The 57,671-nt window shown below is 44.1% G+C and carries 45 protein-coding genes, 3 pseudogenes and 1 riboswitch (1 of these 49 running past the window's edge); of the genes and pseudogenes, 24 read left to right on the top strand and 24 right to left on the bottom strand.

All coding sequences use genetic code 11. The annotated features are described in order from the left end of the window. Positions 1-284: pseudogene (locus tag AB6E51_RS12385) on the bottom strand (hypothetical protein); its annotated part reaches 266 nt to the left of the window's first position; the annotation flags it as partial. A gap of 444 nt (positions 285-728) precedes the next feature. On the opposite strand from AB6E51_RS12385, the gene AB6E51_RS12380 reads away from it, so the two are divergent. From AB6E51_RS12380 to AB6E51_RS12365, 4 genes are all read left to right on the top strand, one after another. Next, the gene (locus AB6E51_RS12380) at positions 729-1,994 is read left to right on the top strand and encodes a TolC family outer membrane protein (protein WP_372057970.1); all 1,266 of its coding nucleotides are present in this window, start codon (positions 729-731) and stop codon (positions 1,992-1,994) included. Further along, positions 1,994-2,611: an OmpA family protein gene (locus tag AB6E51_RS12375; RefSeq protein ID WP_372057969.1), complete on the top strand. Its 618-nt coding sequence runs from the start codon at positions 1,994-1,996 to the stop codon at positions 2,609-2,611. Before AB6E51_RS12380 ends, AB6E51_RS12375 begins: the two co-directional genes overlap by 1 nt. Positions 2,612-2,746: 135 nt before the next feature. After that, positions 2,747-3,097: a DUF2750 domain-containing protein gene (locus AB6E51_RS12370; RefSeq protein ID WP_017062305.1), complete on the top strand. Its 351-nt coding sequence runs from the start codon at positions 2,747-2,749 to the stop codon at positions 3,095-3,097. A gap of 162 nt (positions 3,098-3,259) precedes the next feature. Further along, complete coding sequence (locus AB6E51_RS12365) at positions 3,260-5,287, top strand: diguanylate cyclase (RefSeq protein ID WP_372057968.1); 2,028 nt, start codon at positions 3,260-3,262, stop codon at positions 5,285-5,287. Here AB6E51_RS12365 and queC read toward each other — a convergent pair. Then, positions 5,247-5,942, bottom strand: coding sequence for a 7-cyano-7-deazaguanine synthase QueC (gene queC / locus AB6E51_RS12360; RefSeq protein ID WP_017063822.1), 696 nt, complete (start codon positions 5,940-5,942; stop codon positions 5,247-5,249). The two genes, AB6E51_RS12365 and queC, sit on opposite strands and share 41 nt — an antisense overlap. Positions 5,943-6,000: 58 nt before the next feature. Beyond that, positions 6,001-6,669: a 7-carboxy-7-deazaguanine synthase QueE gene (queE, locus tag AB6E51_RS12355; protein ID WP_346762947.1), complete on the bottom strand. Its 669-nt coding sequence runs from the start codon at positions 6,667-6,669 to the stop codon at positions 6,001-6,003. A gap of 184 nt (positions 6,670-6,853) precedes the next feature. Between queE and AB6E51_RS12350 the strand changes: the two genes are divergently transcribed. Next, entirely contained in the window at positions 6,854-7,663 is an 810-nt protein-coding gene (locus AB6E51_RS12350; protein ID WP_102428957.1) for a Cof-type HAD-IIB family hydrolase, read from the top strand. Positions 7,664-7,763: 100 nt separating this feature from the next. Here the strand turns inward: AB6E51_RS12350 and AB6E51_RS12345 are convergent, their stop codons facing one another. The 11 genes from AB6E51_RS12345 to AB6E51_RS12295 all read right to left on the bottom strand — a co-directional run bounded on the left by AB6E51_RS12345 (position 7,764) and on the right by AB6E51_RS12295 (position 23,758). Beyond that, positions 7,764-9,176, bottom strand: coding sequence for an NUDIX domain-containing protein (locus AB6E51_RS12345; protein ID WP_029235162.1), 1,413 nt, complete (start codon positions 9,174-9,176; stop codon positions 7,764-7,766). A gap of 86 nt (positions 9,177-9,262) precedes the next feature. Then, a complete protein-coding gene (locus tag AB6E51_RS12340; protein ID WP_009846623.1) occupies positions 9,263-9,742 on the bottom strand; it encodes a GNAT family N-acetyltransferase in 480 nt (159 codons plus the stop codon). Positions 9,743-9,957: 215 nt separating this feature from the next. After that, positions 9,958-10,359 (bottom strand): glycine zipper domain-containing protein, encoded by a 402-nt coding sequence (locus AB6E51_RS12335; RefSeq protein WP_017062298.1) that lies wholly within the window; start codon positions 10,357-10,359, stop codon positions 9,958-9,960. 234 nt (positions 10,360-10,593) lie between these two features. After that, complete coding sequence (locus tag AB6E51_RS12330) at positions 10,594-11,040, bottom strand: hypothetical protein (RefSeq protein WP_004733605.1); 447 nt, start codon at positions 11,038-11,040, stop codon at positions 10,594-10,596. A gap of 148 nt (positions 11,041-11,188) precedes the next feature. After that, positions 11,189-13,093, bottom strand: coding sequence for a propionyl-CoA synthetase (locus AB6E51_RS12325; RefSeq protein WP_372057967.1), 1,905 nt, complete (start codon positions 13,091-13,093; stop codon positions 11,189-11,191). 118 nt (positions 13,094-13,211) lie between these two features. Next, entirely contained in the window at positions 13,212-14,384 is a 1,173-nt protein-coding gene (prpF, locus tag AB6E51_RS12320; RefSeq protein ID WP_372057966.1) for a 2-methylaconitate cis-trans isomerase PrpF, read from the bottom strand. Between the two features lie 9 nt (positions 14,385-14,393). Then, positions 14,394-17,012: a Fe/S-dependent 2-methylisocitrate dehydratase AcnD gene (acnD, locus tag AB6E51_RS12315; RefSeq protein ID WP_372057965.1), complete on the bottom strand. Its 2,619-nt coding sequence runs from the start codon at positions 17,010-17,012 to the stop codon at positions 14,394-14,396. A 101-nt stretch (positions 17,013-17,113) separates the two neighbouring features. After that, on the bottom strand, positions 17,114-18,328 hold the full coding sequence (prpC, locus tag AB6E51_RS12310; RefSeq protein ID WP_372057964.1) for a 2-methylcitrate synthase: 1,215 nt from the start codon (positions 18,326-18,328) through the stop codon (positions 17,114-17,116). A gap of 146 nt (positions 18,329-18,474) precedes the next feature. Continuing rightward, the gene (prpB, locus tag AB6E51_RS12305; protein ID WP_017062292.1) at positions 18,475-19,371 is read right to left on the bottom strand and encodes a methylisocitrate lyase; all 897 of its coding nucleotides are present in this window, start codon (positions 19,369-19,371) and stop codon (positions 18,475-18,477) included. Positions 19,372-19,471: 100 nt separating this feature from the next. Next, complete coding sequence (locus AB6E51_RS12300) at positions 19,472-20,191, bottom strand: GntR family transcriptional regulator (protein ID WP_017065771.1); 720 nt, start codon at positions 20,189-20,191, stop codon at positions 19,472-19,474. Positions 20,192-20,584: 393 nt separating this feature from the next. Then, positions 20,585-23,758: an HD domain-containing phosphohydrolase gene (locus AB6E51_RS12295; RefSeq protein WP_136978044.1), complete on the bottom strand. Its 3,174-nt coding sequence runs from the start codon at positions 23,756-23,758 to the stop codon at positions 20,585-20,587. A gap of 497 nt (positions 23,759-24,255) precedes the next feature. Here AB6E51_RS12295 and AB6E51_RS12290 point away from each other — a divergent pair, with 497 nt between their 5' ends. The 5 genes from AB6E51_RS12290 to AB6E51_RS12270 all read left to right on the top strand — a co-directional run bounded on the left by AB6E51_RS12290 (position 24,256) and on the right by AB6E51_RS12270 (position 28,899). Continuing rightward, positions 24,256-25,227, top strand: coding sequence for a tripartite tricarboxylate transporter substrate binding protein (locus AB6E51_RS12290; RefSeq protein ID WP_229648231.1), 972 nt, complete (start codon positions 24,256-24,258; stop codon positions 25,225-25,227). A gap of 242 nt (positions 25,228-25,469) precedes the next feature. Further along, a complete protein-coding gene (locus tag AB6E51_RS12285) occupies positions 25,470-25,970 on the top strand; it encodes a tripartite tricarboxylate transporter TctB family protein (RefSeq protein ID WP_371724585.1) in 501 nt (166 codons plus the stop codon). 10 nt (positions 25,971-25,980) lie between these two features. Beyond that, positions 25,981-27,501, top strand: coding sequence for a tripartite tricarboxylate transporter permease (locus AB6E51_RS12280; protein WP_012603793.1), 1,521 nt, complete (start codon positions 25,981-25,983; stop codon positions 27,499-27,501). 192 nt (positions 27,502-27,693) lie between these two features. Next, entirely contained in the window at positions 27,694-28,452 is a 759-nt protein-coding gene (locus AB6E51_RS12275; RefSeq protein WP_372057963.1) for a sulfite exporter TauE/SafE family protein, read from the top strand. Between the two features lie 255 nt (positions 28,453-28,707). Then, positions 28,708-28,899: a hypothetical protein gene (locus tag AB6E51_RS12270; protein ID WP_017066914.1), complete on the top strand. Its 192-nt coding sequence runs from the start codon at positions 28,708-28,710 to the stop codon at positions 28,897-28,899. A 133-nt stretch (positions 28,900-29,032) separates the two neighbouring features. Here the strand turns inward: AB6E51_RS12270 and AB6E51_RS12265 are convergent, their stop codons facing one another. Further along, positions 29,033-29,446: a VF530 family DNA-binding protein gene (locus tag AB6E51_RS12265; protein WP_010438513.1), complete on the bottom strand. Its 414-nt coding sequence runs from the start codon at positions 29,444-29,446 to the stop codon at positions 29,033-29,035. A gap of 239 nt (positions 29,447-29,685) precedes the next feature. On the opposite strand from AB6E51_RS12265, the pseudogene AB6E51_RS12260 reads away from it, so the two are divergent. After that, positions 29,686-29,892 (top strand): annotated as a pseudogene (locus AB6E51_RS12260) (metal-dependent phosphohydrolase); the annotation flags it as partial. A gap of 138 nt (positions 29,893-30,030) precedes the next feature. On the opposite strand, the gene gnd reads toward AB6E51_RS12260, so the two are convergent. The 5 genes from gnd to AB6E51_RS12235 form a co-directional block, all read right to left on the bottom strand. After that, on the bottom strand, positions 30,031-31,479 hold the full coding sequence (gnd, locus tag AB6E51_RS12255; protein WP_017059712.1) for a decarboxylating NADP(+)-dependent phosphogluconate dehydrogenase: 1,449 nt from the start codon (positions 31,477-31,479) through the stop codon (positions 30,031-30,033). Between the two features lie 28 nt (positions 31,480-31,507). Next, complete coding sequence (pgl, locus tag AB6E51_RS12250; RefSeq protein WP_017066266.1) at positions 31,508-32,242, bottom strand: 6-phosphogluconolactonase; 735 nt, start codon at positions 32,240-32,242, stop codon at positions 31,508-31,510. After that, positions 32,239-33,741: a glucose-6-phosphate dehydrogenase gene (gene zwf, locus AB6E51_RS12245; protein WP_017059714.1), complete on the bottom strand. Its 1,503-nt coding sequence runs from the start codon at positions 33,739-33,741 to the stop codon at positions 32,239-32,241. Before zwf ends, pgl begins: the two co-directional genes overlap by 4 nt. A 410-nt stretch (positions 33,742-34,151) precedes the next feature. Continuing rightward, the gene (locus AB6E51_RS12240) at positions 34,152-34,847 is read right to left on the bottom strand and encodes a response regulator (RefSeq protein ID WP_017059715.1); all 696 of its coding nucleotides are present in this window, start codon (positions 34,845-34,847) and stop codon (positions 34,152-34,154) included. A 69-nt stretch (positions 34,848-34,916) separates the two neighbouring features. Beyond that, the gene (locus tag AB6E51_RS12235) at positions 34,917-36,569 is read right to left on the bottom strand and encodes a sensor histidine kinase (RefSeq protein ID WP_032546322.1); all 1,653 of its coding nucleotides are present in this window, start codon (positions 36,567-36,569) and stop codon (positions 34,917-34,919) included. A 621-nt stretch (positions 36,570-37,190) separates the two neighbouring features. Here AB6E51_RS12235 and AB6E51_RS12230 point away from each other — a divergent pair. From AB6E51_RS12230 to AB6E51_RS12205, 6 genes are all read left to right on the top strand, one after another. Next, positions 37,191-37,418 (top strand): hypothetical protein, encoded by a 228-nt coding sequence (locus AB6E51_RS12230; protein ID WP_009846577.1) that lies wholly within the window; start codon positions 37,191-37,193, stop codon positions 37,416-37,418. Between the two features lie 215 nt (positions 37,419-37,633). Then, complete coding sequence (locus AB6E51_RS12225; RefSeq protein WP_017063805.1) at positions 37,634-39,073, top strand: TolC family protein; 1,440 nt, start codon at positions 37,634-37,636, stop codon at positions 39,071-39,073. A 3-nt stretch (positions 39,074-39,076) separates the two neighbouring features. Beyond that, positions 39,077-40,051 carry an HlyD family secretion protein gene (locus AB6E51_RS12220; protein ID WP_102333372.1) on the top strand — a complete coding sequence of 325 codons (975 nt, stop codon included), beginning with the start codon at positions 39,077-39,079 and terminating at the stop codon, positions 40,049-40,051. Between the two features lie 7 nt (positions 40,052-40,058). Further along, complete coding sequence (locus AB6E51_RS12215) at positions 40,059-41,360, top strand: ABC transporter permease (RefSeq protein ID WP_065583586.1); 1,302 nt, start codon at positions 40,059-40,061, stop codon at positions 41,358-41,360. Continuing rightward, a complete protein-coding gene (locus tag AB6E51_RS12210) occupies positions 41,357-42,529 on the top strand; it encodes an ABC transporter permease (RefSeq protein WP_372057962.1) in 1,173 nt (390 codons plus the stop codon). Before AB6E51_RS12215 ends, AB6E51_RS12210 begins: the two co-directional genes overlap by 4 nt. A 568-nt stretch (positions 42,530-43,097) precedes the next feature. Further along, a complete protein-coding gene (locus tag AB6E51_RS12205) occupies positions 43,098-44,639 on the top strand; it encodes a sodium:alanine symporter family protein (protein ID WP_017063800.1) in 1,542 nt (513 codons plus the stop codon). Positions 44,640-44,782: 143 nt separating this feature from the next. Here the strand turns inward: AB6E51_RS12205 and AB6E51_RS12200 are convergent, their stop codons facing one another. Both AB6E51_RS12200 and AB6E51_RS12195 read right to left on the bottom strand, forming a co-directional pair. Further along, complete coding sequence (locus tag AB6E51_RS12200; RefSeq protein ID WP_065584878.1) at positions 44,783-45,010, bottom strand: hypothetical protein; 228 nt, start codon at positions 45,008-45,010, stop codon at positions 44,783-44,785. Positions 45,011-45,332: 322 nt separating this feature from the next. After that, a complete protein-coding gene (locus AB6E51_RS12195; protein WP_372057961.1) occupies positions 45,333-46,067 on the bottom strand; it encodes a chromosome partitioning protein ParA in 735 nt (244 codons plus the stop codon). A gap of 609 nt (positions 46,068-46,676) precedes the next feature. Continuing rightward, a riboswitch (glycine riboswitch) is annotated at positions 46,677-46,796 on the top strand. 128 nt (positions 46,797-46,924) lie between these two features. Here AB6E51_RS12195 and AB6E51_RS12190 point away from each other — a divergent pair. The 4 genes from AB6E51_RS12190 (at position 46,925) to AB6E51_RS12175 (ending at position 51,985) form a co-directional block, all read left to right on the top strand. Next, positions 46,925-48,295, top strand: coding sequence for a sodium:alanine symporter family protein (locus tag AB6E51_RS12190; protein WP_017059726.1), 1,371 nt, complete (start codon positions 46,925-46,927; stop codon positions 48,293-48,295). A gap of 383 nt (positions 48,296-48,678) precedes the next feature. Continuing rightward, on the top strand, positions 48,679-49,491 hold the full coding sequence (locus tag AB6E51_RS12185; protein WP_017066273.1) for a winged helix-turn-helix domain-containing protein: 813 nt from the start codon (positions 48,679-48,681) through the stop codon (positions 49,489-49,491). Beyond that, the gene (locus AB6E51_RS12180; RefSeq protein ID WP_017059728.1) at positions 49,488-49,949 is read left to right on the top strand and encodes a hypothetical protein; all 462 of its coding nucleotides are present in this window, start codon (positions 49,488-49,490) and stop codon (positions 49,947-49,949) included. The genes AB6E51_RS12185 and AB6E51_RS12180 overlap by 4 nt, the downstream gene beginning before the upstream one ends. Before the next feature lie 560 nt (positions 49,950-50,509). Next, positions 50,510-51,985 (top strand): aerolysin family beta-barrel pore-forming toxin, encoded by a 1,476-nt coding sequence (locus tag AB6E51_RS12175; RefSeq protein WP_017063796.1) that lies wholly within the window; start codon positions 50,510-50,512, stop codon positions 51,983-51,985. A gap of 106 nt (positions 51,986-52,091) precedes the next feature. On the opposite strand, the gene AB6E51_RS12170 is transcribed toward AB6E51_RS12175, so the two are convergent. Continuing rightward, positions 52,092-52,727 carry a LysE family translocator gene (locus tag AB6E51_RS12170; RefSeq protein WP_017058961.1) on the bottom strand — a complete coding sequence of 212 codons (636 nt, stop codon included), beginning with the start codon at positions 52,725-52,727 and terminating at the stop codon, positions 52,092-52,094. Positions 52,728-53,023: 296 nt separating this feature from the next. Between AB6E51_RS12170 and AB6E51_RS12165 the strand changes: the two genes are divergently transcribed. After that, on the top strand, positions 53,024-54,496 hold the full coding sequence (locus AB6E51_RS12165) for a carboxypeptidase M32 (RefSeq protein WP_372139918.1): 1,473 nt from the start codon (positions 53,024-53,026) through the stop codon (positions 54,494-54,496). Between the two features lie 330 nt (positions 54,497-54,826). Then, on the top strand, positions 54,827-55,738 hold the full coding sequence (locus AB6E51_RS12160) for a LysR family transcriptional regulator (protein WP_102333401.1): 912 nt from the start codon (positions 54,827-54,829) through the stop codon (positions 55,736-55,738). A 529-nt stretch (positions 55,739-56,267) separates the two neighbouring features. Here the strand turns inward: AB6E51_RS12160 and AB6E51_RS12155 are convergent. Beyond that, on the bottom strand, positions 56,268-56,546 hold the full coding sequence (locus AB6E51_RS12155) for a hypothetical protein (RefSeq protein ID WP_017063787.1): 279 nt from the start codon (positions 56,544-56,546) through the stop codon (positions 56,268-56,270). Between the two features lie 390 nt (positions 56,547-56,936). Between AB6E51_RS12155 and AB6E51_RS12150 the strand changes: the two are divergent. After that, positions 56,937-57,206 (top strand): annotated as a pseudogene (locus AB6E51_RS12150) (carboxypeptidase M32); the annotation flags it as partial. Positions 57,207-57,671 lie beyond the last annotated feature (465 nt).

Here is a 57,671-nt window from a genome sequence, read left to right as displayed (position 1 = left end):
GCCGTTGCAAATTCTTCGCCTAGCTCCGTCGGATCCTGACCTTCTTCTAAAGCCGCAAAGATATTTGCAATGTCTTGGTCTAGTTCAACTTCACCGCCATCTTCAGGCGAAAAACGCTTGACTGAAATTGGAGATTCAGAGTTTTCGCTCTGGGATTCAAGAATGACATCCCCTGCTTGTAATGGCTGGCCGTCTTCTAGGACTTTAATTGTACCATCTACCGAAACAACAATGCGTTGACCAAGTGCCAATGCACCGCTCGCATTCAATACTGTCATGTCCATATAAACCCCTAAAACTCATTTTTCAATCAAAACGTCAAAATAGTGACATTGTATTTATAATATTAGGTAAAATATAACACCTAACACCATATAATTCATAGTTATGAATGCACATTTTAACAAGGTCGTATACACCATGATGACAATGGTCACACTCATCAATACTTAAAGCGCTCTTAAATTTAATATAAGTTATTGTGCTAACGAAAAATAATTGACATATTAATAGGTTTTCTAAGTGCATTAAAACATCACAATACGCACAGTGATCGGTTAACAAATTTACAACCATTTGCGATCGCCAGTTGTAGCGATCGTAATTTTTTTGGCGGTTCATCTGAATTTTGTATATCATCGTGCAAAATTAAGACTCAGGTGTGACTCATTTTGGAGAGATGCAAATTGAATAGGATTCAAACGACGACCTTAGGGCTAGCTATAGCAATGACCTTTCCAGCTGCGGCACAAACTCTTGAGCAAGCCGTCGCTTTTACGTTGGAAAGCAATCCTGAAATTAAAAGTGCTTATAACGAGTACGTAAGTAAACGTTACGTTAACGATGCTTCTGGCGGTGCTTATCGTCCAAGTATAGATCTAGATGGTGGGATTGGTTATGAGCATACCGATCTAGTGACCAATACAAATTCAACAGATCTGACGCGTAAAGAAGCGACGATTACTTTGACTCAGTTAATATGGGATGGCGCTAATACATCCAATGATATTGACCGTACTGCGGCTGATGCAGAGTCCGTGCGCTATCAACTACTATCTAACGCGCAAGACATCGCTTTAGAAGTAACAAAGGTTTATCTTGATGCAGTGAAAGCCTATGAAGTGCTTTCTCTTTCGGAAAGTAACTTAGCGACGCACAAAGAGATATATAACGATATTCGTAAGCGCGTGGAATCAGGTATTGGTTCAACCGCAGATATGTCACAAGTTGAAGCTCGTATTGCGAAAGCGCACGGGAATTTGCTTGCTGCTCAAAACAACCTTTTTGATACGCATACTCAGTTTAAAAGACTTGTTGGTCAATCTCCTTTAGGGTTAACTTTCCCTCGCGCAGATGCGGGTGCAATTCCTTATACCGTTGATGGTGCGTTGGCAAAAGCGTTTAACCAGCATCCAGTCATTAAGATTGCACAAGCCGATGTTGACTCAGCGAAGTTCCAATACAAACAATCTAAGAGTACCAACTACCCGACTGTTTCTTTTGAAGCCGCTCAAACTTGGCGTGATGACGCCGGTGGTACAGAAGGCAGCAGCGATGAGTTTTCTGCCATGGTTCGTTTAAGATACAACCTTTACAATGGTGGTTCGGATCAAGACCGCACAGAAAGTGCAGCCTACCAACTCAACAAAGCCAAGGACCTTCGCGAAAGTACTTACCGCAATGTAGAAGAGAGTCTACGTCTATCATGGAGCGCACTTGATTTAACGGTTCAGCAAAAAGAGTTCCTATCTGACCACGTAGACTCGGCATCAGACACGGTAATCTCATATGAGAAACAATACCGTATCGGTAAACGTACCCTTCTCGACTTACTTAACACTGAGAATGAATTATTCGAAGCTCGTAAAGGCTATTTAGATGCTAAGTATGACGAGCAATACGCAAAATATCGCGTAATGAACGCAACTGGTAACCTACTCATCGGTTTACGAGTTGAGATCCCAGAAGAATGGAATGAAAAGGTGGAATATTAATGAAGCTTACCAACACAGTATTATCGCTTTGCTTCATGGTTGTATCTGCCAATGCTTTAGCTGAAAACAACGAAGATGAATTCGAATATCGCGCTCTACCGCCGGTCACTCAAATTTACGATCTTCAAGATGATGACAATGACGGTGTAATAAACGCGCGAGATTTATGTCCCGATACACAAATTGGTGCCGAGATCGATAACGACGGTTGTGGATCATATTTCGAGTCAACGGAACAGAAAGAACTTCACATTTTATTTGCCAACAATTCAACAGAAATCAATCCTGTTTTTCTTGGCCAAATTCGTCAAATGGCCGCGTTTTTAAAGCGGTATGAAAGCACAACCATTCGTCTACAAGGCTACGCGAGTAAAGTCGGAAACGCGGCTCACAACTTAGACTTATCGAAAGAACGAGCATCAAATGTAAGGCGAGCCCTAATAAGTAATGGTATACAACCATCTAGAGTGACAATCGTTGGCTACGGGGATACCGTTTCTAATGAAGAGGGAACCAAAATCAACCATGCGCTCAATCGAAAAGTTGTCGCTTCCGTTGTTGGATTTAAGGGTAATATCAAAGAAGAATGGCACATCTTCACCAAAATTAAAAAGTAGGCGTACCCAGCTTTTACCATACTGAAACGTTATCTTAAGTTAACGTTTCAGTATGGTGATAATTCCTTGAATAGCATATACCTAAGCCGTCTATAATGTTAATCTTGCCACGTTATCAACATAGAGAATTAATCCATGAGCAAACTAACAGCTGATACTCAAGCAAATCTAGAACTTTTCGTTTCTGAAACACAAGAAACTAAACTGGTATGGGGCCTTCGCAACGAAGAAGGTTGGCTAGCATGTGACTCAAGTGAATTCGAAAACAGCGAAGTGATGCCATTCTGGTCTTCAAAAGAAGATGCTCAAACTCACAACGTTGAAGAGTGGGCTGACTTCGAAGTATTAGAAATTCCACTAGATATCTTTGTAGAAGATTGGTTACTGACTCTTGCTGAAGACGGCGTTCTTGTTGGTACTAACTGGAATGCAACATTAGAAGGCAAAGAACTTGAGCCTTCTGACCTAGCGAAATTATACATCTAATTTCCGATATCGGTCGCACGATTCGCGCGACCGATATACCTCTGATTAGTATCAATAAATTAGAGACCTACCTCGCATAACCACGTAGTCGCACCATTCAAAATTTGAAGCAACATCAAACTAATAATAGAATATCGTTCTTTATCTGATTGATCGTCTCTTGTGAATCACTTCGTTTTTGTTACCTTTCTACTATTCATTAGCTTTTGTTCTTATAGCCAAGTATCAACATCAGATCGTGACCACAATTCACCAGTCTATACCTCCAATCTAAGCTCTACTCCAAATGCTGATTGGAACGCGCTTTATCTCTCTACTTTAAACCACTCCCCTGAGCGCGCATTAAACATGCTGCAAACACGCTACATCGGCTCAACGGTTTATGGAGATAAGCTTTACCTTGCGTCTCTTCTGTATCAATACATGAGCCACCGAGATCAGCCGTTCTACGGAATCGCTTCAAACGACAATGACTACCAAGCGATAGAAACAGCGTTTATTTCTGCTCTGAGGAAAGACGGCAAAGGCCAATATGAACAAGCACAACAAGGCTTTCTAACACTTTTGGCGAAAATGCAATCTCGCAGTGATTTAACTGGTAAAGCCTTACTAAAGTACCAGCTATGCCGATCGCTTAACGAGCAAGCTAAATACCATCAAGCGAACTATTACTGCTCTACCCTTCAGTCAGATTTACATGACATCGCTGACCCTGTATTACCAAAATTCGGGACTTATCGAGTCATCGCGAACAATCATCATTTCCGCAGTGACTATCAAGCTGCACTAGACACCTACCTATCACTAATAAACGTGTTTCCACAAGGGCATGATATTTCAGGGGTTTACAACGATGTGGGTAACTTGCTCAAAGAATTAAAGCAATATGAAAAATCGGCGGAGTATCTAGAGCAAGCTCTCATTCTCAGAGTAAACGCTTCAGATTTAATGAAAGCACAAGTGCATCACAGCCTTGCGGATCTCTACCTTAACCAAGAGCAAAGTGAACTAGCAATTCACCACTTTCAGACAGCAAGAACACTGCTGAGCTCAACGTCGCATAGCTACGGTATTGCACTCACAAGTCTTGGCTTAGGAAAAGCGTACACTCAAACGAAAAACTATGATGTGGCGAGAACCTACCTAATTGAGTCTCTTTCAGCTTCGAGCGAACTGAGCAATGATGTCATTCGCATCAATGCTTACTTGGCAATCAGCGATATGTTCGAAGAACAGAAATTGCCAACGGAAGCACTCAACTATGCTCAACAAGCGCTAGAATTAGCTGAACAAGTCACAAGGCATAAATACATCGCGCAGTCACTTCTTCAGCTTTCTGATATTCATCAATCACTCAGCGATTACCAACAAGCTTTCTATTTCTACCAGCGATACTCGTCAATACAAATGGAAGCTAGAGATATCGACAATCGACTCGCACTCGAAGCGCTCGGCCTGACGCACGCCAAATATGAACAAGAACTAGAAAGCTCTTTCCTGACACATCAGACGAAACTTGACCGCGTTCAAATTGAAAAAATGGAACATCAAAGATGGATGTACAACATCGTTGTTATTCTGTTGCTTTGCGCTGCAAGCTTCACGGTATTGATAAACAAAACGGTTCGCGCAAAAGCAGCAATTGATGGCTTAACGAAAGCATATAGCCGAACTGAGATAATTCGAAGAATCAAAAGAGTGAAACGCTGTAAAGGGACGGACAAACAGCATGTGCTCGTGCTGCTCGATCTAGATAAGTTTAAGAAGATTAATGATGAGCATGGGCACCCTACTGGTGATCGGGCACTGGTCCATATTAGTGATCAAATTAGAAAACACTTAGTGAATGGTGAATTGTTTGGTCGCTTAGGGGGTGAAGAATTTGTCATCATGTTAACCGATACCCCACCAGCAGAGGTACGAGAACGCGTTGAAGAGTTGCACTACGCCATTTCAAGCACTGTCTTTTTATCAGAAAGCAAAAAGTCACTTAATGTGACCGCGAGTTTTGCTTATCTAGCAACCTCAAACGCATTAAGTGACTTTGATGACTTGTATTCAGTGCTCGACCAAGCACTCTATCAAGCCAAAAGCAACGGCCGAAACTGCATTATTGATGCATATAACGAACCGATTGATTTACCTGAAATTATTTATTCTCAGCCTGTTTGCGAACCAACTCAGCCATGATGCTTTCGCGATCACCGAGGTAATCGTTAAGGCCAACTTTACGCAGTTCACATGCCGGACAATCGCCACAGCCATCACCAACAATGCCGTTGTAACAAGTCAGTGTTTTGTTTCTAACAAGTTCAAGTGCTGAGTACTGGTCTGCTAGCGCCCATGTCTCAGCCTTGTTTAACCACATTAGCGGTGTTTTGATATCAAGCTGCTTGTCCATACCTTGTACAAGTGCAGAGTTCATCGCCTTCACAAAGTCATTACGACAATCAGGGTAACCAGAAAAGTCTGTTTCACACACACCTGTAATCACGGTTTCAGCACCGATTTGGTAAGCGTAAATACCCGCTAGAGTCAGAAATAGAATATTACGACCAGGAACGAATGAATTCGGCAGCCCATTCTCTTGCAGCTCATGAGACACAGGAATATCGTCACGAGTCAAAGAGCTGATAGCCAGTTCATTCAACAGAGTCACATCCATCACTTTGTGCGCTTTCACACCAAGCTCTTTCGACAATGACTCAGCAACTTCAATCTCGAGTCTATGGCGCTGACCATAATCAAACGTAATCGCATGAACTTCATCATACTCTTTTAATGCTTGAACAAGACACGTTGTTGAGTCTTGACCACCACTGAATACTACCACTGCTTTTTTCATCTTAAATCCTTACGAGAACCTTCTACTAGCGACTTATCTTGCCCAGTAAAAATACAACCTATGCGATGCTCAAATATTTGTGAGTTTGTATTGATAAGCGCCAATTGCGCTCAATGCAGGTATCAATACAAAGCTGAGTAGCGCGGTCTTTTTGGCTGATTGGTTGCAGAGCGATAACAGTGTCGTTAGGAACTGCTGCTCGCTCCAATAAACCGTCAAGTTGTTCGATGTCTTTGCTTGTACCTACTGGATGCTTAATTTCGTTAGCACGTTGCAAGGCGCTATCTAAGATTTCCAGTTTCGCTTTCATCGCCACTTTCGGTGACACCGTAACCCAAGTGTCCGGTGTGGCTTTAACTTCTGATGTTCCGCTAGTCTCAATCTGACAGCGACAACCGTGCTGCTCAAACGCTTCAGTAAGAGGAACAAGATCATAAATGCATGGCTCACCACCAGTAATCACAATGTGCTTAGCAGTGTAACCTTGCTTGATATATTCATTCACGATTCCTTGAGCATCGATTGCTGACCAAGTAGGTGAATCTTCTGTCTTAACCATAATATCGCCAAGGCTGGTTTCCTCTTCTGGCAACGCTTCCCAGGTCTGCTTGGTATCACACCAAGAACAGCCCACTGGGCAAATTTGCAGACGAACAAAAACAGCGGGAACGCCAGTAAACACGCCCTCACCCTGAATGGTTTCAAACATTTCATTAATCTTGTACAACTTTCCCTCAGCTCAATCATTTGATGAAATTAATCAACCGCAGACCTTAAAGCACTTCCCCCTTTTGGTCAAACAAATGAGTACTGATAAATGAGTTGATCAAAGCCCTAGCCTGAACTTTCAAGTTCCCTTATCCTTTCGCCCATAGATTTCGTTAGCTTTTAATTTTTTAGTAAGGAACAACATGTACAAACTGATTGCTCTTGATATGGATGGCACACTACTCAACAGTGAAAAAGTGATTTCTCAAGAGAACAAAGACGCAATCGCCAAAGCACGAGCTGCAGGTGTGAAAGTAGTTCTCGCTTCTGGTCGCCCTTTAGAAGGCATGCAAAGCAAATTAGATGAGCTTTCGATTGACGGCGAAGATGACTTTGTACTCTTCTACAACGGCTCTATGGTTCAGAACGTATCGACAAAAGAGATCATTCACAGTGAGATCAGCAACGGCAAAGCCGCAAAAGAGATTGCTGCCCTCGCTCAACAGCTTGGTGGTTATGTCCATGCTTTCAGCAAGATCCACGGCTTAATCACACCTGAGAACAATGAGTACACTGGTATTGAAGCGCGTATTAATTGCTTAGATATAACCGAGTTCGACTTTTCTCAACTAGAAGATGACCACGAAATCATCAAAACTATGATTGTCGCTGAACCAAGCAAGCTGACTGAAATCATCGGTAAGTTGCCACAAGAGCTTAAGACTCAGTTTACTATCGTACAAAGTGCACCATTCTTCTTAGAGTTCCTAAACCCGAAATCAAACAAGGGTGTCGGTATTGAAGCGATAGCGAAACACTTAGGCATTAAAGCGGAAGAAGTCATCTGCATGGGTGATGCTGAAAACGATCACCATATGCTTGAATACGCAGGCCTTGGCATTGCAATGGAAAACGCAATGGAAGAAACCAAGAAACTGGCGGATCACATCACAGCTAGCAACGACGACCATGGTGTAGCGGTCGCGATTGAGAAGTTTATCTTCAACTCATAAACGCTCAACAGGTTCTAATAAGAATTACTTTTTGCTTGTTTCAGAAATGACAAAGGCTGTGCACTGCACAGCCTTTTTGATTTTGTGTTAGTCGAGTCGCTTACTCTCTTTTCCATGGCAGACGAAATGCCACCACACCAAACAGAATCAAGATTGGGAAACGTAACGTTTCAACAATAAATGAAGCAATACCGCTGAAAGAGACAAAGCTTCCAGCCCAGCTAATCAGCAGATTTCCCGCTAACAACATCGCCATCACTCCAAGAACGATCTTGAATGAGAACTGACCAACCAAAGGTTTCGAGTCTGTTAACGTCACTAGGCATGCAATCGTCATCAAAATCGCCACCCAGAATGAGAATGTTGGCAGTGGCCATATCACCGTCAGAACAATCGACAGTAAGCACAATGCCCACCAAACACCTTTAGAACTCAATAAGGCGCTAATATCAACATCCGGTTTCGCGTCTAATCTCACGATATGCCACGTCGTTAAAGCGCCTAATACGCCACCCATTAATACATCACTAAAAAACGCACTACCTGAATAAGACTTAAATAGCATGATCCACAGCAGGCCAGCGAGCACTACCAGAATGGCTTTTTGCTCCAAGAGGCGCTTTAGTTTCCAAAAGACTAACAAGGTTAAACTGACCCACAAGGCAGCCAACAGACTTGGAAAACTATACCCACTGCTCATCACCAGTTTCAATGTTGGCAAGTAAGCGTGTGGACGTGGAAAACCAAAACCTTGGTGCGCGATTAAAGTAAGTAGTGTCACCGAGATCAAAGTGAAGCCAAACTTCAACGCGAAGTTACGGCCAAAGTACCAAGCAATTAACGGCAATATCACAATGAAGACCCATGGCTTGGCCAACAAGTCAGTCAAAAGCACAGTATTCGCAAATACGCTTGGCATCTTATCGAACGTGTTTTGAAGTGACACAATCCAATTTAATTCAACTTGATGGACTTTGGGTGCCGCGCCCACCAGCTCAGTCACATACGTCACCGGTTGATCTGTCGCAGATAAAAACAGCTCGTTAATCTCAGACCACTGTTCTGGGTAGCGGTATTGGTGATCTTGCAATTCAGTAGGAGGAAGTAACATCGCTCGGCTGACTTCCACGCCATAATGAGGAGCAAACCAAATCGGCAGCTCAAAGCCACCTAACTCATTTCGAGCCTTGTAACTGATCACTTCAGAGTCAGAAATACAATCAAACACGACGGCACTGTCGGTATAACCTAGCACATCACCGACCGTTACCGACAAACCAGCCTCTTCCCACGTTTCACGTTGCGCCGCGACGGCTGGCGGCTCACCTGAAACAACAGTGCCTCCCGGTAGAGACAATTGACCTGTGATCAACTCATCAACCAACACGATTTGGTTATCAGCACGTACTACACACAAGGCGCCCGCGATATGATCGGGCAAAGTGTCGTTTGCCCAAGCGGAAGTAGTACTCAAAAGAGACAGTATGAAAACTAATAAATATCGAATAACCAACGAGTTTACCTAAAAAATAATAGAAGAATATTGAAGACTGCTTTTGCAGTTGAACTATTGTAATCAAAGCCACACAAAATCGCTGTCTACGTTTTGTGCAAAGCCTTCCTCATCCATTGAATGTGAGGTGTGAACCCCATTTTTTGATAGAAGTCCTTGGCAGGCGAGTTAAAGTCCCAAACTTCTACAAAGACTTGTTCAACCCCATAATCATCAAAAGTACTTTCAACTTTGTTAAACAACTTTTCAGCAATCGATTCTTTTCGATAATCAGGCAAGACAAACAGTTCATCGACACTTCCCATCGGCACTGGTTTGCTGACCGTTGAGATAAGCTCACAAAAATGCCCAGAGATAAAGCCAACAATGAGCTCACCTTTTAATGCCACATAAACCAAACATTCAGGGTCATCCAAGTATCGTGCAATGCTTTTTTCCTGCTCAATCTCTTCTGCCGTTTTAAAGTGCTCTGGGCTAGCAAGGTGGTGGTGATGGTGGAGATCGAACATTAACTCGTTAAGTTGTTCTAAATCCGCGTGCTTTGCGGCCCTTAAGGTGACATTCATGACTATTGCGCTTCTCAAACCAAATTAATATCTAAACTGAGTCTAGTTTACTTGGCGTGAGTATCTATACAAGTTATTGAATTAATTCATTGTTTGAAGTGTGTATTTTAGATACAAAAACGGCCACATTACGTGGCCATTCTGTTTGAATGATTTTGAATTAAACGAATATCGAAGCTATGGTTTTTGCTGTGGCTTTTGCTGTAGCTTCAGCTTTATGCACCGTTATCTTCTTTCTCTTCTTTGAGATCAGCAAGCTGTTGTTCCAGTTCAATAAGCTTAATTTCCGCCTCTACTTCCGCAACTCGCTTTTCTGCATCAGTGCGATTGTCTTGCGCTAGACCATCAGCAGTAACTTGGGTTCGTTGTGCGTTTCTTGCATCGTCCGTATCTTTCATTGAACCCGCAACACCACCAGTCACACCACCTAATGCAGCGCCCTTAACGGCTAAACTCGCATCTCCAGTTAGAGCGCCGGCTGTTGCTCCTAATAAAGCACCACCTACCGCACCACGATTACGTGCGGCATTCTCATTTTCGTTATCCATTGCTGGTGATGCGCAACCAGAAAGAGTCACAATCAGTGTCGCTAAAAGAAAAGGTTTAGTGAATTTCATAGGAGTCTCGCTTAGTTCTTCGTTTGGAGTAGAGCCATCTTAAGCAGAACCGTTAATGAAATAAATAAAGCCACGTTTAGACGATACATCATGTTCAGTTATGTATCATTCAACCATCGCATAAGTGCTTATTGATATATCTTTGAGCTCGCCTTAGCCTGACAAACAAAAAAGGCGACCAATAAGGTCGCCTCAATCGCGCTTTCTCTATAATTCTTGCCTTTCACATATCTCTTAGCCTTTAGACCAAAAGTTTTGCATGTTTGCTACGCTAGGTGGTGGCCTAACACCACAATCTCGATAATGATTTTTATCGCCGATCCCCAGTATCTTGCCATTTTCGTCATCAATCATAGCCGCAACTTTAACACCGTCTCCCACATGGCGAGTTAACACGACAATTTCACCAGCTCTTTCAGATCTTACCGCGCCTAAGATTTGATATTCGTAGCGGCCTTTCCTTGAATTAACGATCATCTTCGAGTTAATCGGGTCGGCTTCATACCCCACGCCCATATCAAAAACCGCTTGATAGAGATCGACGCCAGTCTTGGACACACATTTAAATATCTTGGGATGACTCAATGGCTCTAACAACGCCCTACTCGCTTCATCCTTTGAAATACTGGCACTAGCAGCACCACTGACCAGTAAAGCAATCAGCAAAAAGTAAGCTCGCATAAAAAAGACCTCAATATGTGGGGTTCATAATGAGGTCATAGTAAACGCAATGGATAAGCGGATGAATAAAGTAGCGTTTAGGTAAACCATCACGCTGGGTTATGCATTAATCAACAAGCCGAAGGTGAGATTACCTAAACTGCGACGTCTATTTACCGAGCTTTTCAGCAATTTCAGTTAAGCTGGTAGGGTCGTCAATCGTCGAAGGCACCACATATTGTTCACCTTCTGCGATCTGTCGTATGGTTCTGCGCAAAATCTTACCGGAGCGCGTCTTAGGTAATCTCTCAACAACCAAGGCTTGCTTAAAACACGCGACCGCGCCAATCTCATTGCGAACCTTGCCAACCAACTCCGCTTGTAACTCAATGCCATCAACTTTTACGCCATCTTTTAACACAACTAGACCTAATGGAAGTTGTCCTTTTAAGTCATCGTGAATACCGACTACCGCGCATTCAGCAATGGCAGGGTGGCCACCCACGATCTCTTCCATTTCTCCAGTCGACAGACGGTGTCCCGCTACGTTTATCACATCGTCGATACGGCCCATAATAAATAGATACCCATCTTCATCGAGATAGCCACCGTCCCCAGAAACATAATAGCCTGGGAATTGGCTCAGATAGCCAGATTCAAATCGATCATGATTACGCCAAACCGTTGGCAGACAACCGGGTGGTAGTGGACGTTTGAGTGCAACAAAGCCTTGCTGATTAGGCTGTGCCGTTTCACCCAATTCATTAAGAATCTCGACTTGGTAACCGGGCACAGGCTTAGTTGAAGAACCTGCTTTCACTGGCAAAGATTCCAGCCCTGTCGGATTGGCAGAAATAGCCCAACCCGTTTCGGTTTGCCACCAGTGGTCAATAACCGGTTTATTGGTATGAGACTCAACCCAATCCAATGTTGGCGGGTCCAAACGCTCTCCCGCCATAAAAATCGACTTGAGCGATGATAAGTCATACTTGGTGAGTAACTCGCCTTCAGGATCTTCTTTCTTGATAGCTCTAAATGCCGTTGGCGCAGAAAATAACACATCGACGTTGTACTCTTCACACACACGCCAGAATGCACCGGGATCTGGCGTTCGTACTGGCTTACCTTCAAACAAAATGGTCGTACAACCATGAATCAATGGCGCATACACAATATAGGAATGCCCAACGACCCAACCGACATCAGAAGCAGCCCAAAACACACCGTCTTGCGGCATATCGTAGATAGTGCTCATCGAGTATTTCAACGCAACCGCATGACCACCATTATCACGTACAACCCCTTTTGGTTTGCCTGTCGTTCCAGAGGTATACAGTATATATAGTGGGTCTGTTGCAAGAACAGGTACACACACATGTGGCAAGGCATCCTCAACGGCTTGTTGCCAGAGTACATCGCGTTCGTTGTTCAATTCGGCTAGTGACTGCTCTCTTTGGAATACCACCACTTTTTCAGGCTTCCAGCGGCTGTCCATGATTGCGCGATCGACCATCGGTTTATATGGCAGCACCTTGTTAATCTCAACACCACAAGATGCAGTAATCAACACCTTCGGCTCGGCATCCTCAATTCGAACGGCAAGCTCATGAGGAGCGAATCCGCCAAACACAACCGAGTGAACCGCTCCCAGTCGAGCACAAGCCAACATTGCCATTGCCGCTTCAGGAATCATTGGCATGTAGATCACCACACGATCACCTTTGGTAACGCCTTGCGTGGCTAACATCCCAGCGACTTTAGCCACTTGGTTACGCAATTGATTGTAAGTGTACGAGGATTGAGATCCGGTAACTGGAGAGTCGTAAATCAGTGCGGTATTGTCACCTCGCCCATTTTCACAATGATAATCCAGCGCGAGCCAGCAGGTGTTCATCACCCCATCAGGAAACCAACGCTCAATTCCGTTATCGTCAGTTTGTAATATCGTTTTTGGTGGTTCAAACCAATCTATCGCTTGTGATTGTGTTTCCCAAAACGAATTTGGGTCTTCCCTCGCCCATTGATACTCGGTGATGTAATCTGTTTTTCTAGTCATTCGATTCGTAGCAGACATAGTGCCTCCTCCATGATTTATCCATTAGTCCAAGCGACTAGCTTTTAACAGTTTCACTTGGGTGCACTCTTTTCTCAGCGTTGTATTCGTGAACATTTAACCGTTCACGACAATCGCTTTACTTGGGAAAAGACACACGAATGGCACCTTCCATGATCACTCGGGCACTACGACTCATAACCGCCCTCTCTATTTTCCACCCACTTTCGGCCTGCAGCGCTTTCGCACCTACCTTTAAGGTTCCTGACGGGTGTCCAAAGGTCACGAAATCACGACTTCCCTCACCGGCTGCCAAGTTCACTAAGGTGCCAGGAACACTTGCCGCTGAAGCAATAGCAACCGCAGCCGTACCCATCATGGCATGGTGCAGTTGCCCCATAGACAAAGCACGCACCAGAAGGTCAGTATCTTCGACAGCAACCGATTTACCACTGGAAGCTTGGTACGCTTGAGGCTTAGCAACAAACGCGACTTTAGGTGTATGTTGACGTGATTCAGCTTGTTCTAAAGAATCAATAAGACCCATTGCTACTGCACCATGTGCTCGTATGGATTCAAACAGAGCCAAGGCTTTGGTATCACTATTGATATCTGATTGAAGTTCAGTGCCTTGGTAGCCAACCGATTCAGCATCAACAAAAATGGTGGGTATCCCAGCATTAATGTATGTCGCTTTGATGCAACCCAGATCGGGAACATCTAAAAAATCGACAACATTCCCTGTTGGGAACATAGAGCCACTCGCATCGGCGGGGTCTAGGAAATCAACTTGGATCTCAGCGGCGGGGAAAGTCACACCGTCGAGTTCAAAATCACCTAACTCTTGAACTTCGCCACCAGCGATAGGTACATGAACAATAATGGTTTTCTCTATGTTCACTTGCCATACTCGCACCTCGACCACACCGTTTTCTGGAATACGATTCGAGTCGACTAGGCCACTATGAATAGCAAATGGGCCCACTGCAGCAGACAGATTGCCGCAGTTACCACTCCAGTCCACAAACGGCTTATCAATGGCAACTTGGCCGAATAGGTAGTCAACATCGTGATCGGCTTTACTACTTTTCGAAACAATCACGGTTTTACTGGTACTGGATGTTGCACCACCCATACCATCGGTTTGTTTGCCATAAGGATCTGGACTACCAATCACGCGCAGAAGTAATGCGTCTCGAGCTTCTCCGGCAACTTGCGCAGCTTCAGGTAAGTCACTTAAGTTGAAAAAAACGCCTTTGCTTGTTCCGCCCCGCATGTAGGTAGCAGGTACTTTTATCTGTTTGATGTTCATAACTAGCTCCTACTGTGAAAGAAAGTCTTTAGCGAAACGTTGCAATACGCCACCAGCGCTGTACACATTCACTTCGTCTGCCGTGTCTAGTCGGCAGGTCACAGGAACATCCAGCTTGTCACCGTTTTTACGAGTGATGACTAGAGCCAAATCAGACCCTGCTTCAATGTCGCCGTACACGTCGTAAAGCTCGGTGCCGTCCAGTTCTAAGGTATTGCGATTGGTTCCCGCTTTAAACTGCAAAGGCAACACACCCATTCCAACTAAGTTGGTTCTGTGGATTCGTTCAAAGCCTTCGGCAACAATCACTTCAACACCCGCCAAGCGCACCCCTTTGGCTGCCCAGTCACGTGATGAACCTTGTCCATAATCGGCACCCGCCACGACAATCAAAGGCTGTTTACGGTTCATGTAGGTTTCTATCGCTTCCCACATTCGCGTAACTTGACCTTCTGGTTCAACTCTTGCTAGTGAACCTTGCACAACTTCTCCAGTGTCCTTAACCATTTCGTTATACAGCTTAGGGTTGGCGAATGTTGCTCGTTGCGCGGTTAAGTGATCGCCTCGATGGGTCGCGTAAGAGTTAAAGTCCTCTTCCGGCACTTCCATTTTGGTGAGATATTCCCCCGCAGCGCTCGAAGCGAGAATCGCATTTGAAGGGGATAAGTGATCTGTAGTGATATTGTCACCCAGAATCGCTAAAGGTCTCATACCAGATAGGCTTCGTTCTCCCGCAAGAGCACCTTCCCAATAAGGTGGTCTTCGGATATAAGTACTTTGAGGTCGCCAGTCATAAAGCGGTTCAGTCGTCACCTGCTCCTCGTCTGGCTGGAACATTTTTACGTAGATCTGTTGGAATTGCTGAGGCTTAACGTGCTCACCGACAACAGCATCGATCTCGGCATCACTCGGCCATAAATCACTTAAGTAGATTGGCTTACCATTGTTGTCGGTGCCTAAGCTGTCTTTCTCGATATCAAAGCGAATCGTGCCAGCCAACGCGTAAGCAACCACCAATGGCGGTGAGGCTAAATACGCTTGTTTGGCATAGGGATGGATTCGACCATCAAAGTTTCGATTCCCTGACAACACAGCGGTTGAATACAGGTCGCGGTCGATGATCTCTTGTTGGATAGCAGGATCTAGGGCTCCGCTCATACCATTACAGGTAGTACACGCATAGCCGACGATACCGAAGCCTAGCTTTTCCAGCTCAGGTAGCAAACCTGCCGACTCAAGATAGAGCTTGGCAACTTTAGAGCCCGGCGCAAATGATGTTTTCACCCACGGCTTGCGAACTAATCCAAGCTGATTGGCTTTCTTAGCAACCAATGCCGCGGCGACCACGTTTCTTGGGTTACTGGTGTTAGTACAAGAAGTAATTGCCGCAATGATTACGGCACCATCGGGCATCTGATCATCGCTGTACTGCTTAGCATGCTGCTCTTTCCAAGATGCTTGACTGATACCTTGTTCAGCCAGCTCTCTGGTTGGCAAACGGCGATGAGGATTTGAAGGCCCCGCAAGGTTACGCTCAACTTTAGACAAATCAAACTCAAGCACACGTTCGTATTGAGCGGAATCTAAGTCATCAGCCCAAAGTCCGGTTTGCTTGGCATAGCGTTCGACTAGTTCAACCTGCTCAGGCTCACGGCCAGTGAGTTTTAGGTATTGAATGGTCTGTTCATCGATATAGAACATACCCGCAGTCGCGCCGTATTCTGGCGTCATGTTAGATATAGTCGCACGGTCACCAATGGTCAGTGCACGCGCGCCTTCACCGAAGAATTCCAAATAGCTTGAAACCACTCTCTCATTGCGAAGGAACTCCGTTATTGCGAGCACAATATCCGTTGCGGTTATCCCTTCTTGTCGTTGACCAGTCAGTTTAACGCCCACAATATCAGGCAAACGCATCATTGACGGGCGACCGAGCATCACTGTCTCAGCTTCCAAGCCGCCCACACCGATCGCAATAACGCCCAGCGCATCTACGTGCGGTGTATGGCTGTCTGTGCCGACACAAGTATCCGGAAACGCGATGCCTTCTTTAGATTGAATGACTGGAGACATTTTTTCCAAGTTAATCTGGTGCATGATCCCGTTACCTGCGGGAATCACACTCACGTTTTTAAACGCGGTTTTACACCATTCGATAAAGTGAAAACGGTCTTCGTTTCTTCGCTCTTCAATCGCTCGGTTTTTATCAAAGGCTTCGCTATCAAAACCTGCATGTTCCACGGCTAAAGAGTGATCAACAATCAGTTGAGTTTCTACCACTGGATTAACCTTGGCAGGGTCTCCACCTTGGTCAGCAATCGCATCTCGTAAGCCAGCTAAATCTACTAAAGCGGTTTGACCCAAAATGTCATGACACACGACACGTGCTGGATACCAAGGAAAATCTAAGTCGCTCTTACGCTCGATGATCTGTTTTAAGCTATCTTCAAGTGCAGCTGGATCACAACGTCTTACCAATTGTTCCGCCAGCACTCTCGACGTATAAGGCAAGGTTTTATAGCTGCTCGGAGATATCGCATCTACCGCTTCACGAGCGTCGAAATATTCTAAATGGGTACCGGGTAAAGGCTTACGGTACTGCTTTGGTTCAAATTTCACATCAGACATACATCCACCATTATCTGTTAAATTCTATTCGTTGGTTCTCGAGGTCTTATCACATGAAGATAAAAGTCACCTCGAGATATAAGTCGGCTCGATATAGAGAACTAACGTAAATGGATTGGCAGCCAGTCTTGATGCTCTGGCCCGGTGTAGTCTGCACTTGGGCGAATGATGCGATTATTTTCTCTTTGCTCGAACACGTGTGCTGTCCAGCCTGTAAGGCGACTCATCACAAAGATTGGCGTGAACAGTTTGGTTGGGATGTCCATGAAGTGATAGGCAGAGGCATGGAAGAAATCCGCATTACAGAACAAGCCTTTCTCACGCTTCATGACTGCTTCAACACGCTCTGAAACGGCGTAAAGCTGTTCATCTCCCACCTCTTGAGCAAGCTCTTTTGACCAACGCTTGATTAAGGCATTTCGAGGATCGCTTTCACGATAAATAGCATGACCGAAGCCCATTATTTTGTCTTTGTTAGCAAGCATCTGCATGATGTTGGTTTCGGCTTCATCGGCGGTTTGCCAATCTTGGATCATTTCCATTGCCGCTTCATTCGCACCACCGTGCAGTGGGCCTCTTAGTGTGCCAATCGCAGCCGTTACACAAGAATGAATATCCGACAGTGTTGACGCACAAACACGAGCGGCAAAGGTAGAGGCATTAAACTCATGTTCCGCGTAAAGGGTTAGCGAGCAGTGCATCACCTTCTTATGAAGTTCACTAGGCGTTTTGTCAGTCAACATCTTCAAGAAATAGCCACCCAAACATGCTTCGCTTTGATCTTCCGTATCAATGCGCACGCCATCATGGCTAAAGCGATACCAGTAACAAATAATCGCAGGGAAAAGCGCGAGCATTCGTTCAGTCGCAGACAGTTGCTCAGAAAAATCTGACTCTTGCTCTAGATTACCTAGCATTGAACAACCCGTTCTCATCACATCCATTGGATGAGCGTCTACAGGGATAAGCTCTAGTGCTGCTTTCAAAGGTTGAGGCAAGCCGCGCAAACCAATCAACAACGTTTTGTAATCGTCTAACTCTTTTTCACTGGGCAAATGACCTCTTAGTAACAGATGCGCCACTTCTTCGAACTGAGCATGATTAGCAAGGTCGGTTATGTCATAGCCACGGTAGGTCAAACCCGTTCCTGACTGGCCTACCGTACATAGCGCCGTGGTTCCCGCACTCTGCCCACGTAGACCAGCACCACCGATTGCAGGTGCGCTAGCTGGTTTGATTTCGGGTTTTTCGCTTTGTTGTTGGTTTTCTGTTGAAGCCTTTTCGACAGCTGCTTTATCACTCAAAGATACAGACATGGTGAACTCCTTTTCTGTGTTAGTCGCCTGCACTCTTTGGTGCTGCCTGTTTATGTATCCGATGATCTTTATCATCGGTACTGGATATGGCGACTAACCATTTCACGTTATTGGATTAAGTTGATTTTTGATTAATTGAAACCGGTTTACCCTTCGCTTGAAAACAACTGATCAAGCTTGTTCTCGTAGTCGTGGTAATTTAGGTGTTCGTAAAGCTCTTTACGGGTTTGCATTGAATCCAACAAAGCTTCTTGATTACCTTCAACTAACAAGTGTTTGTAAACATTCTCCGCCGCTTTGTTCATCGCACGGAACGCACTCAATGGATAAAGCACCATGTCGACACTTGATTGGGCTAACTCGTTACAGCTGTAGAGTGGTGTTTGGCCAAATTCAGTGATGTTCGCAAGAATAGGCACGTGCTTGCCCGTTGCTGATTTCAGCGCTGCCGAGAACTTCACGTATTGATCGAGTTGATTCATCGCCTCAGGGAAGATCATGTCTGCGCCCGCTTCAACACAAGCTATCGCTCGCTCAATTGCGCTATCAATGCCTTCAACCGCCAATGCATCCGTACGTGCCATAATCACAAAGCTTTCATCGGTTCTAGCATCGGTTGCCGCTTTGACTCTATCGACCATCTCTTGCTGACTTACAATCGCTTTATTTGGTCGATGACCACAGCGTTTCTGGGCCACTTGGTCTTCCATATGGATTGCTGCTGCGCCTGCCTTCTCCATAGCGCGAATCGTACGTGCAATATTGAATGCGCCACCAAATCCCGTATCGATATCCACCAGCAATGGCAGATCACACGCGTTGGTAATACGTTCAACATCTACCAACACATCGTTCAATGTGGTGATGCCTAAATCAGGCAACCCATAAGACGCATTGGCGATGCCTCCGCCAGACAAATAGATCGCCTGATGCCCCAAGTTCTTTGCCATCATCGCGCAATACGGATTCACCGTACCGACGATCTGCAATGGGTCGTTGTCTTGCACAGCTTGTCGGAACTTAGCTCCTGCTGATAACTTCATAATGACGCTCCCTGTTAATTGTTTATTTCTAGCTAACCTTTAAGACTTACGGCTTTTGGTTATCGCCAGCACTGATCCGCTGACAGATTCCAATGGTCGCTTAATCAAGATCTTTGGATTGAATTTGTTGTTCTATCAGCAATCGACTGCCCGAGATGTGTCGTCGCATTAGCATTTCTGCTAGCTCTTCATCGCGATTACGAATCGCTTGTAGGATGTATTTGTGTTCATCGAGCGCCTCTTTTGGTCGAGACTGAGCCCTAGGCGATTGATAGCGGTACATGCGTAATAGGTGATAAAGCTCATCACACAGCAGCGAAATCAGTTTGCTGTTACGACTCGCTTTAATAATGCGGTAATGGAAATCGAAATCCCCATGTTGATGAAAGTAAGAAGAACCTTCGACTTCATCGATGTATTTTGAGTGTGTCGACAATAATCCTTCAAGCCCGACAAGCTCTTCTTGTGTGATATGTCTTGCTGCTAAGCGAGCCGCCATGCCTTCCAATGCCTCTCGCACCGCGTACAACTCGAGTAGTTTGTCTGCCGAAAAAGTAATAACTCGAGCCCCTACATGAGGAATGCGTTCAATCAAGCCAAGCCCTTCAACACGCATTATCGCTTCACGTAATGGGCCTCGGCTTACCTCAAAGCGTTTAGCCAGTTCAGGCTCCGAGATCTTACTGCCCGGTGCTAATTCACCGTTAACAATCGCCTCAACGAGGTACTCAGTGAGGTTTTCTGATTTAGTGTTCTCTTTATCGTTCACACGTGTCTTCGTGTTTGCATTTAAGCTGAGATCTTTTATCGCAGTATTCATATTCACGCTGCTCACTTCTGATTGCTGAACCTTAATTGTCAACAATTTCATAACATGAACATAAAATACACGATTGAATTGTCGACAATCAAGCCAATTGTCGACAATTTAGACTAAGGTAGTATTTTTCATAGACGATTAAAACTAATCCAAAAGGACACTACAAACAACTCAACCATCTGTTATTTATCGATTTAATCAGAGTAAGAGTCACTAACCCCCTATCTACCCTAAAATCATTTGAAATCGATATGTCGACAACTTATAGCCGAAACTTGTCAAAAGCAGCCCCCTTCGTATCTATCCACCAGCTCACCGATAAACAGATATAAAAAAGGCGCACTCATGTGCGCCTTTCATTCATCGAACCCGTTCTAACAAGCCAACCTTTAATCAAGCTATCTGACGAGTAACTTCTAGGTATTTGTTGATATCAACGAAATCAATTTGTTCCGGTTTGAGATACTCTTCTGCATAACGCAGGTGAGTACCGCTGGTTAAGAACAATCTAAACAGTTCGATATCGAGATGCTCGTCCAACGCCATTTTGTACATGATGTCGACAGCAACACTGATTGGCTTCGCCTTCTTATAAGGCCTATCCGCAGCAGTTAACGCCTCAAAAATATCGGAGATCACCAGAATACGTTCTGGGATTGAAAGGTCATCACCAGTCAGCTTCCTTGGATATCCCGTACCTTTGAGTGTTTCATGATGCGTCGAAGCATAGCGAGGAACACGGCTTAGTTCTTTCGGGAATGGCAGGTTCTCAAGCATCTTAATCGTGCCAAGCATATGCTCATTTATCTTGAATCGGTCTTCAGCAGTTAACGTGCCACGTGCAATGCTCAGATTGTAGACTTCGCCTAAGTTGTATAGGTGCTCCGGCACATCCATTTTGATTTGATATTTCGGGTCGAACTCTAACGGCCTATCTCTTTTCACTATATGTTCAGGCTTATCACTTAACAGCAGCTCTGTCGCTGGCAAGCTTGAACTCGATTCTCGATTCAAGGCTTCTATCGGTGATAGACCAAGTTGGTCATCAAAATTACGCATCCAAGTCGTCTCAGCGATCGAACGAATACGAGCAACTTTGTCGTCACTCATGAACTCACCACCAACGTTCGACGTAGCGATAAAGGCAAAGTCATCTTGTAGCTGCTGCTTCGTTGCCGTAAGTTCATCGGCTATCAGTTGCGTTGATAGCGTACCATCAAGTTGTTTTCTCAAAGCGGTGATTTCCGCATCACGCCAAAGTACTTCAAATCGAGTTCTCACCTCGTGGATTCGGTTGTAGTTCGCTTCTAACTTCGTACCTTTATCGACGATGTGTTCCGGTGTCGTGATCTTGCCACAATCATGAAGCCAAGCCGCAATTCTAAACTCACGGCGTTCGTCATCATTTTTAAACTCAAAGTCTTTGAAGTGCTCAGACTGCGATTGTTCCGCCGCGTCAGCCAGCATCAAGCCGAGTTCTGGTACACGATTACAATGCCCTGCCGTATAAGCGGACTTATCATCGATCGCTTGAGCGATGAGCTTGATAAACGACTCAACAAACGCCTCTTGCATCTGTTCATGTCGTTTAATCTCCATAGCCATATCTTTTACAGCAACAGATAATTCCCACACTTCTTTGATTCGAGTATCAAGAATTGTCACGTTGTCATAATCACGCAGCTTAACCTTATGAGTCTCTTCCTCTAATTGGCGAATTGGATGCACTATCGGCGCACCAAAAACCCAAGCAATAGGCAACGTCAAACTCATCAGTAACACCGTTACACCAACAGAGGTTGCTAGACGTTTATTGACTGTACTGAAGACTTCAGATTCGGGAATCAATACCGCAAAATACTCAGAGTAGTGTTCGCCCGTGTCTATTTTCTTTAAATAGAGATGCTTGATCTCGCCATTCAACTCTACCCTTACCATACTGCCTTCAACCGTTGCTTCCTTAGTCAAATCATAAAGTTCAGTATAAGGAACCGTCGTATTCGTATTAAAGCCGGTATCATGCAGCCACTTTTTCGCTAAGGCATCAAGTTGTTCACCACTTAACTTACTGATAGCTTGATCAATGATTGGGAGCAATTGTTTATGCTTGCTCTGCAGCACCAAATGGAATTGGTTTGAGTAGTTCTGTTTTAGATCTTCTAGAGTCCCATTGACAACAAGGCCTGGCTGGAAAAACCTATCTAATGCAAACGAGAGTACGGGTTCTGCTTCTAAGAAAGCAAAGTTCTCTTCGCTTTCAATTGAATTAAATGCAGACTCTAGGTTTTCAAATTCAACTAAATCAATGTTCGGAAAATCCTCTCTCAACTTAGGAATAATTGACCACCCAGATAAAATGGCAACTTTTTTACCCTCAAGCTCGGCATAATTAGTGACAACCTTCGCGCCGACCCTTGTCACGATAGAAAATGGCAATTCATAAATTGGAGTCGTGTATAGGCCATCTATGCCATTATTTTTATAATGTTGAACCGATTGCAGGCCATCAATACTTCCTTCTTGAAACTTACTGACAAGCTCGCCCCAAGAGAAACCATTAACAAATTCAAACCTGATCCCTGTCATCTCACCAATCATTTTAAGAAGGTCTATCGCATAGCCGTTTGGTTTTCCCGCCACTGAAAAGTCCATCGGCCCCCAATCATTTTGATTAGACACTAACAGCGGAGGGGTATCGTTAATCAAGGCTTGCTGCTCAGACGATAGCATCAATGTTGATACATCAAACTCCGATTCCTGATTGTTAACCTTGAGGTTAGACGCAATAATATTACCCGATTTCGAATATAAGAAAGACTCAACCTTACTGTCTTCTGCTAAGCCAAGCGCCGTACCTGATAGTTTGCTAGCTAAAGAAGACAACACAATATCAATACCAATCACATGTTGAACTTCAGATTCGATTTTCGAATCAAACGCTAAAGAATAAGTTTGCCCGGTAATTTGTAAATGCTGGAAAAGATATGGCTGAGTTTTTTCGACCGACTGAACATTGGCAGAAACATACCAAGGCCTGGTTGTTGGAAGGTAGTTGCTCTGCTCCGTAGTTGAGTTTCTTAGCGTAAACTCTTGGTCAAAATATTTCGTCGTACGGACGCGCTCCTCCCCTATATTATGAATCTCAACCACAACCCAACGGTCTTTTTGTTGTGCACCGATTTTTTCTCTAACGACAGGGGCAGATTCTAGATTAATAATTTGGAAGAAGTTTTCATTAGATGAGCCAATGTAAATACTATAAAAGAGAGGGTTATCTTTAATTGCTTCTGAAAGAATACTACGCGACTCTTCTTTCGATATTTTGTTACTTATAGAACGTTTCACTGAAGAAAGTAAACGCGCCGTATTGGCTGCGTCAGAATCAACCGCGCCGATATAGTTACTCAGCTCTTGGGACACCATCGTCAACTTTGATAGGGTATTCTCAGTCGCCATTTTTTTACTGAAGTAATATTGCAGTGAAACCGCAACAACAGCGGTAAGAAATGTCGCGAGTAAAAACATTCCTCCAACAGTAAATCGTAACGAAATTTTTTTTAATGCCATTATTTCATCCTTGAATAATCGCCAACTCCAAAGTTAACAGCCTAGCGCAATCAATACCGCTTAAGTTGCATATCAACTATAGTAACTCTATTCCACATCTAAAATCTAACACCTCTATACACCTGACTCTTTTGCAGAAATAGTTATCGTAGTCACATCTAACAATATAGACCAACAACCAATGCACTCGAGTAGAAAACGCTAGTTAAATCCAACCTTTGTCAATGAATTCAATCATTCTGAGACAATAACTACGATTTTAGAATCCAGATATCATTCAACAGTAAATGGACAAAAACACGTTACCGTGAACTTTATGAACAATATTAATCCAATGTTCTTTATTCTCAATATCGCCGCATTACAGACATTTCATTAACACACCGTTAACTTTAGCTTCATCTGCTAAGCAATATCCTACTCATCTGTTTAGTAGCTGGAAATAAAACATAAGTTTCTCTCCATTGAAGAGATCCCCTACATAAGGAACGTGAACCATGTTCAAGGCACTGAAACCTACTCTTGCGGCTTCTATCATCACAGCAACCTTTTCTTTCAACACTTTTGCTGCTGACGTAGAAAAAATCCACTTCCTAATCCCTGGCGGCGCTGGTGGTGGTTGGGATATGACAGCTCGTGGTACGGGTGATGTATTGGTGAAATCAGACATCGTAGAAAATGTCTCTTTCCAAAACCTGTCTGGTGGCGGTGGCGGTAAAGCGATTGCTCACCTAATCGAAACAGCACAACGCCAAGAAGACACGCTAATGGTGAACTCAACGCCTATCGTTGTTCGTTCACTAACAGGTATCTTCCCTCAATCTTTCCGTGACCTAACTCCGGTAGCAGCAACCATTGCCGATTACGGCGCAATCGTCGCTCCTGCGGATTCTAAGTACGACACTTGGGAAGACGTCGTTAAAGAGTTCGAAACCAACCCACGTAAAGTGAAGATTGCTGGCGGTTCAGCTCGTGGCAGCATGGACCACCTTGTAGTAGCGGCAGCGTTCAAAGGCGAAGGTTTTGATGCGAAGAAAGTACGTTACATTGCCTACGATGCTGGCGGTAAAGCGATGGCGGCACTGCTTTCTGGCGAAACACAGCTGCTTTCAACGGGCCTTGGTGAAGTACTAGAGATGTCTAAGTCTGGCCAAGTAAAAGTGCTTGCTGTGACGGCTCCAAAGCGTCTTGACGCTGCGCCTAACATCCCAACACTGACTGAATACGGCAACGAGACAGTATTTGCTAACTGGCGTGGTTTCTTTGCGGCACCGGGTACAAGCCAAGCAAAAATCGACGAGTGGAACGAAGCTCTTGGCAAAATGTACAAAACCGATGAGTGGCAAGTGGTTCGTGACCGTAACGGTTGGATCGACAACTACAAAGCTGACAAAGATTTTTACGCCTTCCTAGAAGACCAAGAAAAACAGATGGGCGATCTAATGCGTGAGCTTGGTTTCTTGAAGTAACCAACAACCAGAGAGGGTCTTTGTGCCCTCTTACTCTTTCCTGTTTCGCCGTACATGAGTTAACTAAAACTCCTTTGTTTATTCGTAGTGTATTGCTAAAGCTTGCTGATTCGTTGTAGAGGCAAGTGGCTTAACCAAGTCATGTAATTCGCTCACCTTTGGTTAGTGATCCCAGACATTCTTCATTAACTCGCTCATGTGCGGCTTTTTTACTTTTTATACCACCCCAAATGGAGTTGGATATGTCGGACTTACCAACCAAATTTCTGAGTAAAGAATCTTTGCTTTCGAAGGATCGCATCGGAGCCATGATCTTTATGCTGGCGAGCTTGTGCTACGGCTATCAAACCACGCTGATTCCTCTGTTCCCCGGTGACGAGTACGAACCCTTCACAGCAAGAACCTTACCTACCCTGTTGACGTTTATCGGCATTGGCCTTTCGTTGATCCTGCTAATAACAGGACAACCGGATAAGAAAGTCACATGTGACACAACACCGCTAAACTGGAAACTGCTGATTGGCTTCTTGGTGTTAATGGCACTGTACGGTGTTGGGCTGACTTATCTTGGCTTTGTTTTAGCAACCAGCTTCTTCTTACTTGCAGGCTTTTACCTGTTGGGTGAGCGCCGCAAAACTGTTTTATTTGGCGCGTCGTTTCCTTTCGTTATCGCGTTCTTTCTTTTATTAACTCAAGGCTTAGATATCTACCTAGAGCCTGGTTTAATCTTCACTCTTTGGTAGGGATAACATTATGTTAGACGGAATTTTACAAGGACTTTCTACCGCTGTGATGCCAATGAACATCATGATGGTAATTGTGGGCTGTTTCGTGGGTACCTTCATCGGTATGCTACCGGGGTTAGGTCCAATTTCAGCAATCGCGTTGATGATCCCTATTACATACGGCCTAGATCCTTCTTCTGGCCTAATCTTGATGGCTGGTGTGTACTACGGCGCTGTATTTGGTGGCTCGACGTCATCCATCTTAATCAATGCTCCGGGTTGTTCTTCAACGGTAGTAACCGCATTCGATGGCTACCCAATGGCGCAAAAAGGCCAAGCAGGTAAAGCTCTGGCACTGGCTGCCTACTCCTCTTTCACTGGTGGTACGCTTTCAGCAATCATGTTATTGATCGCGGCTCCGGCGCTAGCAAGCGTGTCACTGAGCTTCCAGTCTTCAGACTACTTTGCACTGATGCTATTGGGTCTATCTGCTGTAGCAGCGTTTGCAGGCCCTGGTCAGGTTATCAAAGCGTGGATGATGACGATTTTGGGCTTGATGCTATCAACTGTCGGTATCGACAAAGGTGTTGGCGTTGAACGGTTCACTTTTGGCCTTACGGATCTGATGGATGGCTTTAGCTTCCTATTATTAGCGATGGCAACATTCGCACTGGGTGAAACCTTGATGGGTATTCTAAAACCAGAGCAAGACACCAGCGCGGAAGAAAGCCAAAAGATGTCGGATATTGGTAGCATGAAGGTCACCAAAGAAGAGTTCAAAGAAGTGGCACCAGTTTCAATTCGATCTTCTATTCTCGGTTTCTTTACCGGTGTTCTACCGGGCGCAGGTGCCACTATTGCGGCATTCCTAAGCTACGGTATGGAGCGTAGCCTCGCGCCAAAAGACAAGCAGAAAGAGTTCGGTAAAGGCAGTATCCGTGGTCTTGTTGCTCCTGAATCAGCAAACAACGCCGCTTCAAGTGGTTCATTCGTTCCGCTACTAACGCTGGGTATTCCGGGCTCTGGTACAACTGCGATTATGCTTGGTGCATTGATTGCCTACGGTATTCAGCCTGGTCCTCGCTTGTTCGTTGAACACCCAGACGTATTTTGGTCGGTGATTATCTCGATGTACTTTGGCAACATCGTGCTGGTTATCTTAAACCTACCGTTGATCCCATATATCTCTAAACTGCTAGCGGTACCTAGAACGGTTCTACTGCCAATGATTATCTTCTTCTCAATCACTGGCGTGTACTTGGTGTCATTCAACACGATGGACGTATTTGTGATGCTACTGGTAGCGATGGCTGCGATAGCATTAAGACTAGCCAACTTCCCATTGGCACCATTACTGTTAGGCTTCATATTGGGCGGCTTGATGGAAGAGAACTTAAGACGAGCATTGATGATCAGCGATGGTGAGTTGAACTTCTTATGGGAACGCCCTATTACGATGACCTTCACTATTCTGGCGGTATTGGTGCTGTCTAGCCCGATTCTAGTGAAACTATTTAAGAGTTTTAGAGCGAAGCCAGTAGAAGTGTAAAGCTTTATCGAATCAACTAAACCTCAACGAAAGGAGCCATTGGCTCCTTTTTTCATTTAAAGCCTCAATTAAAACCAGCGGTTAAAGATGGTAGCAAACTCACAAACCTATCTTTACAACACACATGGCGCTGATATTCATAACAAATTCAAGTAAGGTAACCAGTTAGTTAACGTATTGGATTCTAAAACTATGGATTGGTTGATTCTATTCTTATCAGGGGTGGTTGGCGGTGTGCTTAACTCCATTGCGGGTGGCGGCAGCTTCATCACTTTCCCTGCTTTGTTATTTGCTGGCGTTCCACCAATAGCAGCCAACGCGACCAACACCTTTGCTTCATGCGCTGGTTACATCAGTGGTGCTTACGCACTGCGCCACGAAATTCAATCTGGTACCAAACAACTCAAGCTCGTTGTTGGGCTATGCGTAATTGGCGGCGGCATTGGTGCATTTTTACTACTACACACGCCAGAAGCGCTATTTACCCAATCCGTACCTTGGTTATTACTGTTCGCCGCTCTGCTTTTTACCTTTGGTGGCACTCTCAACAAATGGCTAAAGAAAGTAACCGCTAAACATAAGCACGCCACCAGCGCAGGGGCGTTCTTTTCCGCTGTATTGCTTTTGATCGTGTGTGTTTATGGTGGTTATTTTAATGCAGGCTTAGGCATTGTGACATTGAGCTACTTGGCGCTGGCTGGTTACACCAACATCAACGTGATGAATGGCATCAAACTGCTCGTGTCCGCGTGTGCTTCCCTCGCAGCGATCGTATTTTTTATCGTCAATGGTTCGATTGATTGGCCGTCTGGCATGGCTGTATTATTGGGTACATTGGTTGGTGGTTATTATTCAGCAAAAATCTCTCGCCGCATCCCTCAACACTATGTTCGTAATACAGTGATCATCGCGAGTTTCTTAATCACCGCTTACTTTTTCTATAATAACTAGGTTTTATGCTAAGTCGGTTTGACACTAATTAAACCCGAAACTGAATCTAATTCTAACTGGAGAACACAGCGGGAAAGCTGACTCTCGCATTACCTATCTCGCTATTTTATTACTTATAAAATAACCGTGTCGATATGTGTGAGACGAGTCCTTTAATTAGTAAATTTGATAACAATTTAGACTGTTTTTTAGCCTTTATTTTTCCAAGGGTGGGATACTTCTCCTGTCGAAAGTGAGACTTCATTAGGAGGCGTTATGAACATTAAACTCGGTCATGTCATGTCATCAAGTCGACTCATTTGCTTTGTCGCTTTTCTTGCTGCCACATTCGCGTGGATCCTAAAAATGCCCGCTCTGTTTTCTGTGTCAGCGCTATTCTTACTTATCAGTGCAATCGTTTATGTCACCGATCTTTGGAAGAATCAAAGAAAGAACCGCGAAGCTTAGCCATTTACGGTTTAAATCGAACGAATTAAAAAAGGAGCTCATAGGCTCCTTTTGTGTTTTTCGCTTATCTAATTAGCCGTGCTAATCGCCGACGCCTTATTTAGCGACGGTTCTTTCTAGCGATGTCTTCTTGTTAACGACGGAAATTACGACCGTTACCGCCACGGCGCTCTTTAAATGCAGACGCAGCTTTAGCTTGAGAGGCATGGATAGACTCAACCGTTAGTTCCATCGGCTCACGAGGCTCTAGCCCATGGCGGAATGTACGTGAACGCGGAGGCATCTGGTATTCGATGTCCGATGCTTTAGGCATGCGCTTGAAACGGTAAAGGTAGAAGTTTTCAACCTTCTCACGAGCCCATTCGGTTTTCTTCAGGTATTTAACTGCGCTTGCCACTGTAGGCTTAGTGTTAAAGCAGTTCATACGCATTGCCGCATCTAAAATTTCCCAACCATAATGATCCACTAATTCAGTGATCATGGTTTCAAGCTTTAAGCCGTGTAGCGGGTTATTTTGTTGCAGTTCGATTCTTTCTTCTTCAGTCATAACATTACCTTTTTCAAGGCAACTAAAGGCCTTGAATTTACTCTAGAACACCGTCATCACTGACCGCTTCTAGCTCAATCATTTGGGCATTATTTCCATTGCCCTTGTTTATGTCTTTATGATGGCATAAAGCATGTGCGTTATCCTATTTATCTTTTCATTTAATTTTAAAATGGTTATTTAACGTCCAGATCATCATTAACAGCACTTTAGTTAAGCAATAGCGCATACGCTATTAACTGGCAGACGTATTCGATGCGTTAATGAGTAAAAGAGCCTATAAACACGCTTGGTCACTGAATGAGGTGATGGCCTATATAGAAGCAAACACTGGTTCAATGTTTGACCCAGAGTGGGTTGAAGCGCCTAAACAAAACCTAGACAGCTTTATGGCCATTCGTGATCAATACAACGACGATGTACAACCACATATCATGACCGCCTAAGCGATAATTAGTTGTGTGTTTGAAGTGACCATCTAAAAATACGCAAACCAACAAAAAAGGATGCCAGTTGGCATCCTTTTGTTTTCTAGTTTACAGCTAATAAGAACAACAAAGTTCTTAGCTGATTCTAACTAACGATTATACGTCGTAAGTTGTAGAAGCAGTGTCGCCACCTGTACCAGTCCAGTTTGTGTGGAAGAATTCACCACGTGGACGGTCAGTACGCTCGTAAGTGTGAGCACCGAAGTAGTCACGTTGAGCTTGAAGCAGGTTCGCTGGTAGGCGTGCAGTTGTGTAACCGTCTAGGAAAGATAGCGCAGAAATCGTACATGGCATTGGGATACCAGACTCTAGAGATTTCGCTGCTACTTTACGCCATGCCACTAGGCTGCCTTGTAGGATGTTTTTGAAGTACTCGTCAGAACCTAGGAACGCGATGTCTGGGTTTGCTTCATACGCATCACGTATGTTGCCTAGGAATGCAGAACGGATGATACAACCACCACGCCACATTAGCGCTACGTTACCGTAGTTTAGGTCCCAGCCGTTTTCGTTCGACGCTTCACGCATTAGCATGAAACCTTGAGCGTAAGAGATGATCTTAGAAGCCAGTAGAGCTTGACGTAGTGCATCAACCCACTCTTGCTTGTCGCCTTCAACTGGAGTGATTGTCTTCTCAAACAAAGCTTCAGCTTCAACACGTTGGTCTTTAAGAGCAGACAGGCAACGAGAGAATACAGACTCAGAGATTAGAGTCAGTGGGATACCTAGGTCTAGTGCGTTGATACCCGTCCACTTACCCGTACCTTTTTGGCCTGCAGTGTCTAGGATCTTCTCAACTAGCGCTTCACCGTCTTCATCTTTGTAGCCAAGGATGTCAGCAGTGATTTCAACTAGGTAGCTGTCTAGCTCAGTCTTGTTCCAGTCAGCGAATACTGCTTGCATCTCGTCAGCAGACATACCTAGGCCATCTTTCATGAACTGGTATGCTTCAGTGATAAGCTGCATGTCACCGTATTCGATGCCGTTGTGTACCATCTTAACGAAGTGACCAGCACCGTCGTTACCAACCCAGTCACAACAAGGCTCACCAGCGTCAGTTTTTGCAGAGATACCTTGGAAGATTGGCTTAACCGCTTCCCAAGCTTCAGCCGCGCCGCCTGGCATGATTGAGGGACCGAAACGAGCACCTTCTTCACCACCAGATACACCAGTACCGATGAAGTGGATGCCTTTCTCACGACAATGCGCTACTCGACGGTTAGTGTCTGGGTAGTTAGTGTTACCACCATCAATGATGATGTCGCCTTCGTCTAGAAGTGGGATTAGATTTTCGATGAACGTGTCTACAACGTCACCAGCACGAACCATAAGCATCACTTTACGTGGCGCTTCTAGCTTCTCAACTAGCTCTTCTAGAGAGTAAGCACCAACAATGTTAGTACCTTTAGCTGGGCCTTCTAGGAACTCGTCTACTTTAGCAGCAGTACGGTTATGAGCCACAACTTTGAAGCCGTGGTCGTTCATGTTTAGGATAAGGTTCTGACCCATTACTGCTAGGCCAATTACACCGATATCACCTTTCATTATTTTATCTCCTTGCGGCTATTCGCACTTATGCGATAGCACTTGCTGCATTTGAATCTAGGAACCACTCTGTTTCGCCAGTTTTAGACTGGATTTTCGCTGCCGGGTAAGGCAGTTCTGAAGCAGGAGTTGTATGAATTTCTTTAACGATCTCAACTTTACCTGCACCCAGTACTAGGTAGCTGATTCGTTTTGCTGCTTCTAAAACTTTCGCTGTTTTAGAAACACGGATTTGACCAGACTCAGGGTGAGAAGCTAATACAGATAGGTTCTCATCTTGGTAGTTGGTTGCACCTGGGAATAGTGAAGCTGTGTGGCCGTCTGCGCCAACACCAAGCAGAATCCAATCGAATACAGGCGTGCCGTTTTCTGTTGGGATTACGTCTGCCATCTCTTTTGCGAAACGCTCTGCTTCTGCTTTTGGTTCATCTTCACCACGGATGCGGTGGATGTTTTCAGCAGGAAGGTTTACTTGAGTAAACTCTTTTAGTTTTGAAAATAAGAGCGCGTTTGCTTCACCGAAATTGCTTTCAGCGTCGTCTGGTACAACGCAACGTTCGTCGCCCCACCAGAAGTGAAGGTTATTCCATTGAATACCTTCCGCGTATGGCGCCTGTGCTAAAAGTTTGAAAAGCATTTTTGGCGTGCTGCCACCAGACAGTGAAATGTGAACAGGTTTGCCCTGCTCGCTGTATGCTTTCATTTCATTTGCTAGGTTTTCAACAACCAGTTCAGGCGTTGCAAAGATCTTGTGATTGATCATAGTTCGCAGTAATCCGTGTCTGTTAAGTTTTTGCATGGGAAACGCCATGCGCGGCCATCACGTTGCAGAAGTTCATCTGCTTCCTGTGGGCCCCAAGTACCACAAGCATAGCCAAACAGTGCTTGAGGATCTTGCTTGAAGTCTAAGATTGGTTGAACGTACTTCCAACATGCTTCTACCGCATCGGTACGTGCAAACAGAGTCGCATCACCGTTCAGTGCATCAAGAAGAAGACGCTCATAAGCCGTCAGCATCTGAGTTTCAGGCAAGTCAGAGTAAGAGAAGTTCATTTTCACTTCTTTTGCTTTGAAGCCTGCGCCTGGCTCTTTCAAACCAAAGCTCATCTGAATACCTTCATCCGGTTGGATGCGGATAATCAGCTTGTTCTCTGGTGCATCTTGACCAAATACTGGGTGTGGCGTGTTCTTAAAGTGAATCACGATTTCAGTCACACGTGTTGGTAAGCGTTTACCTGTACGTACGTAGAAAGGAACACCATTCCAACGCCAGTTATTGATGTGAGCTTTCAAGCCGATGTAAGTCTCGGTACGAGAATCATCCGCTACACCATGCTCTTCACGGTAACCTAGTAGGTGCTGACCACGAACATCTGATGCTGTGTACTGACCTAATACTAAGTCTTTACGCAGATCATCTTCTTCTAATGGTTTCAGACACTGAAGCACTTTAACCACTTCATCACGAATAGAATCAGCGTTAATTTGTGCAGGCGGCTCCATACCTACCATCGCTAGCACTTGCAGCAGGTGGTTTTGGAACATGTCGCGAACTGCGCCAGAACCGTCGTAGTATCCGCCACGCTCTTCAACGCCAAGGAACTCAGCACCTGTGATTTCAACGTATTCAATGAAGTTACGGTTCCACAGTGGTTCAAACATCGCGTTTGAGAAACGAAGCACTAGAAGGTTTTGAACCGTCTCTTTACCAAGGTAATGGTCGATACGGTAGATCTGGTGTTCTTGGAAGTGATGATGGATCTCTTCATCCAACGCTTGAGCTGATGCTAAGTCGTAACCAAATGGTTTTTCGATGATCAGACGACGCCAGCCGTTCGATTCATCGTTAAGGCCATGCGCAGCAAGGTTTGCTGGAATCACACCGTATAGGCTTGGCGGGGTTGCCAAGTAGAACAATGTGTTATGGTTTTCGAATTGGTAGTCTTGCTCAAGCTTGTCTAGACGTTGTGCTAAACGAGCATAGTCGTCTACATCTGAAGTATTGATCGCTTGGTAATGCAGATGTTCAATAAATGCATTCAGCGTCTCTGGTTCAGTTTTTTCCATTTCCTGAAGAGACTTCTTCAGCTTCTCACGGTAAGACTCATCGCTGTACTCAGTACGGCTCACTCCAAGAATCGCAAAGGATTCTGGTAGTTGATTGCTAGCATACAGGTGGTATAGAGCAGGAATTAACTTGCGGTAAGTTAGATCTCCCGACGCACCAAAAATAACGATGCTGCTGTTTTCAGGTATTACCATCATCTTTCCTATAAAAACAAGGTTTTTAGTATTCGCCAAAGGTATCAGCGACATACGAAAATAGATAATAGGTCTTAACTATTACATCAATAGTAAGCGCCTATTAAATTTGAGAATGCGTTTGGTAAACGAGGGTGAAAGCTATCACCTCTATTCGGGACAGTATTGTCTATGACTATTTGATTTACATCAACCACTGTGAAAGCAATCGATTAAATATTGACTCATTTCGAACAAATTCTAATCGATAGTTCCGTTCATTTGACCCGAGGGAGAAGCAAATCGGCATTCTCAAACAGTGTAGTCAAGAAAGAACGGTATCTGGTCGGTGGAGTGAGCAATAGGAAAGGGAGAAAAAGGTAAAACCAGCTTATTCAACTGGCTTTATATTTATTTTGATGGTGTCGTGTTTATCTTTGCGCTTTGTTGTAGCAGCGCTCCGGGCGACCTACGGTACCGTAATTTAAGTCTGCGACTAACTCACCAGTGGTAATCAAAAATTCTAAATAGCGTCTGGCGGTGGTTCGGCTAGCACCAATTCGTTCTCCGGCTTCATCGGCGGTAATATTAACGGCATCAGCTTGCTGAAAAATGGCTCTGATCTTATCCAACGTTACGCCATCAATTCCTTTGGGCAAGGTTGATACTTTTCCTGAGTCCGCTTTGGCATTGGCTTGCAGCATCTTATCAACCAAACCTTGGTTCAAATCAGACACGCTTTCGAACTCTTGTAACTGTGACTGATACTTCTTCAGTGCTGCTTCCAAACGAGGAAACATGACTGGTTTTAATAGGTAATCCACCACTCCCCCGCGCATTGCCTGCTGCAGCGTATCCACATCCCGAGCAGCAGTAATCAAGATAACGTCGCAGCCTTGATTGCTCCCTCTTACGTGATTAAGAATATCGAGCCCACACCCGTCCGGTAGATACACATCCAATAACACCAAATCCGGTTTTAAGATGTCCAGTTGCATCAGCGCTTCAGACTGTGTGGTGGCAATACCGACCACGTCAAAGCCACCCATCTGTTCTAAATAACGATGGTGTAGCTCTGCAATCGCAATATCATCTTCAATGACCATGACTCTCGTGATTGCGTTCATTTATGTTCTTCCTTTAACCATGCTTTTTCCGTCACGATGATCTTCGCAAGATCGATTCGTGCTTAATTATTATTGTTCTTCTTTTGGCAAATAAACCGTCATTCGCGTGCCAAAATCTTGGTTGTCGACCATTTCAAGCTGCCCTTGATATCGGTCTGCCAGCTGCTTTATCAGATACAAACCCACACCACGATTTTGCTTCGCTTTGCTCGATACGCCTTTTTCGGTGAGTGCTTTGGTCGCCAACTCTTTCGGCAAACCGCACCCTTTGTCTTCTACTTCTACGATAATTTCATTACCAAAATCACTGATTGAAACTTCAATAACCCGACGCGCTGGCGCAATTTGACCCTCTTGCTTAATCGCCGTCATGGTGGCGTCAAAGGCGTTATCAATCAGGTTGCCAAGAATTGTGACAACGTCATCCGCGTTTAACCAGCTAGGCAGAGCTTCAAGCCTTGATCCCTCTTCCACTTTAAGCTCTAACCCAATCTCTCGAGCTCGCTCTGTTTTGCCTAAAAGCATGCCTGCAATAAGAGGGTCTTTCACCGTCTCTCTTAAGAACTCAATTAAGCTCTGGTAATGAGCGGTTTCTTGACCAATCAATTGTTGAACAGAATCCAACTCGCCCATCTGAATCAAGCCACTAATAGTGTTAAGCTTGTTTTGATGCTCGTGGGTTTGTGAACGCAGTAGATCAGCATATTCTTTGGTTTGTGAGAGCTGGTCTGTTAAATCGTTGATTTCATCTCGTAATCGGAAACTCGATACCGCCCCGACCACCTCACCTGCCACTATAATCGGGCTTCGGTTAGCAATGATTCGCTTATTGTTTAAATACAACTCAACATCGTGGTCGGTGTCGCCGGTTGATAGCAGTTGTTCTAAATCACTGCCTGGCAATACATCAGAAAGGCGCTGTTGATTGAGTGCTTTATCCCTGTCTATCGATAAAATATCGCAGGCACTCTTATTAATTGAACGTAAAATGCCGTGCTTATCGATGCTCAGAATGCCCTCTTTCACGGTACTCATGGTTACATCTAGCTCAACATACAACCGGCCTATCTCTTCAGGCTCAAAGCCCAAAATAGCGCGTTGAAAACGGCGAGATACATAACTCGAAATCAAAGCGTTGACCGCAACCACCAGCAACGCCATCACAATCAAAAAGGCTAAGTAAGGTTCGATTCGATCTTGCAACGAATCCAATAAGTAACCAACTGACACCACACCAATAACGGTACCTTGGGTGTCTTTTACCGCGGATTTACCACGAACTGAAAAACCCAGCGATCCTTTGGCTGTCGACACATAAGACTCGCCCAATACCAATGCTTTTTGGTTATCGCCACCACGCATGGGTTTACCGAGCCTGTCATCATAAGGGTGAATCAGGCGGATACCTTTATCATCTCCAACAACGATAAACGCCGCGCCAATGAGCTGAGTAAGGTTACGAAATTTAACTTGGGTTTCTTCAGACAAAACGTAGGGAACGCCATTAGGGTCCAACGTTCCATTTTCTTGAATAATGCTGGTGACAAGCGGCGATTCAGATAGAAATTCAGCAACACCTAACGCTTTCAAACCCATCTCTTGTTCTTGAGATTGTTTGATGTAGTAAAAACCAGCCGCTGCAAGAATCAAAAGTTCAACGAGGCCAGTGACCGTCATGATAATCAGTAACCTTTTACGGAAACTGATACTGCTCCATTTCATATTCCACCGTCCCTAGTGTTAGACGATCAATGTTAACACCAAGTTAATCGCATGACCTTTCTAGGGGCGTGAATTTGTGACTGCTACTCAACTAAATAATTGAGCAGATTGTTAATTGATAATCCTTTACGTTGTTCATCTCGATTAATCGTTCATTTTTAGGACTGATTAGCTTAAAAACCAAAATAAACGAATAAATATTGAGCTAGATCACTAAGCTTTTAGGTGTTTTTTAGGTTGTTTAAAATAAATACAATTATAATGGTTGCATATGAAAAAGTTTATTGTTGCTAAGCCATAGGTCATGATTTTCAGACCGCGCTTTGAATCGAAACTTCGATTAACAAAATAGCAACAACCCTTCGCTCGCTGGACGTATCTATAACTAAAAGTTGCACGCTCGCCGTTACGAATGATGAACAAACGGATTAAGTATTCTCCCCTATTCATCCATCGCTATTTCAAACTCGGCTAGCCAGACAACGAAGAGGTGACTGATAAAAGCATCACCCAATAATAAAACATTGATGAGCAGGAAGTATCGATCAGTCAGTGGCAACGTCCAATAGAAACAGGATAACAAACATAACGTATAAACATTGTTGAAAAGGAAACAAGGCAATGAAACGCGATAACTTTGGAATTTGTCTTACTAAGACTATGCTGTTCAAACACTTACAATCGACTTTTACTCACGTAAGAGCCTATGAGAAAGATGGCACCTCCCCTCTCGATCTCAAGGTATTGTTAGCATTCCCGCAAATGTCAGGTAGAGATTTATTACAAACAATGCAAGGTTCAAGACAATTGGTATGGCGCGCCGATCACCATTGTCCTAGCTTTAAATAAGCCACTTCATTTTGTAAAAACACTTCTATACTGAACTTAAAGAGCATGCTTATGCGTGCTTTTTAAGTTTCATTTATCTTTGATATTCACGTCACTCAATCTTATTTACACTTGATTAACGAGTTATGAGAATTTCTATTCATATGAGACAATCTATTCAAGACAAATGACTATCGCCCTGTTAACATTAGAGTTAATACTCTAATTGGTATTTAATGCAGATGACCAAACCAAAATTCCGATACCTTGCGATCGCCAGTATGCTTCTCGGCACTATGGCTTCGCCAGGCTATGCAGCTCCGCTCACTTTTTCTGAAGCGTGGCAAATTCTCCAAGAGAACAACAACTCTCTTGCGGCTCAACAAGCCAACGTTGAACGTTATCAACACCTTCAGAACTCAACAAGTAGCCTCAATCTTCCTTCTATTACCTTAGGGGCTAACTACACGCACCTTGATAGTGATGTGACGATTAATGGTGAACAGTTTTCAGATAGCTTGAGTGGAGTAAACCCTGCTATATCCGCGATTTTGCGCCCTCTAGTTGGTGGCGTTACCTCAACGATTACCGAACAAGACATCTTTAGCTCTTCCATTCGTGCTGTGTGGCCTATCTTCACTGGTGGTCGAATAACCGCTGCGCAAAATGCGGCTGAAGGTAAAAGCGAAGAAGCGCAAAGCCAACTGTTGATGGAGAAACAAGCTCGCTACGAAGACTTAAGTAAGTATTACTTCTCGGTGATCTTAGCGGAAGACGTGGTGAGAACGCGTCAAGCCGTTGAAGCAGGCTTAACTCAGCATCGTGATTTCGCCATCAAGCTTGAACAGCAAGGACAAATCGCCCGAGTAGAACGCCTACAAGCCGATGCTTCTTTAGATAAAGCGATTGTAGAGCGCACGAAAGCTCAGAACGATCTTAAAATTGCGCAATTGGCGTTGACCCAAATCCTTGGTCAAAATGAAAGTGTAGAACCCTCTGAACAACTGTTTATCAATAAGAACCTGCCTCATATGGACGTGTTCATTGACCAGACACTCATGACCTACCCCGGCCTTAAGATTCTTGATGCAAAAGAGAAACAAGCAAGCAGCTTAATTAAAGCCGAGAAAGGTAAATACTACCCAGAGGTTTACCTTTATGGTGATTACAGCCTGTATGAAGATGACTCTCTAGCCAGTGAAATGAAACCCGATTGGTTGGTTGGCATTGGTGTGAATGTGCCACTGCTTGATACCTCTGGCCGTTCCGACAAAGTCGCTGCGGCTCACAGTGCCGTATCACAGGTTCAATTCCTTAAGTCACAAGCTAAGCAAGACTTAACCGTGTTGGTACAAAAGACTTACCTTGAAGCAAACCAAGCCATTGAAGAGGTTCAAGGCCTAAACTCGAGCTTGTCTTTAGCTCAGGAAAACCTATTACTTCGTAAAAAAGCCTTCACACAAGGGTTATCTAACTCATTAGAAGTGGTTGATGCCGAGCTTTATCTTGCGAGCATTAAAACCCAGCAATCTGCTGCTCGCTTCAAATACCTAATCTCTCTCAACAAGCTGTTAGCGCTAACCAGCGAAATGAATGCTTACTCCAGTTACTTAACCTCCTCTGTTCCGTCTGATTTCGACTCAAAAACAGACACCGTTAGCCAGTCAAAAGGATAATTCATGAAACCTATTAAGCCCCTTCTTCTATCTTTAGTTGGTATCGGCGTTATTGGCTGGGTCGGATACAGTTTCTATCAAGCTTATCAACCTCAGCCGGTTAAGCTTCAAGGTCAAATCGATGCGCAGCAATACAGCATCTCATCGAAAGTACCTGGCAGAATTGATGAAATATTCGTGCGCAAAGGCGATTCGGTTGAAAAAGGCGAATTGATCTTCTCTCTACTAAGCCCTGAGATTGATGCGAAGCTAGAGCAAGCAAAAGCTGGTCAGAAAGCCGCTGGTGCATTAGCACAAGAAGCAGAGAATGGCGCGCGTACTCAACAGATCCAAGCGGCTAAAGACCAATGGTTGAAAGCCAAAGCAGCTGCCGATCTGATGGACAAAACCTACCAACGTGTAAACAACCTTTACAACGATGGTGTGGTTGCCGAGCAGAAGCGTGATGAAGCCAAAACACAGTGGCAAGCGGCGAAGTACACCGAAAGCGCTGCATTCCAAATGTATCAATTAGCGCAAGAAGGTGCGCGTGACGAAACCAAAGTGGCCGCCACTCAAAAAGCGTTAATGGCAGCGGGTGCGGTAGCGGAAGTTGAAGCTTACGCAAAAGACACACAGATCCACAGCTGGTTTAATGGCGAAGTCTCTCAGGTTCTATTGAGCAGTGGAGAACTTGCACCACAAGGCTTCCCTGTTGTGACTGTTATCGACACCAAGGATGCTTGGGCTGTGCTCAATGTTCGTGAAGACATGCTTAAGCATTTCGAGAAAGGCAGCCAGTTTGAGGCGTACCTACCGGCTCTGGATAAATCATTAACTTTCCAAGTAACTCACATCGCCGTAATGGGTGATTTCGCAACTTGGCGCTCAACAGACGCAGCACAAGGCTTCGATTTACGTACTTTTGAAGTAGAAGCGCACCCTGTCGATACGAGCGAAACACTGCGTATGGGCATGAGCCTAGTGGTTGAGCTTTAGGTGACTTATGTCTGCTAACTCTCAATATACTGGATCGCAATCTAGAGGCTCGCAATCAACTGAGCATCATAGAGCGAAGAATACCTTGCTTCGGCAGTGGGCGATTGTCCGCAAAGACAAATGGTTGTTGTCTTGCCTAACTTGGATTCCTTTGCTGCTTGCTGCCAGTATCTGGCTGATTTTTTCACAAGGGATCGCTCGTGACTTACCGGTCGCAGTTGTCGACCTTGAGCACAGTCAAATCTCGCAACAGTTCACACGCCTTGTTGATGCGTCACCAACGCTGCAAGTCACTCAGAAATACAGCTCTGCGAGTGATGCGGCGAAAGCGATGATCGAACGTGATATCTATGGTTATGTTGTGATACCAAGGCACTTCGACCGAGACCTTCTGCTCGGCTTGAATCCGCAAGTGTCTGTATTCTATAACAGCCAATTTATCTTAATCGGTAAGCTGGTGAACTCTGCCTTGCTGCAGGCTCAAGGGACTTTTAACGCGCAACTTGAAGTCGTGAAACAGCTGTCACACGGTGATACCACGGTGCAATCCGCATTAGGCCAAGCAGTAACGGTACAAAGCCAGATCACGCCGCTGTTCAACAAGAACACCAGTTATGCACAGTTCTTGGTGTCTGCGGTTATTCCTGCACTGTGGCAGATCATGATTGTGGTGGGCACGATATTGGTTTTGACGGCGAACGTTAGAGCTCGTGGGCTTCACGCTTGGTTATCCAACGCCCCTATGAAGTCACTCGCATCAACATTAACGCCCTACCTTGTCTTGTTTTTGATGTTTGGTATCGCGTTTAGTTTTTGGTTCTATGTGCTCTTAGACTGGCCATTTAACGGCAGCTTTGTGGCATTGACTATTGCCCAACTGCTAACCGTGATCAGTTGTATCATTATGGGTTGTTTGTTTTTCTTCTTAACACTTGATCCAGCAAGGGCGATGAGTTTCGCTGGCGCATTTACGGCACCAAGCTTTGCGTTCATGGGTATTACCTTTCCAGTAACAGACATGAACACAGCTGCTCAAATTTGGAGAAGCTTATTGCCCGTGAGTCATTACATCGAAGTACAAACGGCGCAGTCTAGTTATGGTGTGAGCGCAGCACAGTCTTTGATCAGCCTCTCTTCTATGTTGTGGTACGCAGTTCCTGCTTTCGTGGTAATGTTGCTAATTAAGAAACACTTGGCGCAATCAACTCTAACTGCACAAGCAGATCCATCTACAAAAGCAGCTATATCTGCAAAAACAACGCCGTCAACACAGCCAGAAGCATCAGCACAACAAGGAGTAAAACGATGAGCTTTACTCAACTGCTCAAGCAAGAACTCTTAGCGGTATTGCGCAACCCTGTCGTGCTTCTTACGGTATTTGGTGGTGTGGTCTTCTATTCCTTCTTGTATCCATTGCCTTACGCGAACCAAGTTCCTCAACAACTGAAAGCTTCGGTTGTGAACTTGGATAAGAGTCAAAGCAGCTATCAATTAGAGCGTATGGTGGATGCCACCTCTCAGATCGAATTGGTCCGTCGAGACTCCACCATCGCCGATGCGAAACAAGCCGTGCTTAACCAAGAGATTGGCGGATTCCTTGTCATTCCAGAAGATTTCTATAAAGACTTGTTGCTCGGTAAGAGCCCGACACTTTCTTACGCTGGTGATGCTTCTTACTTTTTGGTCTACGGAACCATTGTTGAAGGGCTTGCCAAGGCCGGTGGTACGTTAGCTGCGCAAGTTAAGGTCAGCCATTTGTTAGTCGAAGGTGTGCCTTTAGAATCGGCAGCCAAAGGCTACAGTGCATTCAGCTTGAACCTGAAACCAACGTTTAATAGTCGCATGGGATACATCGATTACGTAGTTCCAGCCGTCTTTGTGTTGATCCTGCAACAAACCTTAGCCATGGCTTCAGGTTTAGTTGGTGCAACCCAAAATGCTCAATCGACATTTGGCTACTGGAGTAAGACCTCTCCAGCGAAATTGATGCTTGCCCGCTGTTGTACCTTAGTCGGCATTTATTACCTGTTGTCGATGTACTATTTCGGCGCTAGCTTTTCGATGTATGGGATAAACCAGCTCGCCTCAACAACACAGATCTTAACCTTACTTCTGCCCTTCTTACTGGCCAGTTGTTTGATCGGGATTTTTATTGGTGAGTTAGTGCCACGAAGAGAGCTAGTCACGGTTGTAGTGTTAATCAGTTCAATGCCACTGATCTTCTCTTCAGGTTTTATCTGGCCAGTTGAAATGATGCCTGAATGGTTAGTTCTGTTATCACAGCTATTCCCAAGCACACCGGCTATCCAAGGTTTCTTAGCACTTAATCAGATGGGTGCATCTTGGCAAGAAGTGGCGTCTCAATGGACATTACTATGGGGACAGGTTTTATTGTGGGGTTCGTTATTGGCACTTAAGCTCTACCACAAATCCAGCAAAAGCACAGTTGGCAATAGCAATAGTCATCGAACCGTTTAGTTTTATGTGCTAGCGGAAAGTATTCATGCTTCCCGCTCATCAAAAAGCTCTGATAAAGGGCTTTTAATATCCTCAGATCCGAACACACCTTTAGCCTTCGTATGTTTAAACACCTCGAAAACATATCGAATACTCGAACTCTCCTACGTTCCCTCTATGTCCCCCCTATGCCCCTACAGCCCATCACTCTGAATTCTCCTTCACCCGTCCCTAAAACAACTACTGCATATACTTTTCTCAGCCTACAAAGCACCGACTTATTCCCAAATGATGACAAAACCCGAACAATTGTAAATTTATTGTAAAAATTTCTTTGTTGGCATTATTTTTATGTATAGGATTATCAGTAGGACTTGGTAGCCCGAATACCATAGTCTTATTGGTGCACATACCAAAAGGATATCCATACAAAGCAAGATCAGTACTTATATTTATTTCGTTTTTCGACCTAGCTACAGCCGTTTATGTTGCCGTCGAATGAAGTAGATAAACCACTGAGATATACAAATCAAATAGAAAACAAACACAACAGCAACAAACATAATTTATTAAAAAGACAGGGAAAACCATGAAAAACATACGTGAATTATTTTTTGGGTTTATATTATTGTTTAGTTCCAGTGCATTTGCAGAAGAAGGATCATTTAACCAAGCTATCAGCAACTTAAGTCAAAGTGTTGATGGGTTTTTCAACGACTACACAGGATGGTTCGTTGGACTCATATTTAAAAGTGTACCGGTTGGCGAAGCCAACTTCCCTATTATTGTTGGCTGGTTATTACTCGCTGCGTTGATCTTTACTGTTTACTTTGGCTTCGTTCAATTTAAGCGAGTCGGTATGGCTGTAGATATCATTAGAGGCAAGTACACAGACCCTAACTCAATAGAAGACGGCGAAGTTTCCCATTTTCAAGCTTTAGCTACTGCCCTTTCTGGAACCGTCGGGCTTGGTAACATTGCCGGTGTGGGTGCTGCACTTGCGATTGGTGGCCCTGGCGCGACATTCTGGATGATCTTGTGTGGCCTTCTGGGTATGGCTTCTAAGTTCTGTGAGTGTACCTTAGGTGTGAAATACCGAACTATCCTACCTTCAGGTGTTGTTTCGGGTGGTCCAATGTACTACCTAAGCCAAGGTCTGGGTGAAAGAGGTTTAGGCGGACTAGGTAAAGTGCTCGCTATTGGTTTCGCATTAATGTGTATTTTAGGCGCATTAGGCGGCGGTAACATGTTCCAAGCTAACCAAGCACACGCCATGTTAACTTACGCATTTGATGTACCAAGTGAATACGGTGTGATCACTGGCCTTGTACTTGCCTCTTTAGTTTTCTCTGTGATTGTTGGTGGTATGCCTTCTATCGCATCGGTAACAGAAAAAGTTGTTCCTTGGATGGCTGCTCTGTATATCGGTATGGCTCTGATTGTTATCGGTTCTAACCTTGATCAAGTTGGCCCTGCGTTCAGCGCAATCTTTACAGGTGCATTTACTGGTGAAGGTGTTGTTGGTGGATTTATTGGTGCGCTAATTCAAGGCTTGAAACGTGCAACATTCTCGAACGAAGCAGGTGTAGGTTCAGCAGCTATCGCTCACTCAGCGGTTAAAACAAAAGAACCAATCACCGAAGGTCTAGTATCACTATTAGAACCGTTCGTTGATACGGTAATCATTTGTACAATGACCGCATTGGTTATCACTATTGCTGGCTTAAACGTAGGTCCATTCGATGGTTCTGGTTTAACGGGCGTAACGCTGACTGCTGCATCGTTTACTGAAACGGCAGAAGTATTCAAATACACACTCGCTCTCGCGGTAATTATGTTTGCGTTTTCTACCATGATCTCTTGGTCGTACTACGGTCTTAAGGCTTGGACTTACCTATTTGGTGAAGGTAAAACAACGGAACTGATTTTCAAAGTGATGTTCTGTGTGTTTGTTGTTATTGGTGCCACGATTCAATTTGGTGCGGTAATCGACTTCTCTGATGCGGCTATCTTTGCGATGTCTATCTTCAACATTCTTGGTCTGTACTTCTTGATGCCAGTTGTGAAGAAAGAACTGCAATCGTTTGTTGCTCGTGTGAAATCAGGCGAAATCAAAACGTATGAGAAATAACGTTTAGTGGAATGAGGTTTTGCTCTAGTAGCTAACTGCATTCTAAGAAACGACACAGCTCTAAAAACGAAACTGTTCTAAAAATTTTTGTAAGACCCTTTGCTTGAGAAAGCGAGAACAGGACTGCAACTTATCCAAAATCCCTACCAGCTTGGCTTGTGGGGATTTTTTATGTCTGAACGATTAGGCGAATAACTACCTTCAATGCCCTGCTCACTCTTTTCACCCTTTTCACTCTGTTCATCATCGTGTTCAACATCGACACGACGAACCAACTCTTCTACTTTGATCATCTCTTTTTGCGCTAATGGCGAGCGACAATCATCGAAACAATAAGCTATGGTGCAGTTCTCACAAAGATACTCTGGCATCACTCCATCCCTTGTCGTCAAAGCAGCCAAATGCGAGCTAGCAATCGACTGCGTGTTCATCCTGAACAACACTATTATGCAGCGACTCTGAGCTGAAAATATGTATGCAAAGTCATTTAATAGACAACAAGTAACATATCATTGTGGATATACGTAACTATTCACAAATATCTAAGCAAACAATGAAAACACTTAAATAATCAATAATGAGAACGCACCGGATCTATGCTCTCGACAAACGCAAAACGCCCACATCACGTGTGTGATGTGGGCGTTTCAATATTTAGTGAAAAACTAACGTTAGGTTGGTAAAGCCTTCGGCTTATAGACCCATCTCTTCAGTGAGAGTTTTGATCTGTTTGAGGTCCATGGTGTGGACTTCAATCATTTGTCTTATATCACTCAGTCGAGAGTTAGCGTTATCTTGCTTCTCACACGCGTCAGATTTCGCATCCCATGATGTGCCATCTAAGTAAACATCACACGCTTTCTTAAGAGAACCAAGATTCTGCTCGAGTTGATCTCTTTCTTTCTCAAGTTTTTCAAGTTCTTGAGAAATCTGTAATTCTTTTCGGAAAACTTCACGCGCACGCTCAAACAAAGTCGATTGCATGTCAGCCTGACGATTAAGTTTCTGGTTGTCTTGCTGAGTTTGCTCTAACGTTTGCTTCTGTTCATTTAGCTGTTGCTCTAACGAGTAGTTCGCCTTCTCTAAAACCGAAGACTGCTTCGCTAATTCCTGGAGCTCTTTTTGATGCTCTTCCGTTTGTTTCACTAGAGCGGCTTCTACTTTCGCATCGAATTCGGTATCAACTTTTGCCACTTTAGTTTCAACGGATGTCATCAACTGTGCTCTGCTGTCATGCAGTTCTTGATAACGAGTTTCGAGTACCTGATAAGTGGACTCCCACTTAGAAGCCGTAACTGTAGAACCAATTAAGCCACCCAGTGCTAAACCTATAACCGCAGCAATGCCGATATAGAGCTGACTGCGCTTATCGCGTTCTTCTATAACAACCACTTCATCTTGTTCGCTTTGTCCAGATTGCTGGTTCACTAGCGGGTACTCCCAAAAATTTATTTAACGTTACGCGGTCACTGACACGAATGCCAATACTGATTGTGAAGGCTCAGTTAAACCTATCGCTCAAGCCAGAAGCACTTAAGCTTTACTAACACATTCATCCCACCTGTTTACAGGCAGGCTTAACGAGTTAACTCCGAAATCATCAAGCTGGCAGTATACAAAAGGAAACTGCTAACGATAACTATCACTACCCATTTTTGCAGTTTTTCGTTTGTCCGGTAACGAAATAGTACAAATGCCAAAGCCAATAAAAAAACAATCGCTATTAGTCGAGTCATAACTCCTCCTTGTTTCTCTATTTTATACCATTTAAATAAGCAAGTTACGTCAGAGACTCGTTGTTTGATCATTTAGTTGAACAACATTTGTGCAATCAGATATTTTGTAGCTGACATCACATTTTATATGATCTAGGATACGCCTACAGATTACCTAATTATTTAGGTAATTGTTCCGATGAAGACTGCAGGAGAGTGGTTTTTAACTAAACATTAACATTTAGTTAGATTGACCCGCCGAAGAAGTAAATCTTTCAGGTGCTTTATGCTGGAGAAATCCAGAAAAGTGAGGACTGTCGTTGGAGGAACCTCTGGAGAGAACCGTTAGATCGGTCGCCGAAGGAGCAAGCTTAGTGCCCGTTACTTATCTATAAGTGATTCGCTAAGTGAAACTCTCAGGCAAAAGGACAGAGGAGTGGAAAGCAACAGCCTTAATTAACACAAGAATTCTATCTAGAAATCCGTATGTATTAAGTAGTGCCCCCGATCCCTGAGATCTGCACTGCCTTCCCTCTTCTCCTTAAATTTTTAATTTATTAAGGGGAATCTATGAACCACCTACAAGCTACACTACAAACCATCAACCAATTCGTTTGGGGACCACCACTGCTTATTCTGCTAGTGGGTACAGGTATCTACTTTACTTTTCGCTTAGGCTTACTCCAGTTTAGACACCTCCCAACTGCACTGAAAATGGTGTTCAGCAAAGACAAATCTGGTACGGGTGACGTATCGAGTTTCGCGGCTTTGTGTACTGCACTTTCAGCAACCATTGGTACAGGTAACATCGTTGGTGTAGCGACCGCAATCAAGATTGGTGGCCCTGGTGCCCTATTCTGGATGTGGCTTGCCGCTGTATTTGGTATGGCGACCAAGTACGCAGAATGTCTACTCGCCGTTAAATACCGCAGAACCGATAGCAATGGCGAAATGGTTGGCGGCCCAATGTACTACCTGCAATACGGTGTCGGCTCACGAATCTTAGCGGTAATGTTCGCTGTCTTCGCGCTCGGCGTTGCTTGCTTCGGTATCGGTACCTTCCCACAAGTCAACGCTATCTTGGACGCAACTCAAATCTCATTTGGCGCTTCGCGTGAGATGTCTGCTGTCGTTCTTACGATATTAGTGGCAGTGGTTACCCTTGGTGGTATCCAATCTATCGCTAAAGTGGCAGGGAAAGTTGTTCCTACTATGGCGGTTATGTACGTCGTCGCGTGTTTAAGCGTTCTGATTTCAAATGCCGACCAACTACTGAATGCCATTACCCTTGTTGTGACTTCTGCGTTTACCAACACAGCAGCAACCGGTGGTTTCTTTGGCGCGAGCATCATGCTTGCTATCCAATCAGGTATCGCTCGTGGTGTGTTCTCGAACGAATCTGGCCTAGGTAGCGCACCAATGGCTGCAGCAGCGGCTAAAACAGATTCATGTGTGAAACAAGGACTTGTCTCTATGACAGGTACCTTCTTCGACACCATCATCATCTGTACGATGACAGGTTTGGCGCTTATCTTAACGGGTGCTTGGCAGACTGATCTTTCAGGCGCTGCGATGACCACTCACGCATTCGCTGTTGGTCTGAATGCAGATACCCTTGGCCCTATGTTGGTTTCTGTTGGCTTAATCTTCTTTGCGTTTACAACAATTTTAGGTTGGAACTACTACGGTGAGCGCTGTGTTGTGTTCTTGCTAGGTACCAAAGCTGTATTGCCTTACAAGATCATCTTCATTGCGTTGGTGGCTTCTGGTGCATTCTTAAAGCTCGACATGATCTGGATAATGGCTGATATCGTGAACGGCCTAATGGCAATTCCGAACCTAATCGGGCTTATCTTGCTGCGCCACGTTGTTATCGAAGAAACCAAGCTATTCTTCAAACCGTTGACGTCTTCAAATGATTGTGAAGCAGTTAAAGCGTAAACTGAAGTGATTGAATACCAAGCCCGCACTCAACTGCGGGCTTTTTATTTTCATCACATAGCGAAACGTCTTAAATTATTATGCAGCATATATGCCCTTATAAATAACAAGAATATTAAATCGACCACTATGCGATTTAATAAAGCGAATAGTAGACTACTAAAAAGGACACTAATAAAACCAACACTTAATTAGATATTACTTATATTTAACAGATTGTGCGTTGGTGTCAGGCGTTTTGTAACAAACATATTAAATTTCTTTTCGTTTCAACGACACAAAAAACCAGAAGAATAAAACATGTGACTTTAATTCATATATTAGTCAGTTTATAGTCTTCTACATTGTAGAGAGAATTATAATAAAAATAAAACGTTGGCTATATGATCAGATTCGACCCGATTAAAAACCGTATTTATAACGATGAACGTTCTATTAAAGTAGGATACCGTGAAACTCGGGTCCTGGAGTTATTACATAAAAACTCACCCGATATTGTTAACAAACAAGATATTATTAGCTTCGCTTGGGGAAACGAGTTCATAGGGGATACGTCACTAGCGAAAAGTATAAGTTTACTGCGCCAAGGGTTCGTTAGATTAGGCATCAAAGAAACCCCAATCGTCACCGTTCCTAAGGTGGGCTATCGCCTTATCGATGAGTGCGTGGTAATCGACTCCCCCATCAATAATGCAGCCACAACTCCCCTTGCTGATGCGAGCAACCTGATACCCGTCGGCAATAACGGTATTGCTATCGGTGCAGCTGTTGCAGTCGAACCTAAGCCTAACCCTAAACAAAGTTCGTCGGCTTACTTTCCCACTGCTGAAAACCGAAACAAGTTGTGCTACTTCACCACTGGCTGCTTACTGTTGGCATCAGCGTTATTGGCTTTTGCTAAGGTTAATGAGAGAAACCTCAGCGATATCAACCCCGTTAACCGGCTCAGCGAGCAATGGATAGGTCAAATACAAGTTTTCCAAGCCCCTGAAATGGCGATGACGCCAGAGCTAGAAAGCATTCTCTATCAGTATCAATGTGATTGCGTGGCGTACATTAGCGAAGAAGCGGAATATTCTGAGCTCTCTATTCTGAACAAAGCCACACGCCAGTCCGTCAACATCTTTTACACGCCAACCCAACTAGATCAAGCCAGTACCGAACTGGCCCTATTCCTAGAAAGAGGTCAATTATGATGCCAATCGTTGCGCTCATTTCTGCATTCGTTTTATTGGTTGGCATATGGAGTATCCCTTCGCCCCAACCAAAAGAAGAGCATCGCTACCAACATAGCGTGGTGGACCTGATAGTGAATGACAATGTATTACGTACCGACGGATTAACGAAAATAAGTAACAACAAGGTGCTGCACCTGATGTCCGTTCAAGACGACAACATGCCCGACCCACTTGTTCTGCGATTCAGAGGAACAGCCCGTCCTTCTCAATCACTTTTCTTTTCTATTTCTGGCACCATTGACTTAGTCTCTGTGCAAAAAATAAATAAAACAATGAATGACAGCCGATTGGCGCCTTACCTGTTAATCAACAATGACCCATTAACGGTAAAGATTGATATCTTAAGTTCGAATGATTTATTTGCCATCATTAAAACGTGTAATACAGGCCGAACGCAACTTCTGGCCAAACGATAATTAGAGATAGTTTAACCACTAGCAAAAAGTGCCCTATTATCAAGTAGCAAGCTTTTCCGATATTACACATAAAAAACGGATGGTTATTTTCATTATTTTATCAGTAATACAATTATTACAGTCTTCCTTACTTTAAGTGTTTGCATTTTAAAACCGATAGCAAAGCAAAATATTCAAGTTAGATTTTTACTCTTTGTCACTCACTACCTGCCCACCTTAAAACTACGAGTATTGTGAATGGTTATACCTGTTCTTCTAATTAACCATTCATACAAACGCCAAAAATAACGTCAAATAATTTTGACGTCTAAGCCCGAATAATGGGCCTTCATTTTTCTAAAAACGGTTTGAGCCCCATCAAACAATTTACGTTCAGTTGCATACTCTTTCACCGCAAAAACACTAATGACAATACAAGCCATTGAATTAACTGGGTAATTTAATTCAACCCTTTTCAGTATCTATCTATTTATCAACATGAAAAAGTGAACTTGTCTTGTTAACTGCACGGCACACAAAACATTATCAAAATAGAAAAATTACAAATGAGGGAATTGTTAATGATCACAGTAAACAGAAGTCTCTTAGCAACCGCAGTGTTGTCTGTTCTATCAACCGGTGTAAATGCGAAGATTTACCCAGACCAAATAGTGTTTGACCAACTTGGTGAAGATGTCTGTCGCTCTGGTTATCGTCCTATAGACCGTTATGAAGCAGAAGAGCAGAAGAGTACTTTGGTCGCTCGCATGGGCACTTGGCAGATCACCGGGTTAAAAGGAAACTGGGTAATCATGGGGCCGGGTTATCATGGCGAAATTAAGCAATCAAGCAGTGGGTCAACGTTCTGTTACCCAAACAACGACCAATCTGAAATCCCTAACTATTCCGCCAAATCGGTTCAGGAAGGCAGCGAAATCGATGTTCAGTATGAATTAGTGAACAACCGTAACGACTTTGTACGCCCATTAAGCTACTTAGCCCACAACCTAGGTTACGCTTGGGTTGGCGGTAATAACAGTCAGTACGTGGGCGAAGACATGACGATAAAGCGCTCTGGCAACAGTTGGGTAATACAAGGAAATAACAATGGCTCTTGTAGCGGCTATCGCTGTGATGAAAAAACCAAAATCACCGTCGACAATTTTGCCTACACCGTTAACGACGACAACTTTTGGCATGGTGATGTTGTCGAGTCGGATCGTGAACTAGTGAAAACGGTTTACGCGACGGCAAGAAACAACAGCAACATCGCGCAACAAGTGGTGGTAGACCTAAAAGTAGACGAATCAACAAACTGGTCGAAAACGAACAGCTACGGATTCTCACAGAGCGTTCAAACAGAGAACACCTTCAAGTGGCCTTTGGTTGGCGAAACTAAGCTCACCGTTAAGTTCGAGGCTAACCAAAGCTTCGCTGAAACAAATGGCAACTCCACTAGCGAACAAGTAACACTTCAAGCTCGTCCTATGGTTCCTGCGAATTCGGAGCTACCGATTCGAGTTGAGCTGTATCGTTCAAGCATCTCTTACCCGTACCGATTCAACGCCGATATTAGCTACGATGTTGAATTCAACGGCTTCCTTCGTTGGGGTGGCAACGCGTGGCACTCTCATCCAGATAACCGCCCGTACAAGGCTCATACCTTCACCATGGGCCGTGGCAGCAGTGAATCTGCCGACATTCGCTACCAATGGGATCACCGTTACATCCCAGGTGAAACTAAATGGTGGGATTGGGGCTGGGCGATTAAAGAAGCTGGCTTATCAAGCATGCAATACGCGACTGGCGGAAGCTTACGCCCCTTCCACTCTTACGTGTCTGGAGATTTCTACGCTGAATCTCAATTTGCAGGTACTATCGAAATTGGACAAGCAACACCAATTACTAACAATCTACGCAGCAAAAGAAGTACTGATTCCGTCAACGAATCTACTGAGCGCATTGGCGACATCGAAGTTACCACCAACTTTAACGCCGATGAGTTGAGTGACTTAGGTTTCGAAGGTGCTGAGATGAACATTAGCGTCGTTGAATAACTGCGCTGTTGAATAAGATCGGTACAAAGATCTACCAGTAATAAAGCACAAAGCCCACGACACATCGTGGGCTTTCATATATTCATGTTCAACTGAAAACGGTGAACTACACAGGCTCTTCCATCAGAAGCTTAACACCCAGCCCAACCAGCACCATGCCCGTCACGCCTTCCATCCACTTCATAAAACTCGCGTTTTTGAGCAAGTTTTTAGCGGAATTAAGAGCGCCAGCCAAACCACATTGCCATACCATCGCTATCATAAAGTGTACCGAAGCCATCAACATAGATTGCAATAAAGGCGAACCTTCAGGGTTTACAAATTGAGGTAAAAAGGCCAGATAGAAAACTGCTGTTTTTGGGTTAAGAACGTTAGACAGAAAGCCTTCACGCAAAGAACGCTTTGCACTGTAAGCCTGCTGAGCTTGTTCTCCGACCTTCAAACCGCCACCGTTTTTCATCAACGCTCGCAAACTGCTTAAGCCAAGCCAGATGAGGTAAACCGCACCTACCATCTTAACGGCTTGAAAGAGTTCAGCGGATTGGGCGAGGATTGCAGATATACCCACAGCAGAGAAAAACGCGTGTACATACAAGCCGCTACAAATACCAAAGCTCGTCATACAACCGTCAGCTAAGCCAGAGCGGCTAGTATTGCGAATCACCAAAGCCGTATCTAAGCCCGGCGTTAGCGTTAAAATAGTGATGGCAATTAGAAATGCCTCAAAGTTCAAAATATCCATATCATTGTCATTTTTGTTCAGCGATCTATCATCAATACCGTGTATCTGAACAATTCGCAAGCAACAATTGCCACCAGCTATACAACTCACTGATTTTGTGCACAATAGAACAGTTTGATTTGTTAAGAAATAGTAAATTCAAGGCATCGTACCGCCTCATGCTTTTCTCGCTATATCTTCGACTGCGAAGGTCGGCGTCATTAAAAAGCAAAGCCATAATCAAAGTACACGAGATGAACCTTAACGCTGACGCAGCCCTAAGGATCATTTAAAGAAACCAAATTAAGAGTAGTCAAATGAGCGCATTCAAAAAACTAGTCGAACACTCTCAAAAATGTTCACGCTTTCAACACCTAGCTTCTATTTGTGGTTGGGACCAAGCTTCAATGATGCCAGCAGGTGGTAACCAAGCTCGTAGTGAAGCGATGGCCGAGCTTTCTGTTCATATTCACGGCTTAATGACTCAACCACAGCTTGGCGATTGGATTGCAGACGCTGAAAATGAAGCGCTGAACACTGAGCAACAATCGTCACTTCGTGAAATAAAACGCCAGTGGCAACAAGCAAACCTACTTCCAGAAAAACTGGTTGAAGCGAAATCTCTATCGGGTTCAAAATGTGAACATGCGTGGCGTAGCCAACGCGGTAACAACGACTGGGTTGGATTCGAAAAGAACTGGCGTGAAGTGGTTGAGCTTTCTCGTGAAGAAGCGCAGATTCGCGCAGACGCAGCCAATCTAACGCCTTATGATGCGATGCTGGATATTTATGAACCGGGCACCAGCTCTACTTCACTTGATACCCTATTTGCAGACGTTAAAACTTGGCTTCCAGGTTTAATTGATGAAGTGATCGAAAAACAATCGAGCGAGCAATTTAACGCACCATCAGGTATCTATTCGACCGAGAAACAGAAAGCACTGGGTTTAGAAGTCATGAAGCTGCTTCAGTTCGATTTTGAACACGGCCGATTGGATGAAAGTGTTCACCCATTCTGTGGCGGCGTCCCTTCAGACGTGCGTATCACAACACGCTATGACGAAGCGGAATTCGTTCAAAGCTTAATGGGTATTGTGCATGAAACAGGCCACGCACGTTACGAACAAGGCTTACCAAAACACCTAGCAGGACAACCAGCGGGGGAAGCTCGTTCTATGGGCATTCATGAATCTCAATCTTTATTCTTCGAGATGCAAGTCGGCCGCAGCGACCCGTTCATTGGACACTTAGCGAACTTGGCTGGTCAGCAATTCTCAGGCTCAGAATTTGAGAAAGAAAACTTCCAGAAGATCTACACGCGCGTGAAGAAAGACTTCATCCGTGTCGATGCTGATGAACTCACCTACCCTGCACACGTTATCCTGCGTTACGAGATTGAGCGTGACTTGATCAACGGCAAGATCAAACACACTGACGTGCCAGAGTTATGGAATACCAAGATGCAGTCTTACCTTGGTTTAAGCACTCAAGGTAACTTCGCTAACGGCTGTATGCAAGACATCCACTGGACAGACGGCGCATTTGGTTACTTCCCATCGTACACATTAGGTGCGATGTACGCGGCGCAGTTCATGGCTTCAATAAAGAAAACGGTAGATATAAACTCTGTGATTGAAAGCGGTGACCTATCCCCTATCTTCACTTGGTTAGAATCAAACATTTGGAGCAAAGGCAGCCTGCTGACCACTGATGACTTGGTGAAAGGTGCAACGGGCGAAACCTTGAATGCGCAATACTTCAAAGACCATTTGAGAAGTCGTTATCTGTAGATAAAACGCCCAACCACATTGAAGGTTTCTACTTGCAGAGCTTGCTGTGTAAGTAGAACCAAGCTGAAAAAAGCATAGTACAAGTATTGTAAGTCAAAAGTCACAATTATGGCTGAAGGGTAGCTTTGGTTCTAACTAGAAAAGGGGCACTTCTGAGTTACGAAGTGCCATCTGTGAAGGTTCTGGACATTTCCGAGTTGCGTTTTATCTAATTTAGTAAGTCATGAATTAACAGAAGTAGGGCAACTCGCTTAGTCGAATGTCCAGTATCACTGGTGCAGATCAGTTATCATATTTTAAGTAAATCACTCTAGAAAGGAAGCGAAACCTATGAATTTTAGTTTTGAACAACTTCTCGCGTTCGTGACCGTTTATGAACAACTCTCGTTTAGCAAAGCCGCGGTCAAACTCAATAAGCACCGAACTACGATAGGGCAGGTGATTACCAACCTTGAAGACCAACTAGCGGTCAGTTTGTTTGAACGAGTGGGGCGTTCGGTAGAGCCAACTGAAGATGGTCACCTTCTTTATCACAATGCTAAATTAACCATCGAGCAAGCGCGTACTTTCGATAAATTGGCGCTAAGCCTCTCTTATGGTGGATTAGAAAGCGTCAACATCGCTTATTCTAGTGTGATTCCTCATCGCGCTTTGGTTGAAATCCGCCAGCAATTTCTTCGCGATTTTCCGCTAATGCGCGTGAACTTTTTTGTTAGGAATAAACAGGACATCAAAAGAGGCATAGATAGTGGCGAATACCATTTTGGTATCGTCAATGTGCATGACCGTCAGGCGATGTATAGCTTTGATGCTACTTTCCTTGGGCATTTCGAATTTCTCCCTTTTGTTCAAAAAGGTGGAGATCTATCTAGGTTGGAGAAAAGTGCAGTCTTGGTGGCTCTGAAAAACAGCAAACAATTTGTCTTACGATCTTTTATTGAAGAAGGTATGTCAGAGAAGATTATTTACAGCTCAGACAATGAAGCAATCGATCAACTTGCCCTAGTGATAAAGATGGTCGAAGCGGGGTTGGGTTGGGCGTTACTGCCTAAAACCTTTTCTAATACTGAGTTTGCCAATCATGCTATTGAGCCAGTTGAAGCCGATGAGATGCTAGAGGGCTTCAAGTTTGGCTTCGCGCTTTGGTGTCCACATTCCAAACAAATTGTTGATATTAAAAAGTCGTTAATCACCGTGATAAACAATTATCGCAAGCGATTTGAAGATGGTCTCCGTCGTTAACTCATAGACTCATCCAATTTTTTAACAAGGTTCAATTAGAGCCTTGTTTTCGTTTCAGTTAACTTTAAGTTCGAGTTTTGATGGATTACACCCTTTATATAGGAGTGTGAGGTATCAAGCTGACTATCTCTTCAGTCATGTCACTTTCCCTGTACCTTTAAATAATATAAAAGATATCATACAGTTTGTTGTGATTTTACCCCCAGCCCGTGAAGATAAAGTGACTAAATGGTTGATGTGATACATAGCAATTGTTCACAACTAAAGTTCATAAGGATGGATGACTTTTAGTAGGGAAAATGTTCGCACCCTAAACGATGTAGAGTATTCAATCTAAGTGATTTTGGGGCAGATCTGAGCTAGCAGGCACTTTGCAAGAAAAGCGCCACGAGTAAAACTTCAGGCTTATGAAGCCTCTGGACATTTCCGTTTTAGCAAGATTGCCAATTAAGCAAAGCATGAATTAAAAGGATAGAAAAAGTCGCTTACGTGATTGTCAGGGATCATTAGACCACTACAACTTCAATTGTCAGTTATAACTAAAACGGCACCTAGCCTTTGAGCAAAAAACCCTATATAACTCATCCCCACCTTCATGCTCTCTTACTCGAAAGAAAAAAATACTCTTCCCTCCCTCCTCATACGCGAGAGCTAGCTCAGCATCATCTCTTATCAAACCTTCAGCTACTAAGTGAACTTCTAATGCATCGAGTGCTTTTTCTTCTAAGGCTTTATCGTGAATTGGTTTAAAACCTCCAAATGAAAGGGAAGAAAAAAAAAGAGCAAAAACAAAAAAAACAATTCGCATAACTATTCCTTTTTTATTAGTTCAATACTAATTCCAGTTTAGTAAGAAATTAAGATTGTCGCAGCAGTGAAACTAAATAGATAGCTCTCGTTTCATGCAATTAAAGTCGGAGTTCATCATTCTTATTATGGTAAATGGGTAAATTAGCTACCAAAAACAACCCTCAGACCGCCTCAAACGCTCTCAGCGAGGATTTTGGGCTTGTTCAAGGCTATGCTCATACTACCTTGTATGTGTGTGACTCTTTCAGTGCGATTTACAGAGCAAAAACTAGCGAATTCGTTTGAGTCAAGAACTGTACTCTGCCCCCACTTTTCGTACTTTGTGAGTTAAGTCGCCCCGTTAGCAAGAATTTGGACAGCCGCAACTACCTTAAATGCAGGTCACATTCTCCACTGGACGGACGGCGCATTCGGTTACTTCCCACCTTACACATTAGGTGCGATGTACGCGGCTCAGTTCATGGCTTCAATGAAGAAAACGGTAGATATAAACTCTGTGATTGAAAGCGGTGACCTATCCCCTATCTTCACTTGGTTAGAATCAAACATTTGGAGCAAAGGCAGCCTGCTGACCACTGATGACTTGGTGAAAGGTGCAACGGGCGAAACCTTGAATGCGCAATACTTCAAAGACCACCTAAGAAGCCGTTACCTTTAATGGAAAAAATTGATAGAGGCTGATCAGTTTATTGATTCAGCCTTTTTAATCACATTTTCAAAACATACTTAGATTGATTTGAAGGTTTTATCCCTTCATCGAACTTAACAATCACGGAAGATTCTGGTACCTACTAGCACGAAATTGGACAAAAACGCGTTAAACTCAAAACTCTAATTCACTTAACTAATATTAGAAAAAGTATCTTGAAACCTTAAAGCTGAGAGGTTGATACGGCGACGTTGAACAATGAGTCTTAGATCTCTAATCAATCACGTTAGTATGGGTGAAGCCTGAAAGTGATAGACTTAGAAAGCGTATTAATAATAATCAACAAAAGTCTGGTGAGTGTGTTACCTTGGTTGTTATCCCTACCGCTTAGTGGGGACTTCTTTTCTTTTCCGAACTCACATCTCGGCACTCCTTAGTTGCCCTCCTAAGCCTCACCGCAGGCTTTAATTATGT

The organism is Vibrio sp. 10N.247.311.47 (assembly GCF_041467535.1).
GTDB classification, from domain to species: domain Bacteria; phylum Pseudomonadota; class Gammaproteobacteria; order Enterobacterales; family Vibrionaceae; genus Vibrio; species Vibrio crassostreae_C.
This window is presented reverse-complemented; position numbering and strand designations above follow the sequence as displayed.

What these genes read in the sequence shown, in the direction of transcription:
- AB6E51_RS12380 (WP_372057970.1), top strand. Translation starts at nt 729, where the DNA reads ATGACCTTTCCAGCTGCGGCACAAACTCTTGAGCAAGCCGTCGCTTTT.
- AB6E51_RS12375 (WP_372057969.1), top strand. Translation starts at nt 1,994, where the DNA reads ATGAAGCTTACCAACACAGTATTATCGCTTTGCTTCATGGTTGTATCT.
- AB6E51_RS12370 (WP_017062305.1), top strand. Translation starts at nt 2,747, where the DNA reads ATGAGCAAACTAACAGCTGATACTCAAGCAAATCTAGAACTTTTCGTT.
- queC (WP_017063822.1), bottom strand. Translation starts at nt 5,942, where the DNA reads ATGAAAAAAGCAGTGGTAGTATTCAGTGGTGGTCAAGACTCAACAACG.
- AB6E51_RS12350 (WP_102428957.1), top strand. Translation starts at nt 6,854, where the DNA reads ATGTACAAACTGATTGCTCTTGATATGGATGGCACACTACTCAACAGT.
- AB6E51_RS12340 (WP_009846623.1), bottom strand. Translation starts at nt 9,742, where the DNA reads ATGAATGTCACCTTAAGGGCCGCAAAGCACGCGGATTTAGAACAACTT.
- AB6E51_RS12335 (WP_017062298.1), bottom strand. Translation starts at nt 10,359, where the DNA reads ATGAAATTCACTAAACCTTTTCTTTTAGCGACACTGATTGTGACTCTT.
- AB6E51_RS12330 (WP_004733605.1), bottom strand. Translation starts at nt 11,040, where the DNA reads ATGCGAGCTTACTTTTTGCTGATTGCTTTACTGGTCAGTGGTGCTGCT.
- AB6E51_RS12325 (WP_372057967.1), bottom strand. Translation starts at nt 13,093, where the DNA reads ATGTCTGCTACGAATCGAATGACTAGAAAAACAGATTACATCACCGAG.
- prpF (WP_372057966.1), bottom strand. Translation starts at nt 14,384, where the DNA reads ATGAACATCAAACAGATAAAAGTACCTGCTACCTACATGCGGGGCGGA.
- acnD (WP_372057965.1), bottom strand. Translation starts at nt 17,012, where the DNA reads ATGTCTGATGTGAAATTTGAACCAAAGCAGTACCGTAAGCCTTTACCC.
- prpC (WP_372057964.1), bottom strand. Translation starts at nt 18,328, where the DNA reads ATGTCTGTATCTTTGAGTGATAAAGCAGCTGTCGAAAAGGCTTCAACA.
- prpB (WP_017062292.1), bottom strand. Translation starts at nt 19,371, where the DNA reads ATGAAGTTATCAGCAGGAGCTAAGTTCCGACAAGCTGTGCAAGACAAC.
- AB6E51_RS12300 (WP_017065771.1), bottom strand. Translation starts at nt 20,191, where the DNA reads ATGAATACTGCGATAAAAGATCTCAGCTTAAATGCAAACACGAAGACA.
- AB6E51_RS12295 (WP_136978044.1), bottom strand. Translation starts at nt 23,758, where the DNA reads ATGGCATTAAAAAAAATTTCGTTACGATTTACTGTTGGAGGAATGTTT.
- AB6E51_RS12290 (WP_229648231.1), top strand. Translation starts at nt 24,256, where the DNA reads ATGTTCAAGGCACTGAAACCTACTCTTGCGGCTTCTATCATCACAGCA.
- AB6E51_RS12285 (WP_371724585.1), top strand. Translation starts at nt 25,470, where the DNA reads ATGTCGGACTTACCAACCAAATTTCTGAGTAAAGAATCTTTGCTTTCG.
- AB6E51_RS12280 (WP_012603793.1), top strand. Translation starts at nt 25,981, where the DNA reads ATGTTAGACGGAATTTTACAAGGACTTTCTACCGCTGTGATGCCAATG.
- AB6E51_RS12275 (WP_372057963.1), top strand. Translation starts at nt 27,694, where the DNA reads ATGGATTGGTTGATTCTATTCTTATCAGGGGTGGTTGGCGGTGTGCTT.
- AB6E51_RS12270 (WP_017066914.1), top strand. Translation starts at nt 28,708, where the DNA reads ATGAACATTAAACTCGGTCATGTCATGTCATCAAGTCGACTCATTTGC.
- AB6E51_RS12265 (WP_010438513.1), bottom strand. Translation starts at nt 29,446, where the DNA reads ATGACTGAAGAAGAAAGAATCGAACTGCAACAAAATAACCCGCTACAC.
- gnd (WP_017059712.1), bottom strand. Translation starts at nt 31,479, where the DNA reads ATGAAAGGTGATATCGGTGTAATTGGCCTAGCAGTAATGGGTCAGAAC.
- pgl (WP_017066266.1), bottom strand. Translation starts at nt 32,242, where the DNA reads ATGATCAATCACAAGATCTTTGCAACGCCTGAACTGGTTGTTGAAAAC.
- zwf (WP_017059714.1), bottom strand. Translation starts at nt 33,741, where the DNA reads ATGGTAATACCTGAAAACAGCAGCATCGTTATTTTTGGTGCGTCGGGA.
- AB6E51_RS12240 (WP_017059715.1), bottom strand. Translation starts at nt 34,847, where the DNA reads ATGAACGCAATCACGAGAGTCATGGTCATTGAAGATGATATTGCGATT.
- AB6E51_RS12235 (WP_032546322.1), bottom strand. Translation starts at nt 36,569, where the DNA reads ATGAAATGGAGCAGTATCAGTTTCCGTAAAAGGTTACTGATTATCATG.
- AB6E51_RS12230 (WP_009846577.1), top strand. Translation starts at nt 37,191, where the DNA reads ATGAAACGCGATAACTTTGGAATTTGTCTTACTAAGACTATGCTGTTC.
- AB6E51_RS12225 (WP_017063805.1), top strand. Translation starts at nt 37,634, where the DNA reads ATGCAGATGACCAAACCAAAATTCCGATACCTTGCGATCGCCAGTATG.
- AB6E51_RS12220 (WP_102333372.1), top strand. Translation starts at nt 39,077, where the DNA reads ATGAAACCTATTAAGCCCCTTCTTCTATCTTTAGTTGGTATCGGCGTT.
- AB6E51_RS12215 (WP_065583586.1), top strand. Translation starts at nt 40,059, where the DNA reads ATGTCTGCTAACTCTCAATATACTGGATCGCAATCTAGAGGCTCGCAA.
- AB6E51_RS12210 (WP_372057962.1), top strand. Translation starts at nt 41,357, where the DNA reads ATGAGCTTTACTCAACTGCTCAAGCAAGAACTCTTAGCGGTATTGCGC.
- AB6E51_RS12205 (WP_017063800.1), top strand. Translation starts at nt 43,098, where the DNA reads ATGAAAAACATACGTGAATTATTTTTTGGGTTTATATTATTGTTTAGT.
- AB6E51_RS12200 (WP_065584878.1), bottom strand. Translation starts at nt 45,010, where the DNA reads ATGCCAGAGTATCTTTGTGAGAACTGCACCATAGCTTATTGTTTCGAT.
- AB6E51_RS12190 (WP_017059726.1), top strand. Translation starts at nt 46,925, where the DNA reads ATGAACCACCTACAAGCTACACTACAAACCATCAACCAATTCGTTTGG.
- AB6E51_RS12185 (WP_017066273.1), top strand. Translation starts at nt 48,679, where the DNA reads ATGATCAGATTCGACCCGATTAAAAACCGTATTTATAACGATGAACGT.
- AB6E51_RS12180 (WP_017059728.1), top strand. Translation starts at nt 49,488, where the DNA reads ATGATGCCAATCGTTGCGCTCATTTCTGCATTCGTTTTATTGGTTGGC.
- AB6E51_RS12175 (WP_017063796.1), top strand. Translation starts at nt 50,510, where the DNA reads ATGATCACAGTAAACAGAAGTCTCTTAGCAACCGCAGTGTTGTCTGTT.
- AB6E51_RS12170 (WP_017058961.1), bottom strand. Translation starts at nt 52,727, where the DNA reads ATGGATATTTTGAACTTTGAGGCATTTCTAATTGCCATCACTATTTTA.
- AB6E51_RS12165 (WP_372139918.1), top strand. Translation starts at nt 53,024, where the DNA reads ATGAGCGCATTCAAAAAACTAGTCGAACACTCTCAAAAATGTTCACGC.
- AB6E51_RS12160 (WP_102333401.1), top strand. Translation starts at nt 54,827, where the DNA reads ATGAATTTTAGTTTTGAACAACTTCTCGCGTTCGTGACCGTTTATGAA.
- AB6E51_RS12155 (WP_017063787.1), bottom strand. Translation starts at nt 56,546, where the DNA reads ATGCGAATTGTTTTTTTTGTTTTTGCTCTTTTTTTTTCTTCCCTTTCA.